Genomic DNA, 57253 nt, shown 5'->3' with positions numbered 1-57253 from the left:
GATATACATACTCTGTATCTCTTGTACTCCAGGAACAAATCCTAAATTTAAATAAACAGACTCCGCATCATTACCTTCCATGACATATAATCTTAGGATCGGATACTTATCTTTCAGGAGATTAAGTCCTCTTTTCAACATCCTTGTAGCAATCCCTTTTCCTCTGTAAGCAGGTATTACACCAATACTGTAAACTGCTGCGTAATCATCTTGTAAACCCAAAAGACAATTCGCAATTAGCTGTCCTGATTTCTTATCATACACAAGCGTTGACGCTGTCAGTAATTCTTCATTTGTATAATTAGGTTCTTCACTTGGGATAAAATCTTCATAAGCGAATTTTTTTCTCCTTGTTGCCTCAAGACTTCCATCGAAGCTCGCAAAGTTACATTCGGCGATCTGCTCTTCAAGAATAAATCGTTTAGCGCCCATTCCATTATCTTCGATCTGAGGACTTTCAATCCTTAACTCTTCGTTCCATTCGACCTCAAAATAATCTGTAGGACGGTGCATCCAACGGCATCTGAACTCATCAGGCCAAAACCCCGCCCGCGCAAATAATTGAACCTGGTCTGGCAGAACCTCGAAGGTTTTTATCGGTTTTGTTCTATCCGACCAATAAATCAAAAGCTTTTTTAATAGCTTCAGCACCACAAATGTATCATTAAAAGGTGGAATAACAAAGAAATGATATATCCGGTTAGGCGACATCCTTACTCCACCTATTTTAGACTCGCCTTTATAAATCCAAAAAGCGTTTCTTTGGGCAGAATTGAACCTTTCTTCTTTAAAAAAACCGTTATATTGCATATTATAATAAATGGAACAATACAGTCCCCACTCTTCTGAGTCTGCCTTACGAATAGAATAATCATTATTTAAGTCATATGAAATCTCGTATTCAGACCATGCCATTAATTGCATTTACATTTCCTCCTCGCTAGTCCTATCACCTTCTGTATTCCATAGTATCACTTCTTAAAGTAAATGTTTGGTAATAAACTGTTATATTAATCTTTTGCCGATTTAAAGCAAATGCTTTTCTTTTATCTTAGAAACGGCTTGTACCCGGTTTTTAACCTCTAACTTTTGATAAGCTTGACGTGCCATCAGCATACGCGCGAGTGTGATTTGTTCGTATTCCCGGGCAACATTAGGTTTATCATTTGCACTAATATGCCTTTTCGTTAGCCATTCATCACCGCTACTTAACAGTCCTTGCGAGAACTGAATTCGAATATATGCGGCTTCCAGCAATCTTTCCCTGCCAGGAGAATGATATTGCTTAAGTTCCGCAATAGCTGTCTGCAAAACCTCCGCTGCATCTTCCACATGACCTATTGCTTTTAACATTTTAGCTTGCAAAATAACCCCTGGTACCCACATGCTCACATGCTTCGAGGAATTACACATAACAAGCACTTTGTCCAGTTGGACATTTGCATCTTTAAGATGATTCCTTTCATAGAAAAGATCCGCCAAAAATACAAAACCATGACCTTGTAACGTTTACTATAGATGCAAATTTCTCTATGCCTTCCTTGTTTTGGTCCAATAGCTCAACGAACGTATCCACGCCTCCCTGATAAAATGCAACCGAAGCACGATACAGATCCAACCGCATTTGAATTACGGCTTGCTCTTTTTCCGGAATAATAAATTCCTCTTCCATGAAAAGTTCAACCTTTGTAAGAAGCGTTTGGCATCATCTGATCGTCCAGCGACAGCCATCGAACCCGCTTGAAAATAAAACAAATCAGGGTGCACAATCTATTTTTGATCGGCAACTTATCTAATAAATCTAGCAATGAAGATTCATCGCCATCTTTGATAATTGAATTGAAAGGCCTATCCATACATGATGCAGAAAACGTATAATCCTCTGCCTCAAAAGCATGCTGGATAGCTTCCAAGACCAGCCCTTCCTGAAAAAGAGCGGAAGGCAAGAATCAAACCCGCTACCCATCCATCTGTTTTTTGCTCGAACAAAAATAACTCTTCTTGTGTAAGATGCTCGCTCAAGGATTGAGATTGCAGCTCATCTTTTTCGTCAAATGTAAACCTCAGATCATCGTTACTTAATTCTAGAAGTTCCTGTTGTGCTCTTAGGCGGGATAAGGCGAGTGGCGGGAGGGTTCTACTCAATATTACAAGCTTCACATTAGCCGGAAGATGTCCGATGAAAAAGCCCATACTTTCATGAATCGATTGATTCGTAATCGCATGATAATCATCCATTATAAGTGTAATAGAGCCTGGAAGAGAATGCAGATCGTTTAATAAAAGAGGAATCGCAGTTTCTACTGAACCGTCACGAACAGACTGGATAAACAAATCCAAGCGATTTAAAAAGGGGCGAAAGATTCTCTCAATTGCAGCATGCAAATTTAACCAGAATCGTACAAGATGGTTATCTGCAAGCTATGCAACCTCATCGGAATGAGTACGAGCCCATTCGGCCGCAAGTGTCGTTTTTCCAAACCCAGCTGAGGCGGCAATAAGCGTCACTTTGGCACGATTTTCATCCATGAGTTTAGACATTAATCTTATGCGCTGAACATAATAAGGAGCCTGTTTTAACCATCTATTAAGTAATAACATAACATTCTAGCTTTCTGACATCCAATATCAAAAAAAAGACCGCCAATTGGCAGCCTTTTTTCTAATATATTCTTGAGCATAACCAAAAAGCTGAACCCACTGCGATAATGCCTGCCATAGATACAAACAGGACATACCCTTTCTTTGTTCTAGTAACGGTGTGTTTATCATAAAACTCTGGTTTTCGAACGATTCCAAACCATAGATCAGCAATTAAATTCACGACTACTAAAGAAAAATTCTTTAATTTACTCATGTTATCTCTCCTTGTACATGTTTGGATTCATCTCTAACCTTTCAAGCTCTGAGCAAAACCTGACCTCCATGAAGGGTAAGATGGACTCCATCCGTAATCCATTCGAGCTTTTGTATTGGACGCCCCCCGTTCCCAGCCTTCTCTGCCCATTTGCAAAGGAGGTCTAGGAGCTCCCAAGATTTCAGAAAAAACAGGCACCCAATCTATTCCTCGCGCAGGTTCATTGTCCACAATATTAACTGGTCCAGAAGGCCAGTTCAGAGCAAGCGCCGCCGCGTTAGCTGCATCCTCCACATGAAGGAATGACGTAACCGCTTCTGTTGCAGTCAGTCTCCCTTGTCGAATTTCTTCTGTCATTAATCCCGCAGCATCATACCAAGTCCCTTGGCCGTACAACATTCCGTACCGCAAAATCACATGATTAGGAATTTCTGCAACTGCCTTTTCAAGTGAGCGGATACCCTCGATGGTTCTCATCCGGGATTCAGAAGCATTAGTATCTAATGGAGTATTCTCCGTGGCAGGTCCCTCACCAGCTTCATAAGCCCAAGAGATACTTTGGGCAATAATCTGTTTAACCCCGGTTGCCAATGAAGCATCGACAATATTTCGTGTTCCTTCTATTCTTATCCTTGAATTATCTGCAAAATTCCGCTGACTTAATGAAGTCAGCTGATGAATTACCACTTCAGGTTGGGCTGCTTGAATAGCCGCAAATATAGACTCACGCTCATACACATCCGCGATTACCGCTTGTGCCCCTAAGCTCTCAAGGATTGTTTTGTTTTCTTCTTTATGGGTCAGACCGATAACCTCATGCTTCGCTTGTAGTAACTTAGGAAGCAATGACCGTCCAATCACACCTGCAGCACCTGCAACAAAGATTCTCATCTATTCCCTCCTTTTCGCTGTACTGTATCTTATGACATAGCTAGAGACAAAGCATAATTTGAATGATTATCCATATGATACCACATATGCAAAAAAGACTGCACCTCACAGCTTATTGCTAAGAGGTGCAGTCTTTGATTTGTTTCATTTTATAAAGTGTTTCATCCAAAAATAGCAGCTTGTCTTTTATAAAGATCTTCCAATACTAAGCAAGCCATTGCTTCAACAACCGGGACGATTCTCGGACAGATACATGGATCATGTCTGCCCTCCGTTTTAATCTCAACTTCTTCACCATTCGTGTTTATGGTCTGTTGAGTAACAGAAATCGAGGATGTAGGCTTTACACTTATTCGAAAAATAATCTCTTCTCCTGTGCTGATTCCGCCTATAATTCCACCGGAATGGTTACTAAGAAATCCATCCTTATTCATCGCGTCATTATGTTCACTTCCAAGCATAGAGGCCGCTTCGAATCCAGCTCCAAACTCTATTCCTTTTACAGCACCAATAGATAACATCGCTTTAGCTAACTCTGCATCCAATTTATCAAATACGGGTTCTCCAAGACCCGGAATAACCCCTCTAATCCGACACTCCACGATACCTCCGCAGCTGTCTCCAATCGAAGCTAAGTGTTCAATTTTTTTAATCATTTCAGCTCCAGCCTTAGCATCACAGGCGCGGACTGCATTTTGTTCAATAACATCTTCATCAAAGGTTTGACACTTAATCCCTCCGACCTCTTGCGTGTAGGCTAGTACCTCAACCCCTCTTCTTTCGAGCAGTTTCCGAGCGATCGCTCCGCCAGCTACTCTTGCCGCTGTTTCCCTGCCAGATGCCCGCCCACTGCCTCTATGATCGCGAATTCCGTATTTCTGCAAAAAAGTATAATCCGCATGGCCGGGTCTAAATGAATGCTGAATATCGTTATAGGCCTCCGGTTTCATATCTTTGTTGTACAGAACTACAAAGAGTGGAGTTCCGGTTGTTTTCCCTTCGAATATTCCTGATTGTATTTGCACCACATCATATTCCTTACGCGGTGAAGTTACAGAGGACTGGCCTGGTTTCCTTCTATCCATCTGTTTCTGAATATATGCTTCATCAATTTCAACATTAGGTGTAACTCCATCCACTATGACCCCAACCGCTGCACCATGTGACTCTCCAAAGGTAGTAATCTTAAATACTTCTCCAAATGTGTTACCTGCCATAATATTTAAACCTCCATTGCCGACTCTTTTATTATTAATATATCCAAATTATAATAAGATTGTTGCAATTAATGAAATCACATTTTCATCAGACTGTCATAGAGGTGATCTATATCAAATTCTTTAACCTTGAATGGTATCGTATTTTTTTATATACGGCTCGTTACAAAAATCTAACAAAGGCTGCAAATGAATTGCATATTACACAGCCATCCGTAAGTTATGCCATTAAACAAATGGAGGATTCTTTAGGTCTCAAATTATTTCATCGTTTATCTAAAGGTGTAGAGCTAACTGAGGAAGGACGGGCGTTATTGGAATATGTTGAGCCCTCTTTAGTCATGCTGGATTCTGCACAAAAGCATCTTCACAATCTAAAGCAGCTAAACGAGGGAGAAGTTCGGATTGGAGCGAGTGATTCCCTTATAAAAAATCTTTTGCTGCCGCAATTGAACGCATTCCACAAACAATATCCCGGCATACGAATTCGGCTATCACACGGAAAAACGCATGAGATCACCAAACGTTTGAAAGAAGGCGAAATAGACTGTGCGCTCGTCCATATGCCTATTGACGATCCACAATTAAGTATTCAGACGCTTGCCACCCTTGAGGATTGTTTTGTAGTGGGACGAGCCTTTCAGGAACTGGCAAACCGTTCGCTTACGGCAAAAGAACTTGCAGAGTTACCTTTTATTTTATTATCCCCAGAAAGCAGCACCAGACTGTTTGTTGATCATTGGTTTGCTGGTAAGGGATTGTCCGTTAAACCAGATATAGAGCTGGGCAGCATCGATTTACTCTCTGAATTCGCAAGACTTGGTTACGGGGTAGCCTTTATTAGCCGTTCTTTTGTAATTGAGGAGATTCAAAAAGGAGAACTTTTCGAGTTGCAATTAGATGATCCCCCTCCACCCCGGAATATAGGCTTCGCAATCCATCGCGATATGAGGTTATCCGTGGCAGCTGATTCTTTCATCCGCATGCTTCGTATCCTTGATTAAGATCGTGCAAGGTAGCAGCATATAAGGACACTGCGAAACGAGGCATGTGCTTAGAAACCATAAGGGCGCTGCGATACGGGGGGATTTCTTAGCAGCAAACCGGGGGCGTATGCTCAGTAGGATAAGGACACAGAGTCCGGATGCGCTTACGTAGCAATACAAGGACACAGTGGAACGATGCATGTACGTAATAGTAAAAGGACTCTAGGGAACGGTGCATGTACGTCAGCGGAACGATGACCCTCCAACAAAGGTCACAGTGATCGGGTACGCATAGATAGCAGTACAAAGACAGCACGTGCGTTGCAGCATAAGGACACTCCGAAACGATGCAGGAACGTAGTAGCAAAGGACACAGCGGACCTTAAACGCAATATTATCCGATATTTGGAGCCCTATCGGACCCCATTGCAGCTATTGGCATAAAAAACAGCAAATAAGAGCCTCATTCTATAGAATAGCGTCCATGGAGTCCGAAATTCTGCTGCAAAGACCAAAAATTAGCCAATAGCGTCATCTGGGTCCGTACCCCTCAGAAGAGGATGAGCAAAGGGGGATTACGGGAGGCGCGATGGACTAAAAATACAAAAGGAGCGATTCTCCATTAAATCGGAGAATCGCTCCTTGTAACCTTTTACCGCTTTTAAAGCAGGTTATTATAATGTTATATTTTATCGCGGTTGTAGACTTCAGCCGTCCGATCCGCTCTGTTAGCCATCGAATTTCCTAGTCTAGTGTCTTCGTTATAGACGCCTTCGTAACGCTGAGTATTCAGCGAACGGTTACCGCGGAACACATCATGTGCTTGATAGCCGCGTCCATTATCATCGACTAGTACAAGGATTTTGCCGCTTTCCACATAACCTTCGTACTCTTTAGCCTCATCCTCAGGAATACCGAGTCCGATCAAGCCGCCGACTAATCCACCTGCGCCTGCACCAACTGCTGCACCTGTAAGTGTTGCAACTATAGGCCCTGCCGCCAGGATCGGTCCAATCCCCGGAATCGCCAATGCTCCTATCCCTGCCAATAGTCCGGCAACGCCGCCAACTACACCACCTGTAGCAGCGCCTGTTGCTACTCCTTCTGGAGCTTTTGTGCCTGTATCCTCTGAGATGTTTCTAAGCTCATCACGATCACGTGTGATTACTGATATTTCATCATTATTAAATCCTTGATTGTGAAGTCCTTCAATTGCTCTGGTTGCTTCTTGTTCTGTGTCGAAAATACCTACGATTTTTTTAGTCACTTGAAGCCCTCCTTAGTAATTGTCTTCGCTAGTAATTACCCTTTAAACGGGAGACCAAACATCTAAGGAAAAATTTCAAGAGCATATGTAACCATAAATTATTTTACAGGACGTGTACGATTAGTCGGAATAGCCTGTAATGGGTCATCTGGCCAATAGTGCTTCGGGTACCGTCCCTTCAGATCTTTTTTGACCTCAAAATAGGTCCCCCGCCAAAAACTTGCTAGATCAGAGGTTACCTGCACAGGTCGTCTAGCTGGTGACAAAAGATGCAGCAATACTGGCAATTTTCCCCCTCCAATTCGAGGTGTGTCCAGCTGTCCAAACATCTCTTGCAATCTTACTGCCAATACCGGGGCAGCAGGATTAGTATAATCTACAGGCACACGCGAGCCACTAGGAACAGATATATGTGTAGGTGCCTCCTTTTCCAGCATCTGCCGCTGATTCCAGTCTAACATCCCCTCAAGCGCTCGCGCTAACGGTACACGCTGAAGGTCGCGGAGGTTCCTCATACCTTGCAGATATGGCAAAAGCCATTCATCCAACGTAGCAATTAAAGAAACATCTGATACATCCGGCCAATCTGAACGTAAGGTATGCATAAACATCAAACGTTCGCGAAGCTGTATGGTTCCCTTCTCCCACGGTAGGATTTCAATGCCATCTGTAGCGATGACACTTAATAGTACATTTGCCATTTCTTCCGCGGAGGGTCTTTCATGTGAAGTTTCTTTTAAGACCAACGCGCCGAGCATTGTGCGACGACGTTTCTTCACACTTCCACTTTCTTTATCCCAATACACATCCGCTTCCTCGGTGATGCGGTCTGCATGATAGGAAAGCAGTTGTCCTTCTTCTATCTCAGCTGCCAGCATAATTGCGCCCTGTGTAGCGCGATCATCGATCGAAGCAGCTACGATATAAGATGACCGGGCCAGCGGTTGCCCTTCCCGCATGGCCGCCCCCCGAACGGAGGAGAGCAGAAACGCGCCATCGCCGCGTTTCTGCCCGATCCGGTCGGGATAGGCGAACGACAGAAGCAGCCCGCAGTGGCTGATGTCGTTCACGTTCTCGCCCGGCGCGGCTTGCAGTTGCGCCTGGAAATGGCGGCTCTCGCGCTGCACAGCGCGCAGAGCCGCCGGGTCCGCTCCGCCGCTATCAGCGGAGCGCTCGAACCGGAGCAGCGCCTCAACGCGGAGCGTGAGGTCGCAATCTAGGGCCGCGGGACCCTTGAAAAGGTCCCGCTCTTGCAGCAGCGCCGCCAGCCGGCAGGCGAGCGGTGCTGTGCCAAGCTCTGCCGCGAGCAGCAGCATATGCGCGGCTCGCGGGTGCGCGCCAAGCGCGGCCATGCTGTGGCCGTGCGGCGTAATAGCGCCGCCGGCGTCCAGCGCGCCGAGCTGGCGCAGCAGCGCGGTGCCCTGCGCAAAAGGCGCAGCGGGCGGCGCGTCAAGCCAAGATAGCGCGGCAGGATCGCGCACGCCCCACAGCGCCAGCTCCAAAGCGAGCTGCGCAAGGTCCGTCTGCATAATCTCCGGCACATTGTCATCCGGAAGTCGATTATGCTCCTCCTGACTCCACAGCCTGTAGCACACGCCTGGGGCTGTCCGTCCGGCACGTCCCCGCCGTTGATCCGCTGAGGCTTTCGATACCGGGACTGTCGTCAGACTTGGCATTCCTGTGCGTGGTGAGAATATCTGTGTACGGCGCTGCCCTGTATCAATCACCGTTCGCACGCCTTCAATCGTTAGACTTGTCTCAGCGATAGAAGTCGCGAGCACTACTTTTCGTTCACCTTGAACCGATGCAGCCACGGCTGCATCTTGGATATTTTGTGGCAGCTGGCCATATAAAGGGCGAATTACCGTCTGCTCTGCCAAGCTTCCATTTTCCAACTCACTTTGAGTTCTGCGTATTTCTCTTTCCCCCGCTAAAAAGACGAGAATATCTCCGGGTTGTTCAACAAGCGCACGTCTCACAGCAGCTGCAGCAGTTTTTTCCAGTGGAAGATTCCCAGTAGTTGGCACATAGATTGTTTCTACAGGATAGGTTCTGCCCGGACAATTTACTACGGGCGCATCGCCTAGTAAAGCAGACACCCGCTCTCTGTCCAAGGTAGCTGACATGATAAGAATCCTTAGATCCTCCCGCAGCACAGCCTGTGCTTCCAGTGTAAGGGCAAGTCCCAAATCCGCATGAAGACTGCGCTCATGGAACTCATCAAAAATAACTAAACCCACATCACCCAAAGAAGGATCGCTTTGCAGCATTCTCGTTAATACTCCTTCAGTGACTACAACAATCCGCGTATTTTTGCCTACTTTAGTGTCATTCCGCATCCGATAACCTACCGTCTGTCCAACACTTTCTCCAAGGCAGGATGCCATGTAAGTGGCGGCAGATCTAGCAGCAAGCCTTCTAGGCTCTAACATTAAAATGCTTTTACCCGCCATCCAAGGCTCGTCCAAAAACGCCGGAGGCGTTCCTGTTGTTTTGCCTGCACCCGGTTCAGCGATAAGTACTGCTGCCTGCGCAGTGTTAAGTATGTTTTTCAGGTCAGGAAGCACCTGTATAATCGGAAGTTGTTTCATTCTATCTCTCCATCGTCTATAATCATATGTTATAATTTTCCTTGAAGTTATCTTAGATCATCTTCATCATGTGTGAAAAAACCTTAAAGATCAAGACTTACCATCCATACCCTCTATAATATTAATAAGGAGACTTACTATGATATTCGTAACAAAAGCTACAATTTCAGATCTACCCATGCTCACCAAAATAGACAGCAAGATCATTGGCAATGAAAGCCGCAAATCGAAGATTGAAAAATATATCAAGCATGAGCAGTGTTACGTAGCATCGCATAATGGAACGTTTGTAGGATTTGCTTGCTGCGATACCACCTTTTTCGAATGTTGTTTTATTCAGCTGGTCATTGTGGATCCTGAGTACAGACGCCTAGGCATAGCCAAAACACTCCTTAGCTACATCGAGGAACAATGCCCCACCCCCAAGCTTTTCACCTCCACCAATGAATCCAATACGATCATGCAGCAACTATGTCTTTCTCAAGGGTTTGTTAAAAGCGGAGTCATTGAGAATTTAGATGAAGGCGATCCGGAATGGGTATATTTTAAACAAATTAGATGAGTATACATGTTTAGTTACACATAACAAGCAAAAAGGCAGCTCTTCTGTCTAAAACGACCAAGAGATGCCTTTTTATTTTACACTATTTATTCTCATGTCCAAATGACTGTAGGCATTTAGGCAGTAACGTAACCAGCGTTATTCCTCTTCCTTTATCATCTGTTCGTGTATTTGAGCACTGTATTGCATAAAAGCAGGGTTACTATCCAAGCCGCGTTCACGCAATAACTCCTGTAGATGCAGTCTTTTCATAGACAGTTTTGACCGCAAAGCCTTGCCCTCACTGGTTTCTGCACTTCCGCTATTATGACACGCCGCAAGCAATCCTTCCAACGTAACACATTCAGCTCGCAGAGAGATTTCCTCAGGCACCAGTCCGGAGTTCTTCATGATTTTAAAAGACATCCGCAATTCTTCCGGCACACCCGATAAATCCTCGAGCTCCAGCGGCTTGCCATGCCCAGGTAAATCTCGAAATTCCCCGTTACGCATAGACTCCTGAATTCGCTGCTCAGCTAACCAAGACATCATCCCCATATACGCAGCCTCCTTCACTAATACCACACTATTAACTACCCTGCCTAAGCAAAAGTAGATTTTACGGAATTGCGTTAATTTTAGCATAAAAGACTTAGGATTTGCATCAAGGTGCCGGAATGATTTCTCAGATCTTTCCTATGCTGTTAACTATAGGGATGGCGAGCTATTTACTCAAATCCCCCTTGCCCTCGTCGCACAGTTGAATAGCTCAGACTCTGTAACTATCGTACACAATGTATATTCTAAGCCCATAACCGCAACGTCAGCATACACTGGCCACCGTGAAATGTTTGGACCCAGGAGCCCTTGCTTGTATACTACATCCTTTATTACACATTCATTACCTCTTCGTCGCCATAGATAGTTCGGACTCAGCAGCCCTTATTTCACAAATTCAGTCCTTTTCGCTGTACTATCGGACTCAGTTGCAGCTATTCGCTCAAATACGCCCTACTTTTGTTCAAAATCACAGCAATAGCGCTATGCGGTCCGATATGTTCAAAATACAAACCAAAAACACCAAATAGCTGCAATACAGTCCGATCCATTAGCGAATCCAGGTCTCCGCAAACCGATCGAACCCAGTAGCTCTTGCTCATATACTACATCCTTTGTACCTTCATTACCTCTTCGTCGCCATAGATCGTTCGGACCCAGCAGCCCTTATTTCACTAATTTAGTCCTTTTTACCCTGCTATCGGACTCAGTTGCAGCTATTCACTCAAACACACCCTACTTTTGTTCAAAATCGCAGCGATAAGAGCTATGCAGTCCGATAGTTCTAATAAACACACGAAAAACTCCAAATAGCTGCAATACAGTCCGCAACGCCGATGCATCCTCGCTACCATGTAACGTTCGGACTCAGATGACCTTATTTCACAAATTCAGGCTTATTCCCTCTGCTATCGGACTCAGTTGCACCTATTCGCTCAAATACGCCCTACTTTTGTTCAAAATCGCGGCAATAAGCGCTATGCGGTCCGATACTTCTAATAAACACACCAAAAACGCCAAATAGCTGCAATACAGTCCGCAACGCCGATGCATTCTCGCTACCATGTAACGTTCGGACTCAGATGACCTTATTTCACAAATTCAGGCTTATTCCCTCTGCTATCGGACACAGTTGCAGCTATTCGCTCAAACACACCCTACTTTTGTTCAAAATCGCAGCGATAAGAGCTATGCGGTCCGATACTTCTAATAATCAAATCAAAAACTCCAAATAGCTGCAATACAGTCCGCAACGCCGATGCATCCTCGCTACCATGTAACGTTCGGACTCAGATGATCTTATTTCACAAATTCAGGCTTATTCCCTCTGCTATCGGACTCAGTTGCAGCTATTCGCTCAAATACGCCCTACTTTTGTTCAAAATCGCGGCAATAAGCGCTATGCGGTCCGATACTTCTAATAAACACACCAAAAACGCCAAATAGCTGCAATACAGTCCGCAACGCCGATGCATCCTCGCCACCATATAACGTTCGGACTCAGATGACCTTATTTCATTAATTCAGGCTTATTCTCTCTGCTATCGGACACAGTTGCAGCTATTCACTCAAACACACCTTACTTTTCTTCAAAATCTCAACAATAAGCGCTATGCGGTCCGATACTTCTAATAAACACATCAAAAACGCCAAATAGCTGCAATACAGTCCGCAACGCCGATGCATCCTCGCCACCGTAGATGCTACTTTTTACTTCCACCATTCATCATTCACTTATCCCTCTCTTCACTCCCTTCTCACCGTCATGCACACTTATCTCCTACATCACTCACTTTTCCCCGTCTTGCACACTTATCTCCTTCATCACTCCCTTTTCCCCGCCAACACTAAATCCGCGCCGTACGCAAATCGAGCTCGTGGACTTGCTTATGACCTTATTTCTCCCGCTATTTTATTACCCTCTATACCCTATAAGTTACGCTTCAGCCACACAGCCGGATCGTGCAATTAACACAGGCGATTGCTATACTCTTTCTAATGAGCCTCAACTCAATAAAAAAAGGACTACCGCAGTAGTCCAAAGGAGAAATATAAATGTTAGCTAACATCCAAAAAAAAGATCAACATTATGTCGCTCGTTTCGAACGCCAGTTAAAGCATTCCGCAACTGAGATTTGGTCCTATTTGACCGAAAATGAGAAGCTTGCCTTATGGTTCTCTGAATTAAAAATTGAGGACCTGCGTGAAGGCGGACTTATAAAGTTTGATATGCAAAACGGAACGTTTGTGGATATGGAAATTACCGCGCTGCTGCATCAATCTATTTTTGAGTTTACTTGGGCTGAGGATCTTGTTCGTTTTGAGTTATACCCTAATTCAGAAGGCTGTTTACTCGTCTTGAACGAAACACTACAAACGCTTACCCCGCATACACCACGAGATCTCGCTGGCTGGCATGTTTGTCTAGAAGTGATCCAGCATCTTTTGGAAGGCACGACGCTGGAGTCACGGAAAGACGAATGGAATAAATGGTACGAGCAATACCGGGAAGCGATCTCGAAATTAGGATAACAAGGACTCCGCGCCGTCAATTACGATTTGAGCACCTGTAATATGGATAGATTCATCCGAAGCCAGAAAAGCAACGAGATCAGCGACATTATCCGGCTTGCCCGGTCCATCCGCCAAAGGTTGCGCTCCATCAGGGAATTCAATCGGAATGACGATTGCCTCAACATCCTCGCTCATTTCAGTGGTTTCATCTATATTCGTAGCAATAGCCCCAGGGCAGATCACATTTACACGAATCTTAAACTTAGCAAGCTCGAGAGCTGCCATTTTGGCAAAAGCCACCTGTCCAGCTTTGGTAGTGCTATAAGTAGACCACCCAAAGCTGGCAAATCTAGTGTTCCCATTAATGGAACTAGTAATAATAATACTGCCCTTCCCTTTATCTTTCAGATGAGGAATAGTATATTTCAGAGTCAAAAAAGTCCCCGTCAAGTTCACCGACATCGTACGCTCCCAGTCGCTCAAGCTTAGTTCTTCTATCGGGCCCACAGCGCCATTAATTCCCGCGTTAGCGAATACTACATCCACACCTCCGAATTGTTCCACCGTACAACGTACGGCTTCCTCCATCTTTTTCTCATCCGAAGTATCTACCTCTATGGCCAGCGCACAATCTTTTCGAAGCTTATTAAGCTTTTCTGCCAAGGAAGAGGTTCTTTCAAGATTTAAATCGAACAATGCTACATTTGCACCTTCCCGCGCCAGCTTAATAGCGGTAGCACGGCCAATTCCCGAGCCCGCTCCGGTTATAATCGCTGTTTTTCCAATAAATCTTTGTTTCTTAGATATGTTTGGGCTCATATGTAATCTCTCCTCTAATGTCTGTAAGATAAGTACTATGGATCAAGATTACCCAAATAAACCTGTAATGGAATCATCTCGTTCATAAATCTTCAGAATTTAGGCACGCCGCACAAAAAAATCTCCCCATTCAATAAGATGAGCGGAGAGTTTGTTTCGAATATTTAGAGTATTTAAAATATTTTGATTGTTTCGATGTTCGATGTTCGATGTTCGATGTTTCAATTATTTCAGATCAGTTGTCCAGCTTGCGTACGTCCACTTTTACAGTCAGTGTTCCTGCTCCACCGCGATATACCCCTTTTACAGGTACTATATCTTTATAATCCCGTCCATGACCCAGCTTGATATAACGCCAGTTCACTTCAACATTATTCGTCGGATCAAAACCAAGCCAGCCCGTACCCGGAATATGGGTCTCCACCCAAGCATGTGAAGCCTGCTCGAAATTAGCATTGCTGCTCTGTAGATCACCGACAAAATGATATCCACTAACATATCTTGAAGGCAGACCCACACTGCGGCAGACAGCGATCATAAGATGAGCATAATCCTGACAGACCCCCCGCTTGAGCTTGAGGGCTTTTTTTACCGTTGTATTTACGCTTGTTGCCTCAGGATCATAGGTGAACTGTTCATAAATCGTCGAAGATAACTTCAGAATCCATTCATACATATCCTCAGCTTCACTAAAAGGGTACTGGGAAGCGAACTCCACTAATTCAGGAGTCACCTCGGTATAACGGGTCGGCAAAATAAACTCAATATAACGGTTCTGAAACTTTTCATCATTTAATAGTTTAACTTGCTCTTCAAGGCTGGTTCGCGGAAGATCGGTACCCTGGGCTTTATCCAGCGTTACTACAGTAGCTTTCGTATGGATTACCATTTCCGTATGTGGCTTATTAACCGAATAGGCATGCACCCGATTACCGAAGAAATCCTCATACGTTAATAGATTAGCTGCCGGAGATACTTCAACCTCATGGTGATAACAGGATTGCCGATAGTTGGTGCGTGGGGTAAGCCTGATTTCATTGACACTGTCCGTAACCGGCTCTGGATAACTGTATGTGGTGGTGTGATTGATTTGAATCTTCATACAGATACTCCTTCTCGCCGAAAAAAGGCGCCCTCCATCGTTTTGCCCAGTCTCTGGCAAGATATTACGAGTGATTGCAGCACATCTTCCACCAGTTCACCGGACATTTCCTCTTTCTCCATATAATCCAGCTCTGCCTTCAGCTTTCCTGCTTGACGGATGACCTTCTCATGACCTGAGCCTTTTTCTGAGGAATCTAATTCAAGTCTAGCTAAATGCTCTTCCAGCTGGTGAAAAGAAAAGCGGATCGAACGTGGAAATTTGGGATTTGCGATCAAAAAATCTAAAATGCTCTCCGGTGACATAGCATCTGCATAATAACGGCGAAACGCCTGATAACCACTTACCGATTTCAGCACAGCCTGTAACTGAATATAAATTGCATGAAGCTCTTTAAAACGGCAAGAGGCAATAACTGCCTGCAAAATACGCGTCGTATTCTCTGCCCGTTCCAGAAAACGGCCGCTCTCTATAAAATGCCATTCATTTCCCCTAAGCATTACGGATTGTTCTGCTCCTAGAAACATAGCTGCACGTTCCTTCACTTGCTGGTAGAAATGATGTGGGCCACTCATAATATCAGCGACTGACCGCTCCCCAAGCCATAGATTAAAGCTGTTGACGATATCCCATAGCTCACTTGGAAGATGCTGACGCAGTGTGCGAAGATTATTTCTAGCATGATGTACGCAAGAGAATAATGAATTCGAATTGCCTAAATCGAGTGTAATAAAGGATAACACGTCCTGTTCAGAAAAGGTTTCGAACTGCTGCAAATACTCACTTCGAACTCCTAATGCATCGATAAGCCTCGACCATTTATGTCCTTCTTCCTGAAAATCCTCTTCCTGCTGGATATGATAATGTACATTGATTAGCCGCGCATGATTCTCTGCCCTTTCAATATATCGGCCGATCCAGAATAAAGCCTCCGCATTTCGATTCAGCATCTTTAGCCACTCCTTTATCCTCCAAATTGATGCTGCATATTTTTGATTCACAATCAAGGCTTACAAGATAATAGATCAAGCCATAACCCAAGTATCCTTTACGCCACCGCCTTGCGAGGAATTCACAACCAGTGAACCTTCTTTCATAGCCACTCGTGTTAATCCACCAGGTATGACATGTGGCTTCCGGTCTGCGCCCATTAATACAAAAGCCCGAAGATCGATATGCCGGGGTGCCATAGTGCCTCCCGACAATACGGGTGCTCTGGACAAGGACATAATTGGCTGTGCCACATAACGGTCCGGATCGGCAATAATTTTCATTCGGAACTCGGCTAATTCTTCTTTGGTCGCCTCACTTCCGATCAACATCCCATATCCTCCGGATAATGAGGTTTCTTTAACAACCATTTCGGATAGGTTCTCAAGAACATACAGGCGTTCATCGGGTCGGGACAACAAATACGTCGGCACATTACCAAGGATCGGCTCTTCATTCAGATAATAACGAATCATATCCGGTACATAGACATACATCGCTTTATCATCTGCAACACCGGTTCCCGGCGCATTAGCAATCGCTATGTTGCCTGCCCTATACGCATTCATAAGTCCTGCCACACCCAATAAAGAATCAGGTTGAAAGGCTAGCGGATCAATGTAATCATCATCCAACCGACGATACAGCACATCCACGCGACGCAGTCCGTTCATTTCTTTCAAATATATTTTGTGATCCTTTGTTACCAAATCTCGTCCTTCGACCAAATGTATACCCATCTGCTGTGCCAAAAAAGCATGTTCATAATATGCAGAATTGTATTCTCCAGGCGTTAGGAGTGCTATAACCGGATCTGACCTTCTTGAAGGAGATAGACTACGAAGCACGGATAAGAAGCGATTTAAGCTATGATCTACATCTCGGATGGAGCTGGCAAAGGACAATTCAGGAAACAATTGATTCATAAGCGTTCTGCCTTTAAAAAGATAGGAAAAGCCGGAGGGTGTTCGCAGGTTGTCTTCAAGTACATAATAATGCCCATCGTGGTGGCGGATCAGATCGATTCCTGAGGTGGTGATATAAGCTCCACCGGGCACTCGCAGACCTGACATTTCTGGCCGGAAATAACAGTTGGAAATAATCATACGCCTAGGGACGATGCCATCTTTAACAATGTATTGCTCATGGTAAATGTCATGAATGAATAAATTCAAAGCTGTGATACGCTGAATAATTCCAGCTTCTAGCCTCTCCCACTCATTCTTAGGGATAATACGTGGAATCATATCGAAGGGGATCGTTCGCTCCATAGGATGATCCTGAGCCGGGTTGTAAAGCGTAAAGGTAATTCCTTCTTCCATCATCCTACGCTGCATTAAATTTTGCTTCCCTTGCAGCTCTTCGGAGCTCATTCCGGAAAACATGCGATTCACATGTCTGTAGTGCGGCCGGACATTCCTCTTATCAGCATACATTTCATCGAAAAAATGCTGTAATGGATACGGAGACAGACCTGGCAGAGGATCTAATTTGGACATGAGCCCGACTCCTTTCGATAGATGTAATCTTTGTTAACAACTTATACTTTCATTTCAGAAAACATCCATGGAAATATTGGTTTATATTCTCATAATACGTAAATCCACTCGTTCATGTCAACATATATAACAGAGAAATGTGATTCCGGAGATATTTGTATTTTTTGGAATCGCTTCCTTTCTCTCTTATATAGGTTGCCGGAGATGAAATGTAGATTCATCATTGAATTGTATGCAGGAAGTGTGACAAGCATTACTGTTATGAATTTTTCATATAATGTATTTTTTATATAGTTGCCTGAGGATGTGGATTCATTGAGTATGGTATAATTTGTTGCGATGGGAGAGTGACTTATGGAGCACAAATATACTATGTCAATTGAGCAGGAAGAGACTAGGCGGAATCACATTTATCTGTTATTTGGCCTGTCTGAAGCGGGATCAATGAAGGTAGCCCTTAGTCATCTGGGTTGTCGTCATTTAATACGAGTACTTTCATTTAATGAGACGTTCTCTGCTGGACCGTTGCGTGGATTACATAATAATGAAGGCTATCATACCCGTGAGTTATGGTTTCAGGAACGATTTCCGGATCAGGGTTATCATTTAAACCCCCAACATAAACTGGCAGCCATGATTCAGACCTTAAAAGAAATTCCCGAGGACAAAAAAATCACTATTTGGTGCGGAGATAACTCCCATGATCAGACAGGTTTACGATTTGCACTTTCTATTCTTAGTGAGAGGACGCAACCTATTCATGTTATTGATTCAGTCAAGGCTTATAGGGAGATTGCCGCTTCATTTGAAATCGGCTTATATCCCAGAGCACTTAGTCAGCTCCCAAATGAAGCTCTGCAAAAAATTATAAAAATTACCGAAAATACATCCCCTATCACCTCCGCTCAAAGAAAACAGTATGAACTAGAATGGCAAAAAATCAGCAACACCGAGGATATGCTTAGAGTTTGGGCTGATGGCCAGCTTATGAATGTTCCCGAGAGTTACTATGACGAAGAAATTCTTTCTTTAATTCTGCAATTTCAACAGTATGAGGATCGAGATGGCTACGTAAATGCAGGTCTAGTTGTAGGCACAATTATAGGGCAATGGAATTTGTATCTCAGTACCTCATTCATAGAATATCGCTTCTGGAGGCTAATTAGTGAGGGAAAGCTGTTATTTAAAGGGATCCCTTACGCGATGCATTTATACTTTCTAAAAGTCGCTTAGCAGTTGCTACAAAATGACGGACAAACCCTTTATAAAAAAGAAAAGGAATGCCCTCCTAACTAAATATAGCTTCGAGGGCATTCCTTGTAAATATGACTTCTTTATGATTATATTGTGCTGTTGATTACACTTGCTCTTCCGATTCTTCTAACTCTTCTTCCTCGGCAATTAATCCGGCAAAAAGAGCATGTACGAACTGCTGCGAATCAAATGGCTGCAAGTCTTCCATTTTTTCTCCAAGACCTACAAACTTCACCGGCAAATTCATTTCCTGACGAATCGCTACAACGATTCCGCCTTTAGCCGTACCGTCCAGCTTCGTCAAAACCAAGCCAGTGACGCCACTCTTTTCACCAAATAACTTGGCTTGCGTAAGTGCATTTTGACCCGTCGTAGCATCTAGCACCATCAGTACCTCATGTGGAGCACTTGGGATTTCTCTTTGAATGACGCGGAAGATTTTGTTGAGCTCTTCCATCAGATTGCTTTTATTCTGCAGTCTGCCAGCAGTATCGCAGATTAAGATATCCACATTGCGCTGTTTAGCCGCTTGCACCGCATCGTACATTACAGCCGCCGGGTCAGAGCCTGCTTGTTGTTTAATAACATCTACGCCTGCGCGTTGGCCCCAAACCTCAAGCTGCTCAATCGCTCCGGCACGGAACGTATCCCCTGCAGCCAAAAGAACTTTTTTACCTTCTTGTTTGTAACGATGAGCCAGCTTGCCGATGGTAGTCGTCTTGCCCACGCCATTAACCCCAACGAACAAAATAACTGTAATTCCATTCGGATTTTCCTTCAGGCTGTTATCATCATCTCCGCGCAGCAGCTCCATAAGCTTACGGGACAAAATCGGCTTCAGCTCGGCAGCATCTTCAATCCGATTTTGCTTCACTTCGGCACGCAAATCCTCGACAAGGGTCATAACAGTGTTTACACCCACGTCTGCACCAATCAAAATCTCTTCCAGCTCTTCGTAGAACTCTTCATCTATCTTTTTGCGGCGGATGATAAGGTCGGAGACCTTCTCTACAAAACCTTTACGGGTTTTCTCTAATCCGTCGCGGAATTGTTTCGTTACACTTTCCGTTTTGCCGGAAATGCTTTCTTTTAATTTTCTAAAAAAGCTCATTTGGTTCCTCCTAAAAGTTTCTCTTCTTTGATGAATTTAAGCAATCTCAGCTTCTTCATCCTCTAAACGTACTGAAACGAGCTTGGAGACACCGCCCTCTTCCATCGTTACTCCGTATAACACGTCCGCCTCTTCCATCGTTCCTTTGCGGTGCGTAACGACGATGAACTGAGTTTGTTCAGAGAACTCGCGTAAATACTGTGCAAAACGAACAACGTTCGCTTCATCGAGCGCAGCCTCGACCTCATCCAATACGCAGAACGGAACTGGCTTCACTTGCAAAATAGCAAACAATAACGCCATCGCAGTTAGAGCGCGTTCACCGCCAGATAAAAGCTGCAGATTTTGCAATTTTTTACCCGGTGGTTGGGCTACGATATCTATACCTGTTTCCAGCATATGTTCCGGATCCAGAAGCATGAGATCCGCTCGCCCGCCGCCGAACAGCTTTGAGAACACGGTCCCGAACTGTTTGCGGATCGCATCAAAGGTCTGTTTGAAACGTTTGGACATTTCATCTTCCATCTCGCGGATTACTTGATACAAGGTAGTCTTAGCTTCGACTAGATCATCTTTTTGTCCACTGAGGAACGTATACCGTTCATGGACCCGCTGATATTCTTCGATCGCCCCTAAGTTAACCTCTCCTAGCGCAGAAATACTGCGCTTCAAACGCTGTACATCGGCTTGTGCGGCAGGTACATCTTCAGGCACTGGATATCTCTGTTTTGCTAATTCATAACTTAGCTCGTAGTCATCACTCAGCTTGCGGAGAATATTATCCAGCTCCACATCGAGTCGACCGACAGAAACTTCAGTGGCACGCAGCTTGTCCTCGACTACTTTAAGGGCCTGACGTTGATCTTTAGTCTTGCCTTCCTCAAGTTCCAGCTTACGGGTTAACGCTGTACGCTCAGCACGCGCAAAATCCAAAGTTCCAGTCGTCTCTTCCTTCTTCAAGCGGTAACTGTTCAAATCTTCCTTCTGCTTCACAGCTTCCAAAGCATTGTTAGCCAGATCCTGTTCAATCGTATGTAACAGATTTCGATTCTGGCGCAGCTCCTTGTCCTGTGAACCCACATCTTGTCTTAGGCGACGTAACTGCTCCTCCAGGGAGAATATCTCCTGATCGAGCTTGCCTTCCGAGACTTTCATACTGGTCAACTTGCCTTGCAGCTCTTCCTTAGCTGATTCATTCGCTTTACGCGCTGATTCAGCGTTACGGATACCCTCATGGGCTTCCTTTTCTTCCTTTTCAAGGCGTTCAAGCTCAGCAGTGGCTTGCTTCCGCGTCTCTTCAAGCGCACGTACTTCATTCTCAAAGCCGCTGCGTTCCGCACCTGTGCTCTCCACTTGCTCCTGCACATGCCGAAGCTCATGCTCGAGCTGCTTCAAATCACCGGAGACTCTTTGCTCTTCCAGTCTTTTCTCATCGCCATCACGGCGCAGGTCCTCCAGCTTCACGCTAGCGTTCTCCTGCTCCTCACGAAGTCTGGCAATGCCTTGCTTCAGCTTCACTATTTGACGTTCGCTTTCTTCAATCTCACTGCTTAATTGATCCAGCTGACGTTTACGGCTAAGCAAGCTATTATTCTTCTTATGCTGGCTACCCCCGGTCATCGAACCGCCGGCATTAACTACATCGCCTTCCAGGGTAACTACCCGATAACGATATTGGCATCTAGCGGCGATACGGTTCGCTTGCTCCAAGCTCTCCGCAATAACCACATTGCCGAGCAAACTGCCAATAATGCTAGTATATTTATCATCGTAACCAACAAGTTCGGAACCAATTCCAACAAATCCGTCAGCATCACCCACCATACCACGGTCACTGCCAGAAATCTGGCGCGGCCGGATAACATCTAGCGGAAGAAAGGTAGCTCGTCCCAGCTGACGTTGCTTTAGAAATGATATCGCTTGGCGGGACACAGTCTCATTATCCATGACCACATGCTGAAGTGATGCGCCTAGAGCAGTCTCAATCGCCATTTCCAGCTTCTCCGGAACAGAGATCAGCTCCGCAACCGCACCATGCACACCGTTGAGCTGTCCTTTGCGCGCACCCTTGAGCACTTCTTTAACCCCAAGCATGAAGCCATCGAAATCATCCTGCATCTCTTTCATGGTCTCATGACGAGAGACTTGCGCTTCCCGCTTCTGTTCCCATTTCCGAAGACCGGACTGTGTTTCTTCGATCAGCTTCTGACGTTTACTGAGCTGCTCACTTTCAGTGATATAAGCCCCGCGAAGATTGCTAAGCTCCTTCCCCAGCTGGGCAATCTTGTCCTTCAGCCCTTTCTGGTTGGCAGACAACTCTTCATGCCGGGCTGTCCATTTGCCGCTTTCTTCTTCACTGCGGCTCATACGACGTTCCAGATTCTCCTTTTGCTGATCCGCGTAACGAATTTCGTTACGTGCATTCGCCATAAGGTTCATTAGCTCCAAAAGAGCACTTTTGAGCTTTTCTTCCTGGCTCTGGCTAATCCCGTCTGCCACACCTTCAAGCCTTGTCTCTTCATCTTCGATCTGTTTCCGAAGATCCACAAGCTTAAGCCGCGATTGCTCAAGCTTAAGCTCCAGATCCACGACTTCACGCTGACGATCTGCAGAACGCTCGCCAACCGAACCTAACGTGAGCATTAACTGCTCACGATTACTTTCCAGATTACGTTTGCGTTCCCTCAGCACTTCACCGTAACCTTCGCTCTTCTCAAATGCTTCGCTATAACGCAGCAATTGCTCTTGCTGCTTCTCGATCTGTGCTTCGATTGTGCGCAGTTCAGAGCGCCCGCTCTCCAGCTTGGCATCATGAGCCGAAACCACAGTAGACAGCTCCAGCTGCTCGTCCTTCAACGTTTCAAGCTTAGCGTTACCTTCCTGCCAAGCGGTATGAATGCCTTCAATCTGGTGTACGTATACTGAAATTTCCTGATGTTTTAATTGTTCGCGAAGTTCCTTAAAGCGGATAGCTTTCTCGGACTGATCCTTAAGTGGCCCAATCTGATCCTCAAGCTCACTGATCAAATCATGAATACGAAGCAGGTTCTGCTCGGTATCATCCAGCTTTCGACTTGCGTCTTTCTTGCGCGATTTATATTTTACAATACCTGATGCTTCTTCAAAGATGCCTCGCCGATCTTCGGAACGAGTACTTAGAATCTCTTCAATCCTACCCTGCCCGATAATCGAATAGGCTTCACGTCCGATACCAGTATCCATAAACAGCTCTGTGATATCCTTCAGACGGCAGGATTGCTTATTAATTAAATATTCACTATCTCCACTGCGGTGGACTCTCCGAGTCACTGTAACTTCGCTGAAATCCAGCGGAAGTGTGTGATCTTCATTATCAAGCGTAAGTGATACTTCGCCATAATTCACGGCTTTACGCGCATCACTTCCAGCAAAAATGATATCCTCCATCTTGCCGCCACGCAGTGATTTAGCACTCTGTTCGCCGAGTACCCAGCGTATGCCGTCAGAAATATTGCTTTTGCCGCTTCCGTTCGGGCCAACTACAGCCGTTATACCGCGCACAAACTCCATTTCTGTTTTGTCGGCAAATGATTTAAAACCAGCTAATTCTATCCGTTTCAAAAACATACTTGCCAATCACCTCTGACCCATTATACCATAGCGTTTGTACCCTAAAAAACCATTAAGATGTACCTTATCCTTTGTAACGCGGAACATATAAGTTCTTATATTGTCGAAAAAGAGCAGCAACGGTCTGAGCTCCGCCTAAACGCCGGTATTCAGACCTTTGCTGCTCTCCTCCGCTTGTCCCCTTGATGCAAAACTCAGGCACCGTCCTCTTTCAGATGCAAAAGTGCTGCTGCTGCAGCCTGCTGCTCTGCTTCCTTCTTGGACCGGCCGCTTCCTTTACCAAGTGAACGGTTAGCCATATACACCTCTGAGACGAATTCACGCTCATGTGCAGGTCCCCGTTCTTCTATAATTCGATATTCCAATGTACCCATATTGTGCTGCTGAATTAGCTCTTGCAGTTCCGTCTTATAATCGGTCATCTGCATTTGCAATTTCCCATCCGTCTCCACGAGAGGAAATACGTGATTATCAAGAAAACTCCGCACTGTTTCCAGTCCTTGGTCGAGATAAAGCGCTCCCACGAAGGATTCGAATACATCAGCCAGCAGGGCCGGGCGAGTACGTCCGCCCGTAAGTTCTTCCCCTTTGCCCAATAGTACATAACGGCCAAAACCTAAACTCTCCGCAAACTTGACCAGTGAAGGCTCGCATACAATAGCGGCCCGCAGCTTGGTCAACTCTCCCTCAGGTCGGTCTGGCAATAGATTGTACAAATATTCAGAAACCGTTAACTCCAGAACTGCATCCCCAAGAAATTCGAGACGCTCATTGTCCTGATGCTGATTGAAACGGTGTTCATTCACATAGGATGCATGGGTAAAGGCCTGCTTCAGAAGCACAGAATCGTGAAATTGGATTTGAAGTTGCTGTTGTAACTGCTTCAGTTCTCCTTTCACCGCACTGTCCCCTTACTAATTATATTTTTTTAGAATAACTGTTGCGTTATGTCCCCCGAAGCCGAACGAATTCGACATTACAATATCAAGATCAGCTTTACGTGGCACATTTGGTACATAATCCAGATCACATTCCGGGTCTTGGTTGTCCAAATTAATCGTTGGCGCAATCATCCCTTTTTGCAAAGAAAGGCCACAGATAATAGCTTCTACTCCACCAGCAGCACCCAGAAGGTGACCTGTCATGGATTTCGTCGAACTAATTGCCACTTTATAGGCATGGTCACCCAATGCTTTTTTAACAGCAGCAGTTTCTGATCTATCTCCTACAGGCGTTGAAGTACCATGAGCATTGATGTAATCAATATCTTCAGGAGAGATACCAGCATCCCGGATTGCCATCTTCATGCAGCGAGCTGCACCATCTGGATCAGGCTCAGTCATATGATGAGCATCTGCGCTTAGACCATAACCGATAACCTCAGCATAGATCTTCGCTCCACGTTTCTCAGCATGTTCGAGTGATTCCAGAATAAGAATCCCGGCACCTTCACCCATAACAAAACCATCGCGATCCACATCAAACGGACGACTTGCCTTCTCAGGCTCATCATTGCGAGTGGACATTGCTCTCATTGCACAAAAACCAGCCATACCTGTTGGACGAATGGTCGCTTCGGAACCCCCACAGATCATTGCATCTGCGTCTCCACGTTGAATCAAGCGGAAGGATTCCCCAATGGAGTGACTTCCTGTAGCACAAGCAGTTACTGTCGTCGTATTAGGACCCTTTGCACCAAGGTTAATGGACAACTGCCCAGAACCCATGTTAGCGATCATCATCGGAATGAAGAACGGACTAACCCGCTTCGGTCCTTTTTCAAGCAACAAGTTATGATTGTCTTCCCAAGTTCCAAGACCACCAATACCTGATCCTACAGATACACCTATTCTTTCGGCATCAATATCTTCACCGATCTTAAGTCCGCTATCTCGCAATGCGTCCTCACCGGCAGCCACTGCAAATTGTACAAAACGGTCCATTTTGCGGGCTTCCTTACGACCAAAAAGTGCCTCTGGATCGAAATCTTTAACAGAGGATGCTATTTGCGTAGTATACTCACTGACATCAAAGGTCTCAACCTGTGATACACCGGATTTGCCGCTCATAAGATTATCCCAGAACGTCTCCAAATCTTTGCCCAATGATGTAACTACGCCCATCCCGGTAACAACCACTCTATGACTCAAACACAATCACCCCATCTATAGGTTGTATACATTATATTCAGAACTTATATACTTTCTGTTGCTACTATATGAACAGCGGTAACCGCATCATTAACCATCCTGCGGTTCTGTTATATCCCTTATATAGTTGCTCAAGGCAACCTTTGATTCATCTTTAGTGCTCTATAAATGAGGAGAAGTCCCGCCCTAGCAGGAACGGGACTCTCAATCATATGACTCTAGGTATGAGATTGTATGTACTTCACAACTTCACCCACGGTCGTAATCGTCTCTGCATCTTCATCAGAGATTTCCATATCGAATTCATCTTCCAATTCCATAACCAATTCTACTACATCAAGAGAATCAGCACCTAAATCATCTTTGAAAGACGCTTCTAATGTTACCTCAGCTTCATCGGCACCTAAGCGGTCGATGACAATGCGTTTTACACGCTCTAATACATCGGACATCCGGTTCACCTCCTCTTTTGGTATTATACGAGATATGAGTTCAAAATACCATAGAGCGTCAAAAACGCTTTCTTTATCCCTCACATTTCAGCATTAAAACAGTGTAATTTCTCCTTGACGGAGAGTTACATATACATCCCGCCATCCACGTGTAGTGTCTGGCCGGTCATATACGCAGCGCCTTCAGAGGCCAGGAAGACTACAGCCATAGCAATCTCTTCAGGGCGGCCCAGCCGAGCAAGTGGAATGCCCTTCTCAAGCTCACTGCGCACTTCCTCAGAGAGCTCACGCGTCATATCTGTATCAATGAAGCCAGGAGCGATACAGTTCACCGTGATCCCCCGTGAGGAAAGCTCACGAGCCGATGCCTTCGTTAAACCGATGACACCTGCCTTAGCTGCGGAGTAATTAGCTTGTCCAGGATTTCCTGTTACACCTACTACAGAAGAAATATTGATAATGCGCCCGTAGCGTTGCTTCATCATAGGGCGTGTAGCTGCCTTTAGGCAGTTAAACACCCCTTTTAGATTCGTTTCGATCACTTGATCGAACTCTTCTTCTTTCATGCGCATAATCAGGTTGTCTCTGGTAATGCCGGCATTATTGACAACAATGTCAATACGTCCCCAGGTATTCAGAACCTCTTTGACAAGGTTCTCGGCCTGTTCACTATTGCCGACATCGCCACGAAGGGCAATACCCTCCGAGCCAAGCTCGACAATCCGAGCTACGGTCTCTTGTGCGGCTGCTTCACTGCCCGCATAGTTCACGGCCACCTTCACGCCATGTTCCGCGAGAGCAAGTGCAATACTGCGGCCGATGCCGCGAGAGCCACCAGTTACAAGGGCCGTTTGACCCCGCAATGCTGAGAACATCATTTATTCCCCTTTCGATCATATTGCTATTGATAAACAATGTTTGAACGTATCTTACAAGACAGCTTGCACACTTTCAAGTGTGTTAATGTTGATTACTTTGACCGTTTTGTCTATTTTGCGGATCAGACCTGCCAGAACACTGCCAGAACCAATTTCCACAAAAGTATCCACACCATCAGCAATCAGCCATTCAATACTGTCTTGCCAGAGCACAGGGGAGTACACCTGGCGAACAAGCAGTTCACGGATTTCTTCAGGATCCATTACAGGTGCTGCGGTAACATTGACAATAACAGGTACAGCCGGAGCATTAAAAGTAACACTCTTCAGCTCGTCTGCCAAGCGGTCTGCCGCAGCCTTCATCATCGAAGAGTGAAAAGGTCCACTTACTTCCAGCGGAATAGCCCGCTTTCCGCCTGCTTCCTTAACACGCTGCACAACACCGTTAACCCCGGCCTGTGAACCAGAAACAACAATCTGTCCCGGGCAGTTCACATTCGCCAGTTCTACCACGCCGCTCTCCTCGGATACGCTCCGGCATAATTCTGCCAGAGCATCCCGCTCCGCACCAAGCACTGCAGCCATAGCTCCCTGTCCACCTGGAACAGCTTCCTCCATAAAACGACCGCGTAAACGCACGAGTCTTACAGCATCTTCATAGGACAATACGCCTGCCGCAACCAGTGCGCTGTATTCTCCTAGGCTATGACCAGCTACATAATCCGGCTTCATCCCTTGATCACGTAATGCTTCCAGATAAGCCACGCTTGCTGTTAGCAGAGCCGGTTGCGTATTTACGGTCTGTTTCAAATCACTGTCAGGTCCTTCAAAAATCAGCTGGCTCAGTGGAAATCCGAGCACCTCATCACCTTTTTCGAATACCGCGCGGCTGTGCGGAAGAGCTTCATATACATCTCTACCCATTCCAACTGCCTGTGCACCCTGACCGGGAAAGACAAATGCGATTTTACTCATAAGTAAGAACTCCTTCCTCTATTACCAGATCAATACGGACGCGCCCCAAGTCAAGCCACCGCCGAATCCAACCATCAGAACCGTGTCGCCTTCCTTCATGCGTCCTTCTTCCGCCGCTTCAACTAGAGCTAGAGGAATAGAAGCTGCTGATGTATTAGCATATTTATCAACATTGATTACACATTTCTCCGGTGGCAGGTCAAGCCGCTGCATAGCGGATTGAATGATACGAATATTAGCTTGATGCGGTACGAACAAATCAATATCTTCTTTACCTAATCCGGCTTTAGTAAGCACACGTTCTGTAGCTGAGCCCATAACACGAACGGCAAACTTAAACACTTCACGGCCATTCATATAGATGAAATGTTTCTTGTCTTCAACCGTCTGCTGAGATGCAGGCAAGCGCGAACCCCCAGCTTCCAGCTTAAGCAAGTTTCCTCCAGAACCTTCAGCACCCAGATCGAAGGATTGGAAACCGCGTCCCTCTGGAACTTCACCGATGATTACTGCTCCTGCACCATCGCCAAACAGTACACAGGTGTTACGATCCGTATAATCAGTGATGCGGGATAAAGTGTCCGCACCAATTATGAGTGCATTATTGTACATTCCGTTCTGAATAAAGCCAACCGCAGTAGCTAGGCTGTATACAAAACCAGAGCAGGCTGCTGACAAGTCAAATGCCGCAGCACCTTTTGCTCCAAGTTTATCCTGCAAAATGCAGGCTGTGGAAGGAAAGGAGCTATCAGGGGTTACCGTTGCAATAATAATAAGATCCAGATCTTCGGCTTTCATGCCTGCAGAATCCAAAGCTTTAAGTGCAGCTTCATAGGCTAAATCAGAAGTTGCCTCATGTGGTGCAGCGATATGTCTTTCACGGATCCCTGTCCGACTGACGATCCATTCATCGTTAGTCTCCACTATTTTTTCTAGATCACTGTTTGTTAAAATTTTCTCAGGTACATATTTACCCGTACCGATAATCCCAACCGGCCGCAACTGTTTCATTTCGTCACTCACTTCCCGCTAATTTCCTTGGATATACTTGGCACAAGATCGGCTTGCAGAGCAATCCGCGCTTGTCTTACTGCATTTTTAACCGCATTTCCGTCTGAAGATCCGTGCCCCTTAACTACCAATCCGCTAAGACCAAGCAGCGGTGCACCGCCATGCTCTTTATAATCCATCTTGCCCTTCAGCGCTCTAAGCTCCGGCATCAGCATAGCCGCTCCAAGTTTAGTCTTCAGAGAACGGCTGAATTGCTCCTTCAGTAAAGAGAACAATGCACCCGCTGTACCCTCAAGCGACTTCAACAGGATATTACCAGCAAATCCATCGCAGACAAGCACATCGCAGTTTCCTGTCAGTACGTCGCGTGCCTCAACATTACCGATAAAATGAATGCCCGGCAATTTCTCCAGCAGTGGATAGGCTTCTTTGGTCAGTTCGTTGCCTTTCCCAGGCTCCGTCCCTACATTTAGAAGTCCAACCCGCGGCTTAGCAATGCCATGCACTTTATTCCGATAAATGCTGCCCATCAGCGCATATTGCACCAGATGTTCAGGCTTCGCATCCATGTTAGCGCCAAGATCAAGCGCAAGCACGCCAACATCATCCAGCGTCGGAATCATAGGTGCCAGCGCCGGACGTTCAATCCCCTGCATACGGCCTACTACAAGTAACCCTGTAGTCATAAGCGCCCCCGTGTTACCTGACGAAATCATAGCATCTGCTTCGCCCTCACGCACCATACGTCCAGCTACAACCATGGATGAATCTTTTTTGCGGCGAACCGCCTTAACCGGCTCTTCATCAGAACCAATAACATCTCCTGCATGCCGCACACTCAGGTTGGACGGCTTGTCCTTCAGCAGTGGCTCTAGTCTGGCTTCGTCACCTACGAGCACAATCTGCGTATCTTTCCATTCCGCGGCCGCGGACAACGCCCCCTCGACATTACATTCAGGAGCGTTGTCCCCGCCCATGGCATCAATGGCGATCAGCACTACGGTTACCCCCTTCACTATACTCTTCATTAGCGGAACGATACACTATAAAGTGGCCTTGAAATACCAATTCTTCTCCGACATAGGTGAATACGTCCACCTCTGCTTTGCCGCCTCTGCCTGCAAGTGACCGCACTTGAGCTTTAGCAATGCACTTCTCACCAAGCAGAACCATACGAACAAATCGTATGTCGGCTGAAGCAGTCAAGGCAATTTCATCGTTAATCACAGCAACCGCAAGCGAATTGGCTTGAGCAAACACGTAGTGGCCACGGGCGATCCCATTTCTGGAAAAGACATGATCCTCACGAATTTCAAAGATCGAAATCCCGCTCTTATCGAGCTGTAAATCCACAATATCTCCGATCACTTCATCCGCAGGCAAAGAGCGCACCTGATCATAGGAATGCTCTGCCATTTGTTTCATTCTTTCACGCAGTTCTGGTATTCCCAGCTCCATCCGGTCTAACCGAATCGTCTGAATGCTCACCTTCAGCTGACGAGTCAACTCCCGATCAGTTACAAAAGGATTGCCTGCAATTATATGTAGCAGCTGTTGCTGACGTTCTTTCTTGGACATCCGCTCGATAGCGGCTCACCTCCTGGCACATGCCAAGCGTAAACGCCTTCGGCGCCCTAATAAGGACGGTAAGCGTTTAAGCGAGAAATATAAGACATAAAGTATAGGTGCATAACTTATACTTCCTTATATTTTAAAGAAAGCATCCGGCCGCTTGAATGGCCGCTGTTATATTAGGTCAAACAATCATAAATATTTTTTAGAACCAGGTACTAATATGTAGTATAAAGCATGCCGCACCAAAAATAAAGCATTGACTTCTGAGCGGAACATAAAGTATAGGTGCATACCCTATCTTTATTAGATTTGGACAAAAAAATAGTACCTCACCGAAGTGAAGTACTACTTATTTTTGAAACTATTGTTTGATGATTTCTCTTGCTTTGTAAGTTCCGCAAACTTTGCATACGTGGTGAGCTAGTTTCAACTCTCCGCATTGTTCACATTTCACCATGCCCGGCACAACCAACTTAAAGTGGGTGCGACGTTTGTCACGGCGTGTTTTAGACGTTCTGCGTTGTGGTACTGCCATGTGTTCCACCTCCTCGTGATATTTCTGTCAGCCTGCTCCTCAGAGCAGGATGTGTTTTGTTGTAATGTTTCATTTGAAAAAGTCTTTCAACCCAGCGAGTCGAGGATCGATCACTGTGTTGTCGCAACTGCAGGTGCCTTCGTTCAAGTTCTGTCCGCATTTCTGACAAAGACCAAGACAGTCTGCCTTGCACAATACCGAATCCGGTAAGTGCAGTACGAAATTTTCTTCCACATACGGGATAAGATCCACAACCTCATCCTTGACGTAAATGAGATCCTCATCTTCGTCATCATCTGGAAGAACTGGCTGCTTAAGCCACTTGAAAGTCTCAGCAAAAGGAATGTTCAAATCACTTTTGACCTCCGTGAGACAACGTGAACATAACATGTCCACATCTCCACTCAGTTTTCCCACCACGTTCACACAATCGGTTCCCGCGGGCAGCGCTTTAAGGTCTACTGAGAGCGGAGCAACAGTTAGAATATCCTTGCGCCCTTTGACTACCTCGCTGACATCCACAACATCGTGAATATGTAACGGCTCGTCGGCATTCGCTAATTTGCGAAAGTGAATCTGCATACTTATCACTCCCAAACAAACAAAATTTATTATACCTAGTATTCTATACCTTTGTCAACCATTTTCCCTTTATATTGTTTCAGAAAATGCGGTGAATTATGATATAACTATTAGTGTAAATCAAAAGATCAGCTTGTGCTAACAGTATCTCTAGAAATCTACCCTACTAAACTCAATAAATATACCTTACTTATCGGAGGGAAGCCACAGTGACAACGGTTGGAATCATCGCAGAATACAATCCCTTACATAACGGACACGTGCATCACTTCACGGAAGCCAAAAGACTTTCCGGCGCAGAGCGCACCATCGTCGTCATGAGTGGTCCCTTTACCCAGCGCGGCGAGCCGGCGGCGGTAAGCAAGCAAGCCCGGACAGAGATGGCGCTGCATATGGGCGCCGACCTCGTCATTGAGCTGCCGGTGGCTTATGCCGTCCAGCCAGCCGAGTGGTTCGCATTCGGAGCAGTTGCACTGCTGGAAGCGACCGGGGTCGTGGACAGCTTGTGCTTCGGCTCCGAAGCCGGCACTTTGGGCTCGCTGCTCCCGCTGGCCAGATATCTGGCTGAGGAAAGCAGCGAGCTTCAGAGCGAGATCCGCCGCCGCATGGCACTCGGTGCGAGCTTCCCCGCCGCGTACAGCGCAGCGGCGGCGGTGGCCTTTGAAGGGACTCTCCCGGAAACGGAGAGTCCCGGAGATGCAGGCGAGCTGCTGCGCCAGCCGAATAACAGCCTTGGACTGCATTATCTTATCGCCTTGCAGCGGCTGCACAGCAAGATAATGCCACTAACCGTTCCGCGCACAGCAGCAGGCTTCCATGACCCATTACAAGCCGACTCTTCTATTGCAAGTGCGACGGCCATCCGCAAGCTGCTGCAAGAAGGCGGATCTCCCGCTGCTTATATGCCGGATTATAGCGTGTCCATTTTGGAAAGAGAGCATGCAGCCGGAAGGGGCCCTCTGAGCTTGGAGAGCTTCAGTATCCCGCTCCGCCATCTGCTGACCACCCATACTGCTGCCGAGTTACACGCGATCCATGATATGAATGAAGGCTTGGAGAACCGAATACTGCGGCTTTTGCCTGAGTTGGAGCAATTCTCTGTTTCAGGCCTGCTTCACGCCCTTAAGAGCAAGCGCTACACGCATACACGGTTACAGCGTCTGCTGCTACATGTTCTGTTAAATCATTCTAAAAAAGAAATGACCCCTTCCATACTAGCAGAGGGGCCCGGATATATTCGTATTCTTGGTTTTAGAGAAAGCGGACGAGCACTGCTTAAAGAAATGAAACAAAAAACTACGTTGCCCATCGTCATGCGCCCGTCCCTTTGTTCCCATCCGCAGCTTGAGCGAGATCTTCAAGCCGCTTCCGCTTTCGCGGGAGCTTTTAAGGAACCCCGCAGAAATGATATGTACCGCGATTATTTGGAACCTCCGGTCATGGTTTGACCGGCAGTTCCACCATATACTTCAGCGCCTCATCCAGCGTAGATACAGGCACCAGCTTCATAGATGTGCCGATTTTATCAGCTTTTGCTTTGGCTTCGTCATAATTCTTAACAGGCACGAAAAAAATCTCCGCCCCTTCTCGGTCCGCAGCCACGATCTTGTGTTTCACTCCACCGATAGCACCAACTACACCCTCAGCGTTAATCGTACCCGTCCCTGCAACCCTATGGCCCTTAGTTAAATCTCCAGAAGTAAGGCGATTGTAAATTTCCATAGTGAACATTAGCCCTGCCGAAGGTCCGCCAACATTTGTATCTACAAAGCTGACAGCTTTCCCTGCTTCTTTTGGTTTTACTTTTTGAACGGCGGCAATAGTGACTCCAAAACCAGGTCGAACGGCAGCTCCCTCTTTATCCTTTATTTCAACCAACGTCACTTGTTCTTGTACTTCCTTGCCATTTCTTTGCAAAACAACAGCGACTTGATCTCCGATTTTTTTAGAGGAGAGCAGTTTAGACAGTGCTTCAGGATCGGGCACTTTTTGTCCCTCTACACTAATGATTTTGTCACCCGGCAGAAATTGTCCTTTATTACTTTCTACAGGAACCGAAAAGACGTAGAGATAATCCACTACATCCTCATATGGAATTCCCGCTGCATGATAAGCGGCCTGAACAGAATAAGACTGTGAGCTATTCATATAATAAACCTGCTCTGCAGCATATTCGTCTTCTGATTTATCCCCTAGCCGGGTTTCTTTTCGCACAACCTCTGAATTGGAATTAAAAGCAGAGGCGACCAATAAGGCCACATTAGCATAACTAGCAGACACCGTAGTCATCATAAACGTTCCTTCTTCAGCCGGATCGGCATTCTCTACCTTAATCATAGGGGCAACCTCAGATGCACTGCCTGGCTGATATACGATGTACGGGGTGTTCATAAAGACAAATACATACACGATTACTACAAACGTAAACAGATAAGCTGTGGCGCGGAAACCCGGCCGATGCTTCAGTTGCTTCACTGCTCTTCCCTTCTTTCCCGCGGCACTTTTAGGATATGAATGATTGAACTTCATTACCGCTTCGACTAGTGGTTTGGCATGATGGTTGTCTACTCTGCATAAATTGATAACACATCGTCCATGCCTTAAGTTATGAAGAGGTGATCTGAGAAATGAAAAATATTCAAATACGCCGACTAGCTACACGCTCCACACCATTTATACCCGGGATTATGGCAATCCTGACAGCCATTGCAATTATTATCTCACCGGAGAGCTCCTTTGAGGCTTCACTCCAAGGATTGAAGCTTTGGTGGACACTCGTATTCCCTGCCCTGCTCCCCTTCCTGATGCTGTCAGAGATGCTTACCGCCTCGGGTTTCGTGCATGGTTTTGGAGTGCTTCTGGAGCCATTGATGAAAAAGGTCTTTCGTCTGCCCGGTGCCAGCGGCTGGACCTTGGCACTCGGAATCACAGCCGGATTTCCCGGTGGAGCTGGAGGGGTCATGCAGCTACACAAGCAGAACAGCATTTCTGACAAGGAAGCCGCCCGACTTGCCGCACTTACACACTTCGCCAGCCCGGTAACCATGCTTATAGTAATTGGCATAGCTTTTCTACACAGTACTTCAGCAGGTTATTTCCTGCTGGCCATCCACTGGATCTCTGGACTTCTAGCCAGCTACACCGATGCTCTATTAAAGGGGCGGTCAGCGAACACGAAACCAGTTGATAAGATCCCCACAGACACCAAACAGCCTTCTTTATATAGTCGCGTTCAGCTTGCAGCAACAGATGCCAGAGCAAAAGACGGACGCAGCTTCGGCAAGCTTCTCGGCGAGTCCGTCGCTAATGCCGTGCAAAGTCTGATGGTCGTGGGCGGTTACATGATTATGTTCGCTGTAGTCATCAATATCATCACTACTGTACTTCCCGCATTGCCAGCTGCTCTGCCAGCAAGCTTGCTGGAAATTCATTTAGGCGCCGACGCGATCAGCAAAGGGCTAGCAAGCATAGGAACAGGTCCTTCTAGTATGCTTGGGATAGCTTTACTGTCTGCTGCACTGGGCTGGAGCGGACTCTGTGCGCAACTACAGGTGCTGACCATGCTCAAACAAGCCAGAGTCAGATTTCTACCCTACGCTACGGTTCGTCTGATGCATGGATTTTATGCTTTTCTGTTAACTTTATTGCTCTGGAAACCATTGTTGGCTATCCGTAAAGCTGCTTTACCAGCACTTGCAGACTCACGCCCGACTCCAACCGGCACCATTAATGTAACGGACATATGGAGCTCTTTTCCACAGTTGCTAAGTCTGCAAGCCCTTCTGCTCATCATCCTGTTGGGATTATCTGCTGGAACTTATCTGATAAGTACTATTCGCCATCGGCTCGGTTAAATTTACGCTTCATCGCTTGTTCAACCTCAGGCGTCACAAAATCAGTCACATTCCCGCCGAAGTGGGCGATTTCTTTAACAACACTGGAACTTAAGTAGGAATATTTCGGATTAGTCATCATAAAAATCGTTTCTGCATCGGGATCCAGGCTATGGTTGATCGATGCGTTTTGCAGTTCATATTCAAAGTCAGTAACGGTACGGATACCCCGAACAATGACTTGAGCATCTTTTTGACGAACATAATTCACTAACAGGTCACGGAAGCTGTCAATTTCCACATTGGGAATATCAGCGGTCGCCTGTCTTAATAGCTCTGTCCGTTCATCAACAGTAAACAGCGGGTTTTTACTCAAATTATTAAGCACCGTTACAATCAAACGGTCGAATTGCTTGGATGCGCGCCGAATAATATCCATATGTCCCATAGTCACGGGATCAAAGGTACCTGGATAAATGGCAACACGTTCTTTTCTAATTTGCTGACTCATTCTCTACCTCCTCACCAGCTTCACTTTCCTCTGCAGGATTAGCTTCATACTGGTAAATAGAAATTGTCGTTTCTCCGTATACGGCCTGACGCAGCCTATAAAATCCTGGAATGTCTTCAGGATAGGCATAACTTGATTCATGCTCCAGAACAATAATTGCGTCCTCTTGCAGCATTCCTTTTTCGACCATCATAAACATAAGCTCATCCCCGTGCTTCAAGCGATAGGGAGGATCCAAAAAGACCAAATCAAAAATTTTCCCCCGCTTCTCCAACGCACTTAGCGCTCTCCCAGCTTCATTACGGTACACCTGCGCTTGTTCTTCCAGCTTAGTAGCCTTCAGATTGGCGCGGATCGTGTCGATACTTTTAGGATCCATATCAACAAATACGCCGCTTTCCATGCCTCTGCTTAAAGCTTCGATCCCCAAACCGCCAGTACCGGCGAATAAATCCAGCACCGCTCCACCTTCGAAATATGGGCCTACCATGCTAAATACAGCTTCCTTCACCTTATCGGTCGTAGGCCTTGTCCCACTTCCCGGAACACTCTTCAGTGGCCTTCCTTTTGCACTTCCCGATACCACTCTCACTGTTATTCACCCGCTCTATATCTCTGTTTGTTATGCCCAAAAAGGCATAAGTCCACGCCTATCGTAACACATTTGCGCGATGAAATAAAAAATTTGTCTAGATATGAAATAAGAAGGCGAAACAGCTTATTCAGAGAAATAAGTCATCTTAATGTATAAGATTGGACTTCCAGGGACATCATGTAATTATCGACACCACAAATGTCGTAGACAACCGCGGAGCAGGCTTACGTTTCCCCATAAGCTCTTCGTCCGGTTTCTCCTCTCCCATGAAAGGGGCCCTAGAGATAGGGCCCCGAATTTATGTTTAACGGTATTATAAGCACGAAAAGACTACCTTTCGGCAGCCTTTTCAGCAACAACTATTTCACAAATCTTCCGATAAACTCAGAAACTACGCTCTCATACTTAACCGGATCCATGCGGAAAGCTTCTCCGTGACCCGCATTAGGAACGATGTAAAGCTCCTTCTCGACCGGACTATTATCATATACCGTATGAACCATTTCCGTAGGAACAAAAGTATCATTATCGCCATGAATAAACAGGGTTGGCGTTTTAGATTTCTTCACCTGTTCTAAGGCTGAGGCTTCACCAAAGGAGTAACCTGCCCGAATCTTTGTTAGCATACTGGTCGTATCTACAATTGGAAAGGCGGGGAGATGGTACATTCTTTTTAATTGAAAGGTAAGCTCGTCCTTCACTGAGGTATAACCGCAATCTTCCACAATTGCTTTAACATTAGCTGGTAAATCCTCACCGCTTGTCATCATTACGGTAGCTCCCCCCATGGAAACACCGTGCAGTATAATCTGTGTATCCTCACCGTTTGCTTTCAGAACGTTCTGTATCCACTTCAAGTAATCCTTACGTTCTGGCCATCCAAATCCGATATAGTCACCCTCACTTTCTCCATGTCCTCTGGCATCCGGCAGCAAAATATTATATCCAAGTCTCTCATAATACATTCTGGCATACCCGCTCATTTGAGTTGCATTTCCAGCATACCCATGAGCAATAATCACTGTCTTATCGGAATGTTCAGGAGCAGCTAAATAGTATGCTTTAAGCTCTATTCCGTCATCAGAATTCATCTCCCATCTATCAAAGCTCTGGGTATCCCACCACTCTTGGTCTGCCTTCGAGGTATCTTTAGATTGTTCTACCTCTGGACTGGACTGCAGGTCAGGGCTTTCATTCAAGAAGTCCTTTGAAGCACGTGCAATAGCAACATGATAGAAATAAAAGCTTCCCACAGTTACAACAATGATTAAAAGTACAATAACAGAAGAAATTCCGATCATCATTTTTTTCTTCAAACTAGCTCTCTCCTAAATAAAATTTAACAGTATTAATCTATGTTATCAGATTAAGATAACATGTATATTTGAATATTCAAAATCATAGTATTGTAAACTCATGTTATTCACTACGTGATTAGTATTCTTTTAACTTAATATTTTATATAGCCTTAATGGACAAAATACCTACAAAAAAAAGCCCCAAGTCGGCAAAATGCCAACATGGAGCTCTGCTATTTTGGTGAATTAGAATATGCATGCGCTTGTAATAATTACTAATAAGATGAACAAAACTAAGATTGCGCCTGTAGAAGTAAAAGCACCACCAACATGACCAAATTCAGCACCCATGAGAAGACCTCCTCCGTATTTAGAATACATCATAAGATATGTAGATAACCCCTTAGAAGATTGGGCGTACGGTTAAAAAAAAAGACCCCACTGGGTTACCAGCGAGGTTTAGGGCTATACAATTAATCAGAAACTAAAATACCATCAAAGCTTTCTGGGCCCACACGTACTGTACCGAGAAGATTAGAAGAAACAAATGCTGTATAAGTGAGCTGAGGAGTAATCGCGGGTAAGAAGTCATCTGCCGAAAAAGTTATTACTTGTGGAGCCAATATACTAAGACCAAAAGTTGAAGTAGCAGAATACACTTTTGGATCAGTAGCCAAGGTTCCTCTTACAATCGTAATTGTGATACCCACTAACGCTAGCGGAAGTGTCACTGATATCGTTCCTTTAAGGAGAACACGTGGATTGGTAGTCACTCCAGCCGTTAACAACCCAATCTGTCCAAAAAGCTGCGGCGTGTTAAGTACCGTAATAGGAATCGCTATAGAGTTGGCTAGGCTGGCATTTTGAGATGTTCTTGCATCAAGGTAAGTTCCCATCGTTGCACCCCCTTTATAAATTGGCATACCATAATATATTAGTGTTCTCGACTGAATGCATAGCCACATTACCAGTGTAAAACGATTGTTTTATAAAACTCATAGGCAAGATCTATTTATCATCTTTTTTCGTCCCATCCCTTTTATTAAAAGCCAGTTCAAACAAACCGGTCGCTGATAGCCCCGCAAGCCCCCCCGCCCAGAGTCGCAGAATCAGATTCATATCAGTGAACGGATAGGCAACTGCTCCAACCAGCAAGCCAATAGCCAACCCCACTACTGGCACAATGTTCCGCGGAAGTTCAATGCTATTCTTCACAAGTTGTACAAGTGCCATTACAAAAACAGCTAGGACTGAAGCAAAGGCAAGCACACTGTTGAGAGCATCGTTATACATGTTTTTTAATCCTCCTTATTTCATTTTTTACTTCCTGTTACAAGTAAACCTGCACGGTTCAGCACCGTTAATATGCGATAGAAATCGTAACTGCCACCCGATGGAGTATCGAGAAGTCCTGCCGCAGTCGCTGCTTTCACAGCCGCCTCAGCCCATGCAGGGACATTCATGACTGCCCGATTTTCAATGAATGTCACCCGATCCGTAAGCTTATTAATCGACTGCCCCTGTTCTTGCACACCTGTTTTCAGCGTATCCCTGCTATCTGTAAGAGCTGCTATAAGAGCACGCAGTTCCTTTACTTCCGATTCTAGACTAACAAGCTTTTGCTTATCCTCTGCTGACATCTCATCATCTCCTCCCATGGATTTGTCGTCATATTGATACAGATTATAGGTATTCATAATTTGAATCAGCTTAGCTGCATAGTTCGGATCAGTAGCGTAACCAGCTGCGGCAATCTCTTGTGCGGCCACCTTGCCACTCGCACCGAGAACCTTGCTGTAAAGGTTGCGATTCCATGAGACTCCATTCACAATCAAGTCGGAATGATCCGCGATAGATTCTCCCCAGTTGTTATAGGCTCGAAAAGGGGCATTCACTTTAACAGCTTTACCGTTAATATATTCGGTAGTTTGTACAGTAATGCTGCCAGCAGGTCCACTTCCTTTGATCCCAAACAAATTATTCGCTTTCACAGTCAATCCACTGCTGCCCCAGCCTGACTCCAGAGCCGCTTGAGCAATGGTTAACGAAGCAGGAACCTTAGTGAGCTGCATGTCCTTTACAGCAAAATTCGCAATCTTCGCTATAAACTCGCCTTCTGTCATCTCATCACATCCTCTCCGTTTATTAAATGCGAGGCATCATAAAATGACTGTGCTTATCCCCTTCTAACATTGTGTTTTTACTAGATTCGAATCCAACTCGGCAACAAAAAAAAGCCATCCCATTACCCATGAAATGACTGCTGGAGTAGCCTCAATGATCTGAACATCTAACTTCCTAATTACATCTCATTCGCTTACGAATCATCTATCGGACTCAGCTGACCTTATACGCAGCGTTAGCTCACTTTTTGGATATTAACGGACACCACAGCCGCAATTGGCACCAAAAACACTCAATAACAGGCTCTTCATATAGAATAATGTCTCTGAGGTCCGAAAGCACGCTCAAAAGGTTAAAAATATGCTAATAACGTCATCCGGGTCCTTAAGCTTCAGTGGACTGAATATGACTCGGCGGTGTAAAAGCAGCCAAACAACGATCCAAAAAAAAGGAGTAGTAGTTCTCCTATTATTAGAGAACTACTACTCCTTTGTCTTTCATGACATCGACCACTGCTATCCACTATGACGTGGAGCGTCTATGTAAAATGGAGGGGTGCACTTCTCGGTAGCTCAAGCGGTGCCTTAGGTCCTGCATAATGCATCCTCAACCCCTTTCACCCGGACAATATGTAATTATTAGTAAATCTAGCTTGTGAATCCCGTAGAATTAGCGTAATATATAGTAATAATTTACTATATAGGAGGGTCTAACAGACTATGCCTTCATATTATTTTAAAGAAGTATGGACACCCTTACGCTGGGTAGGTATAAAGTTTTTTCGTGATGATGATGGATTCTTATGGATTAAATGGTGGGCAAAACCCAGAAAAAGGTTACGTTAACGCATACTATTACATATGCCATAATACATAGGTTCAGCAGTTAGAATACTCATAATAATCTGCGCTGCCACCCCCTCCGCTTCAAGCATTGATTTGCTAGCGGAGGTCTTTATGATCCACGCTAGCAACTGATGCGTCCGTTTACTAATTCCCTACTTTTGCCCCAAATGAACGTGCCAAGAGTACCGCCTGTTCAATATCCATCCGCACTCCCTGCAGATCCAGACTCTTTAAATCAATTCCTTCAACAATCGCTTCCCGCATATCCGCTCCCTTAAGTTTGCATTGAGACAATTGTACACGGCTCAAATCCGCTCCTCGTAAGTCACTTTTTTGCAAATTACAGCCCATTAAGTCCGCTTCTGTAAATCGAATCCCTCGCAGATCCTGTCTGCTTAGATTAGTATGTCTTAGGTTCGTGTACGACCAGTCCCCTCCGAGTAGGGAGATTCCGTCCAAATATGCATTTGAGAAATCCGATCCAACCATCTTGCAATCTTCGAATTTAGATACAAACAGGTTCGCTCCCGTAAATTTACAATTGGTAAAAGCTGAACCTTTATGGTGAGACGCATTAAGCATGGCTCCAGTAAAATCACAATCAATAAATCGGCAGCCAATAGAGTTCATCTCTTCCATAGAAGTGCCTTTGAAGGAGCATTGCTCGAATGTACAGTTATTTAACTCACCATCCTGCAAGCTTCCTTGATCAAAATTGTGATTACGGAACGTTTCATTAAGGTATTGGTACATATAAATCTCATCACCTTCGTTAGTATTAAAAAAATTAATTCTTAATTAAAAATAGCACTTTAGTAGATTGTTCTCAACATTCCCTTTCGATATAATAGCAAATAAACAATGGGGAGGAAAATTATGGATGTGTCCAGCAGGAAAGAACCATTCCGTTATGTTATGAACCATCCGCTTGAATGCTGGATTGAAGTTCCGCTTAACAATTCCGGTCCAGGTGCTGGAAAGTTAACAGAGGCTGTATTACTCGATCTTAGCCGTTCGGGTTGTAAGGTACGTACTCCTTTGAATCTTCGATTCACTGCAAGAGATACTAGGCTTATTATTCATCTTCAATTAAATGAAGAGAAGCTTCAGCTCTTATGCAGCGTCCGGTGGGGTTGGATGTTTGGGCTTGGCCAATATCAATATGGAGTTAAATTCCGCTTGGACGAAAATGAGGAAGAACGCCTAATAAGAGAGCTTGAAACATGGACCGCCACCCTTCGGGTTGAAGGTCTGTAGAACTTACCCTAACAGATGCCCTTCACTTAGAAGGACGTCTTTTTTTTGCACAAAAACGAAGCCAAAGCTAAATCACTCTGCCTCCGTTCAAAAAACTATTCCGCCAAGTTGTGGCTAAACGTCCACTCTTTTATTAACGAGCTTGATGATGACCGCTATAAGAAGAACTGCTATCACCGCTTCAAACAGAAGAGGAGCTAGATTCAAATGACCCTGTATAAGCTGTATCCCATTTGCGGTATCCGTCTCATCTATGACCTCGAACTGGAATACACTTTCCCAAGCAGTGAAGTTACTTTTGAAAATAAAATACTCCAAATAGAATATTCCATTCTGTAACAAATACGCAGTGGCCAGCCCAATCCATACTCGCCCCTTAAATTTCACACTTCGTGCAACCGTAATGGAGACCATCAAGGTAAGCATGATATAACCGGTAAACCAATACGCCTGCAAGAGAACTAACAATCCCACTTTCCAGAAATTCTCCGGAAGAAATGAGGAGGGATACATTGAAAGATACACACCAAAATGGATCAAAGCTATTAAAATAATACCCAGCATTAGAGCTAAATAGAGCACTAACGGAGAAAGGACTGTGTTCAAAGTTCTTACGGGCACTAGGCGACGATTATAGGAATTTATATTGTTAAAAAAGGTTTTTGCTGCCATGACAAGAAAGATCAGTCCTGCAATAACATAAGCTATTCCGTTCAAAGTAAACCGTTCATAGTCATGCAGTTTGGTAAATCCTAACCCAATCTGTGCCAGAATTATGATTACAAAAACTGCAAGAAACTTATCCCTATCCCGTCTAAAATCATACTTCACTAGCTTTAGCATTCTGCGTACACCTCTCTGAACAGTTCGTCAATACTTTTGCCATGGCGTAGCCGAATATCCTCCACCGCAGTATGCATCAGAATTTCTCCTTCTTTTATAAAAATCACATCATCAAAGATCCGCTCAATATCCGATACTAAATGGGTTGATAAGAGAATGGTACTGTCCTCTTCATAAAACTCTACTAACGCGTTAAGAATTTTTGTTCTAGCTACCGGATCTACACCACCAATGGGTTCATCCAGCAAATAAAGGCTAGCTCGGCGTGATAGGGCAAGTGTAAGCTGTAAACGTTCGTTCATCCCTTTGGACAGGTCCTTTACCTTATCTTGCGCTCTTAGTTTCATAAACTCCAACATTCGCGAGGCTTTAGTCTGATCAAAATCCGGATAGAAGTCAGTTTGGAATTTCAGAGCATCAGAAACACTCATCCAGGATTCTGTAAGCGGCTTATCAGGCATAAACGACACCACCGCTTTACTTTCTGTTCCTACAGAACCCCCAATGACGGATACACGACCAGAGGTAGGTTGTGTCAGTCCAGCGATGATTTTCATAAGTGTACTTTTGCCGCTGCCGTTACTGCCCAGCAGTCCTGTGATCTTACCCGCACTCAGATTAAAAGATACCTTGTGGAGGGCATGCTTGGATCTATATTTTTTTGTAACTTCATGAACCTCAAGTATATTTCCCAACTTGTTTATCCCCCTATTCTTTATCCTTGTTACGGATATTCTCCGCAACCGCCGCTAAAATATCTTCGCCTTGAAAGCCAAGATCCTGCATACCACGAATGAAACGATCTAGCACATCTTTGGCCATTTCTTTTTTGATGGTCAGGATAGTACCTTCATTACTTGTGACGTATCTTCCCATTCCACGCCGGGTTTCCACGATTTCTTCACGCTCCAGTTCCTGAAAAGTTCTTTGCACCGTATTCGGATTAATCTGCAGTTCACTGGCAAGTTCTCGTACTGAGAGTATTTTATCTCCCGGTTTCAGCTTGCCTGTGACGATTTCACCTTTGATGTAATTCATGATCTGTATATAAATCGGCAGGTTGTTATCGAATTCGATTGTCATGATTAAGCAACATCCCTTCGTCTAAAGACGGAGAAACCTACGAGAAGAAAGACAGCTGTGTATAAGACAAGCATCACGATAGAAAAGGTCAGTGTCATTCCAGGCATAGGTGCTCCTCCACCTTCATAAGCAGATAAATTTAAGTTTGGAAACAGAACATATTTGTAAAAATCACGAGAAATAATCAATTTGTCTATCATTAGCGCAAACATAGTAGCCCCAATCGTTACTCCCGTTGAAGTGGTCAATATCCCCAGCATAAAAGCAAGTGTTCCATACACAACCGTACTAACGAGATTATACAATAGGTTTGTAAGCATCTCACTCATACCCGCTTCTCCACCACTTAGTCCAAACCACAAAGCCCCTGTTCCAAAAACGGCTATACCTCCGATGACAGTCAAAGTCAAAGCATACAACAGTACAACCACATATTTGGATGCGAGGATTGCTGTACGGCTTCTGGCGCGGATAAGCAGGAACTTAATGGTTCCTTGACTATACTCTTTTGAGACAATACCTGCTGTTCCGATGATCGCAAGAATTGTAATCACTTGCCCAATCCCTTGAGAAAGCAGCATCATAGCTGAAAAATCATAAGCTGATTCAAACAGGTCAGGTGAGACAGAATGAACTATATAACCTAACAGCAGGGATAATAGAATTAATATCAGATATGGCATAAAAAATGTGCGTTTTTTTGAGAGCTTGAGCCATTCATTCACAATCAGATTATTAAAGTTACGCAATGCGGTTTCCTCCTGTCCATTTCAAGAAATCTTCCTCAAGACTTTGTTTATTCTCCGTAATCCGAAAAATCCCCACACCTTCATCACTAAAAGTAGATACAAGCTCCGGTACTCTGCTATCAAGCAGACTTACTGTCACTTCAGATCGCGCGCTATCCATAGAGATCAATTCCGCATAATCCAAGCGCTCCAAGATATTTATAGCGGATTCGATTGATCCTACACGGATGGTGAGCTTCACTTGTGCGGTTGCTTCCTGCTCCTCACCAATCGTAGTTACGGTCACCAGCTTACCATTCTGGATCACAATAGCCCGATGGCATATTTGTTCAATTTCAGTAAGTAAATGGCTGGAAATCAGAATAGAAATGCCTTCCACTTCGGCGATGGTACGCATATAATCACGCATTTCCCGTATTCCGGCCGGATCAAGTCCGTTCGTAGGCTCATCTAAAATCAATAACTTCGGCCGATTGAGAAGCGCCTGAGCAATCCCAAGACGTTGGCGCATCCCCAGCGAATAAGCCTTTACTTTTTTATTCATCGCTTCTTGAAGTCCTACCAGTTCTACAACCTCATCTATTCTGCCAGCCTCAATGTTATCCGTCATTCTTTGATACTGCTTCAGATTATCAAGTCCAGTCATATAGGGATAAAACTCTGGATTTTCAATTATCGCACCGATATGGCCAATCGCCTGCTTAAAATCCTTTTTTACACTGTGGCCTTGGATAATCACATCGCCTTCGCTCATCCTTATTAAACCCGTCATCATTCGAATCGTTGTGGTCTTTCCTGCACCGTTTGGACCTAGCAATCCAACAATTTCACCCTTACGGATATCAAATGTCAGCTTATCCACAATTGGTCTTCCTTTGATGATCTTACTTACCTCATTCATTTGCAGAACGATTGAATCTTGCATTTCTACACCACTCCCCTGTTTCATGCGAATCCTCCCTGCCAACTAATGTATTGTTCATTTTTTATATTGTGTCAGTGTCTTACTTAAATAGTACACTAATATATTGTTGGAGTAAAGCCCAAAATAATAAATTCATGCAAATAAGGGCTTTCTATTAGACTATCAGCCAAGCCAAAAAGTTATATGAACATAGATTAGATAACAAAGGAGGAATTACAAATGAAAAAAGAAGTTCACATTTCTCAGACTTTCCCTCGCTTGACCGTGTACGATGAAGAAAACTTCAATGGACGCCGTAGAGTATATACTGGCAACCTGGGTATTCGTAATACGGACAACATCCTCGATGGTATTGAGAGCCTTCGGTTCTTCTCTACTAGCAGCAATGCTACACTGGTACTCTTCACAAGAACCCGGTTTAGAGGAAATTTCCGTGTTCTTCGCGGGAACCGCAACATTAGGGATCTGGATGATTTCATTTCAGGTAATGACGTGGAATCCATTATTTCTACTAACCAACGCTTAACCCTCGAACAAATCCGTAATATCCGCAGCAGCGGTAACTTGCCTTCGGGATATCGTTTGATCTAGGAACTGCTTACAACAACAAAAAGGAGTAATCCGGAGCCTAGCGCCCAGGTCACTCCTTTTTCCAGTCGAAACTACCGCATTCATTTATGGTAAATCTGGCGGCGAGTTGTCGAAAACGACAGTTCGTCAATCGAACTTGGAGGGATTAACCATGATTACAAAAAAAGTAACATCTGTAATATATCCTAGGCTAAGAGTGTTTAGTGAGGAGAACTTTCGGGGGCTTCGCAGAACTCTTCGCGGCAACCTGGGCATTGCAGATATAGATTCAGTCCTTACAGGAATAGAAAGCTTGCGCTTCTTCTCCACAAATCCGAACGCTACGCTTGTGTTATTCGATCGTTCTGCCTTCCGCGATAATTTCGTCATTTTGCGTGGTAACCGCAGCATCCGCGAACTGGACGACTTTCTGCGAAGAGGAGATGTCGAATCGCTCATTTCAAGCAATCAACGGCTGACCCCGGCGCAGGTTCGCACCATTCAACGTACCGGCAGCTTGCCATCAGGATATCGTTTGATCTAATTCAATGAGGACGCAGTTTAAGCCATAAGCTTAAGGTGCGCCCTCTTTTATTTTCCGCTATAATGACTCCATACATATTAAACAGGAAAGAAGGCTACTTTATGGAACCGATCGTTTCTACTCGATGGCTGCTTGCTCGGTTATACGAGCCTGAACTTGTTATAGTCGATTGCCGTTTTTTACTCACGGATCCGGAAGCTGGGCGTAAAGCCTATACGGAAGATCATATTCCCGGAGCACTTTATCTACATCTGGAAGAACAGCTTTCCGCTCCAGTAAGCGCACACGGTGGACGCCACCCACTGCCTGAGATCTCGAAGCTAACCACCGTTCTTAGCAAGGTTGGCATTAACAGAGATAGCATTGTCGTTGCTTATGATGATCAAGGTGGAGCTTACGCTTCCCGTTTATGGTGGATGCTCAGTTATTTAGGGCATGAACGTGTGTATGTAATGGATGAAGGCTACTCTGCTTGGAAAAATGGTAAATTTCCCGTCAGTGATCATCAAGCGGTTAGGATTCCTAGCCAGTATGAAGCAGATGTTCAGAAGAAGATGCTTGTTAGCATGGAAGATGTGCAAAATGTAGTTAACGACGGTGGCGCACTATTGATGGATTCCCGCGAGTCCCGCCGCTATGAAGGACTTGAAGAACCCATTGATCCGAAGGCAGGTCATATTCCCGGAGCGATCAATAAGTTCTGGAAGGATGTACTGGATGAGCAAGGGCGCTGGAAATCAACTGAGGTGCTGAAAGAGCATTATGAAGGAATTAATCCTGAGCAAGAAATTATCGTGTACTGCGGTTCAGGCGTAAGTGCCTGCCCAAATGTGCTCGCACTAGGCAAAGCCGGGTACAAGAATGTGAAGCTGTATGCAGGAAGCTGGAGTGATTGGATTTCATATGAGGAGAATCCGGTGGCTACTGGAGGAGAGTAAAATACAAGAGCCCGCGTCCGACGCGGGCTCTTGTATTTATGAGTAACTCCGATAGATAGCTAAAATCAACAAATCAAAACTCAAGTCAACAGTTAGCTAACTTTAACTACGTCTTTTATGCTGTTTAGATCGGTCAAATCCTTTCCCAATGCGCTTTCTAGCTGATTATTCCCTCTGTTTACTCCTTTTCAATGTTTGGAGAAATTATTCTAAAAATCGCTGATCCGCAGCTGATTCTCCGCGTCCAACAGCTCGAATTGATTTCGATTAAACCGGATCAGCCCGTCCTGTGCCATTCGCTGCAGTTCTCTGGACAAGGCGCTGCGGTCAACAGTCAAATAATCAGCCAGGTCGCTGCGGGTAAACGGAATTTCAAAACAGGCGGAATTGTTTTTTTTGGTCTGGAGGGCCAAATAATGCAGGATACGGTCCCGCAGCGATTTGTGGGAGACCAGATCCAGCTTTTGATAGATAGACCGGTTGTTCTCAAGCAGCAGGGCCAACATATTCTCAATGATCCGTCCCCTTAAATGGCAAGTGTCCTGGCCGGGCCGGACGATTTTATTTATTTTGATAAACAGAATCCGGCATTCCGATCCCGCCACCGCTTCATAGCCGCTGTGCTCTTGGACAAGGCGAAGCGCCGTTTCGCCAAAGATTTCTCCATCCCCGAGTTCCGAGAAAATAAATCTCATGCCTGAGATATTATCTTTGCACAGCAAAACATTGCCATGGATAATAATGCCCACCGAATCCAGAATATCGTCTTTTCTAAAAACAACCTCCTTCCGCGCAAAATCCTTGATTGTGCCCTGCAGGCAGCTCAGTGCTTGCTGCACCTCCCGGTCCGCGAATCCCTTAAACAAAGTGGTGCTCTGTATCCTGCTCAGATATTTCTGCAATTTTCTCAGCCTCCTGTTGCCATGGCAACAGAGTCATGATGAATACTCTGCTACAATAAAATAAATGAGAATAATTCTCATTAGTCATTCTCATTATATCAAATTGCAGGAATCATTCAATCAAGCAATTTGGAAATAATCAAAACACTGTACTTTGAACAGGGGGATCGTATGAGTGGAATTACAGCAGGCAAGGTATTTTTCTTAACAGATATGATCAGCGTCAAGCCGCACCGGATTGCGAGCCGAACGCTGTCATTACCCGTAGCTGCAGCCGAAACAGCAGCACAACCGGAATGGGTATTGTATGCCATGGATCAGGAGGAGACTATCAGTTCGGAGACCTCCCCCAAATCTAAAATCATCCATGTGCTGGAAGGCGAGCTTCATCTGCTGGTGGCGGCAGAGCCCTATCAATTGACAGCCGGCGCATCTGTTATCGTCCCAGCGGGCACATGGCATGATTATTCCGCCCACAGCAGCTGCAAATTTTTGCAAATCAGTATATAAAACGGAGGTATTCAAAATGGAAACAGGTTTATTTATTAAAAAACTGCCGCAATCCGCAGTCATAGATTTGAAAGAAATCATCACAATAGAGGAACAGCAGGTTTCCAGTCTGACCCTTGTACAGCGGCCAAATCTGGCAATGACCTTACTTTCGCTGGATAAAGGCTCGTCGATTGGGGGCCATTCTTCCCCGGGCGATGCCATGGTCAACATTTTGTCCGGGCAAGCGGAAATTACAATTGGAGAAGATAACTACACAGTTCATGCGGGGGAGACCCTAGTTATGCCGGCCAATATTCCGCATGCCCTATACGCAACAGAAGCGTTTCAGATGCTTCTGGTTGTAGTCAAGCCGGATAAGTAATGGGGTGAATGCGATGAAAAAGGAAGTAGGCCATAATTTTTTGGCGCGGCTGGGAAAAAAACGTTTGCGGCCCGGCGGCGTTGCAGCAACCAACTGGCTGATCCAGCAAGCCAATCTGAGTACGGACAGCCAGGTTTTGGAGGTAGCCTGCAATATGTGCACCACCTCCATTCAACTGGCCGGGAAATACCACTGTCAAATTACCGGCATTGATATGGACCCGCGGGCGCTGGAAAAAGCAAACCGAAATATTAAAAATGCCAATCTGGAAAACTATATCCATGTCCGGCAAGGCAATGCGATGAAGCTCCCTTTTGAGAATGAGAGCTTTGACGTTGTCATTAATGAAGCCATGCTCACGATGCTTAACCAGCCTGCGAAGGAAAAGGCAGTCGCCGAATACTATCGGGTACTAAAGCCTGGCGGCATTCTGCTAACACATGATATTACCTTTGCCAAGGAAAATATGGAAGAACATCTAGCCGAGCTTCGCCGCACCATTCACATCAATGTCGAGCCGCTGTCTGTTGGGCATTGGGCGGGATTGTTCCACTCCGCAGGCTTTAAGCAAGTAGACAATGCTACCGGTCCCATGTCCTTAATGAGTATCAATGGACTCATTCGCGATGAAGGGGTTATCGGGGCGCTGCGTATTGTGAAAAACGGGCTCAAGAAAGAGAACCGGGAACAGTTCAAAAAGATGTTTACCTTTTTTAATACGACGGGTAAAGATCTGAATTATATTGCCGTTTGCAGCAGCAAAAAATAGTTGGGCGCAGGCCTATCATGTCTTATGATAGGTTTTTATTTTCACTGTAATTGAGAATAATTATCAATAAAATTCATCAATATTACCATCTAGCTGTCAAAATAACCGCTTGAAAGGAACTCACGATGAAAGCTAAATCTGTTTATGCCTTGTGCCTCAGTTTACTGTTAAGTTTATTTTTTATGTTAAGTGCCTGTTCGCAACAAAAAAATGAAAATTCGCCCAAATCCGCCGCTCCCTCCGCTGGCCCGGCAGAAACACTGAATATCACGGTCGGCGGCCCTCCTTCTCCGCCTTCTCTGCCTATTCTGAGGCTAATTGAATCCAAGGCGTTGGGAGAATCGGTCAACATCGAGTTCAAAACCTGGGAGTCCATCGACACGCTGACCGCGCTGGCTAAGGACAATCAAGTAAGCTTCTTAGCTCTGCCGCTGAACAATGCCGTCGTGATGTATAACAAGGGAATGGATCTTTCCTTGATGAATGTGAATACCTGGTCAGTGATGAGCATGATTACAACAGATCCGTCCATCCAGAGCTGGGAGGATCTTAAAGGAAAAACGCTGTATGTGCCTATGAAATCCTCGCCTGTCGATTATATTACGCAGACCTTTTTGAAGCATAACGGACTGGAGCCAGGGAAAGACATCACATTGCATTACACCCAGCTGGCTGAGGGAGCTCAGCTGTTGTTATCCGGCAAGGCCTCCACAATTGTGAGCATTCAGCCGCAAATTACCGCGATACAAATGAAAAATGATCAGGTGCGCACGATCGTGGATTACAAAAAGGAATGGCAGCAGGTTACCAAATTAAACACCGATCTGCCCAACGCCGGACTCGCAACCAAGCAGTCAGTAATTGCCAGCCAGCCGGAACTGGTCGCCCGCTTCCAGGAAGCATATCAAAAAGCGCTGCAATGGACGCTGGACAACCCCAAAGAGGCGGCTCAGTTGGCCAACAAGTATTTCAAGCTGGATGCCGGTGTGGTTGAGAAAGCGATTCCGCATATGGCGCTGGATTTCGCCTCCGCTTCCGAGAGCAAAGAGGTTCTGTCAACGTATTACCAGACGCTGATGAATTACAGCAAGGACAGCATTGGAGGCAAGCTTCCCGATGAACAGTTCTATTATCAGCCTAAGTAAAAAAGCCATATCCCTGTTGGGCATTGCCTTGCTGTGGCAGCTTGTAGCTATGCAGATGGACCCTTTTGTCCTGCCTGGCCCGCTGGAGACGATGCGCACGGTCCTGAGCTATTTCGGTGATCCGGAGTTTTATTATGCAGTTTATCGCACGCTGCTCAAGCTGCTGATCGGCATGGTCTGCGTTCTGCTGCTGGGCGGCTGTCTGGGGCTGCTGCTTGGACTTTATCCGCGTTGGAAGCCTTATCTGGAACCAGTCATCGATATAATGCAATCCGTGCCGCCGATCGCCTGGCTGGGCATCGCGATCATTTGGTTTGGGCTTACGGATCTGCCTGCAATTTTTATTATCGTGTTGTCCACTACACCGGTTTTGGTGGTCAATCTGTACGAGGGATTTGCGGCGATCGATGGCAAATTGATGCGGATGGCCAAGGTCTATCATGTGCCCGGCAATAAGATTCTCCGGCATATCATATTGCCTTCGCTCAAAAGTTATCTGAAATCAGGCATGATCACCTCAGCGGGACTGGGCTGGAAGCTGGCCGTAATGGCGGAGCTGTTGACCTCCGTCGACGGGATCGGCAGCCTGCTGTCCGATGCCAGAACAAATCTGGAGACCGATCGCGTGTTTGCCCTGGCATTGTTTATGGCTATTTTCTGGAATGTGATCAAATCTTGCATTACATTTCTGTTCCGCAGCAGGGTAAGCCTGCCGACGCATTTGAATAAATAAGGGTGGGGCTTATGCTTATTACACTACAAGAAGTTTCCAAACGCTATTCGGGAGTTCCAATCCTGGAAAAAATCAGTCTTGAAATCCAGATGCCGAAAATCATTTGTATTCTAGGCCCTTCAGGTGCGGGAAAGACAACGTTGCTGAATATCCTGTCACAGTCCGAAAGCGCCGATTCCGGCAGGGTCACTGTGCATCCAGAGCTAAAGCTGTCCTATGTCTTTCAAGAGGATTGTTTGCTGCCGTGGTCTACAGTTGGTGAGAATATCAGCTTTGTTAAGGAGGCTTCTCCGACCTCTGCGTCGGAAATCGAAGCATTTTTGGAAGAGGTCGGGCTTGCTGCCTACAAGAATCATTATCCTCATCAGCTGTCAGGAGGCATGCGGCAGCGCTGCTCCATTGCCCGCGCTTTTTATCACGGCGGAAATATGCTGCTGATGGACGAGCCTTTTCACTCCCTGGACTATCATCTGCGGTTTGATTTAGTTCAGAAATTAATCGCATTGTGGGAGCGCAAGAAATGCGCCATCGTTTTTGTTACGCATGATATTGATGAAGCCCTGCTGTTGGGGGATGAAATTATGATCTTGTCCCGACATCCGGGCAGGATTGTAAAAATTATTGAAATTGATACTCCACAGCGCAGCCGTTCGCTGAAAGAGCTGAGCCTGCTGAAGATTCGCGCCGAAATTCTGGAGCAGCTGCTGACGGCACAGTAATTGCCTGAATGATGCAGAGCATTTCAAAAACAGGTATATAGAAAACGCGAGTCTGGGCGGCATTGCCCTGAACTCGCATTTTTGTGCTAAGTGATTCGGTTATGTATTTCTAGCGCCTATTTTGCCGGGTATCGTTTCAACTGCTGCTCAAACACGGTATTATAGTAAAATTTTCGCGGATAGGTATCCTCCTTCAACACCTTGTAAAGCACGGATTGACCTTCTTCATAACGGACCGCAAATTCACATTCATCATAAAAACGCCGGGACAGCTCACGGATATTGTCTTTCTCGGACGAACAGCGCCATCCGAAATAAATCATGTCTAGCTGGTCCAGCGGATCACGGTAAGTGTCGAGGACAATACAAGCGTTTGGTTGCTCTGGATTGCTGTAAACGAGCACATGTCCGGTGTGAACAGGGTTGGCAAAAAAATGTTCATAAATCTCCGCAACGGGTACTGTAATACCCAATTGATCCATGATGATCTGAAAATTCGGGTGCGGAATATAGGTATCACTCTGCTCATCCGGGTACTCCACCAATTCTGTAATGGATGCCATGACCCCAAATTCATACTTCATATAAACATCCTTCCTGTTGATTGCTTGAAAAATATCCCTATGCTTGCTATGATAACAAAATTATTAGGATGAGAGGCGATTTTCATGAAAAAAAAGCTGCGTTCTATCACGCTCAGGGAACTGGAATACAGCTATATATTGGGCATGAGAATCCATGACGAACGGAGTCTGCTTGAATTAAAGATTTATCATAAAAATGTAAAGCTCCACCCCCTCCGCATCCAACTCCTAACATGGGATGATCCTATTGCCGGTTGTCCGCTAAATACAGGCTATCTGCTGCAAAACCATAAAAAGGGTTTTGAAGATGTCTATAATCTAAATCATCCACAGCGTATCCGCGAATGGATCGAATATGGAACGGCTAAAGGCTGGGACGGCACCCGGACAATAGAGATCATAAATGGATTGGATGCTATGCAGGAAATGGGCTATGATATTACTTCATTGCGCACCTCTATATAATCAGTCAAAAACCTGTTCCAGTGCTTGCGGATAATAAGGGCTGATAATTTTATAGGCATTCAAGTGAGGATTGCTTAAATCATTATCATAAATGATCATATGCTGTCTGCTTTTTAAAATAATATCAAATCGTTGCTTGCAGTCAGCCTGAACTATCGTAATATAATAGCTAAAGTTTTTGTCAGAACTGACATTTCGGGCCGATTTCATTAATTGAACATGAGAGAAATCAGCAAAAATCCGCTCAATAACAGCAGGATCAGTTATAATGATGTCTTTCTTTTCACCGGGAACTGAAGACAATCGCGAGATTTCTAGAGAGGCGATTTCTTCCAAACGGATGGTATTGGCTACGATTCGTTTAAACGAAGTATAGCGGCTTGCTGTATAGGCCATCAAAGAGACACCTACCCCTGTCAGAAGCGCACCGACAAGCATATATTTTCTATTTTTATCCATTTCCCCATTCCTCCCAGTAATACGATTAAGTAAACTACAATTATAAAACTATATAGACACCGGTGCAAATTCAGAAACATAAAGTTCAAACGGTACAAAAGGGCGGCGAGCTCCTAATCCTCAAGCTCGTCCAGCTTCGCTTCCAATTCAGCCAGCTTACAATTCGCTTGATCCAATATTTCTTGAAGCTTTGCAGCTTCTGCTCGTTTTATTTCTTTTTTAACGGCCTTAATCTGCTGCTCCAAATAAAGAATATCGGCTTCATTTCCTGAGTTGTTCCAGATCTGTGAGTAAGTCATAGTCAGCCTCCGTTTATCTATGTCGACGATTCAATCATAACCCGCATTCCACTTCTTCAGATTAATCGATGCTACTCTTGGAGTCTAGCTAATCAACAAAAAACAATGACCGATTACTATTCTATATTCAACCCTCTTTACTTTATAAACAAAATAAAGAAGCAGCGAGTTCCTCCTCTGCTTCTTTGTTGCGGATTAACCTGAGATCTCATTTATTTAGCCAGCAGTTTAGGGAACTCATCCAGCAGCATGCTGCTGGTCAACATATCGTCATAATTCCATTTAGTCTCCACAAAAGTAACTTTTCCGCTCTTTACAGCAGGGAGCGAGCTCCACAACGCAGTTTTCATTAACTCATTAAAGGAATTTTCCGCATCAGCATTGGCCGGATAGATGACAAACAAATGGTCACCAATAAGCATCTTATGCATTAGCTCAGGGGAGACCTCAATATAGGGTGCACCTTCTGCCGGCTCGATTTCCTTCACTGCCTCGGACATTTTGTAGCCCTGCGGCTGATACAGCAGTGCAGGAATACCACCAGTTTTCATCAAATACATTGTCTTGTTCCAATAATAAATCAGCACTACCGCTGTTTCTCCTTCGGCAAGTTTGCCTTCCTGACGCAATCCGCTCCACATATTCTCGGCCTTGCGATTATATTCGGACAACAGTTGCTCTGCTTCAGCCTTTTTACCCACTATCTCACCAATGACAGGCAGACGCTCAGACAAGGGTTTACTCTGGTCAAATACAACAGTAGGTGATATTTTGGACACTTCTTCATATTGTTTGTCCATCACATAACCCAGCATTGTCAAATCCGGTTCCAGATCCAAAACAAGTTCCAGATTTGTAGGAAATCCAATATCCTGTGCCGGGGTTGTCTCCTTATCCAAATAGACTGATTCTTCAATAAACCGGCGGTCGACACCGACCGGCTGAATCCCGAGTGCCAGCAGGTCTCCGATCGAATTACCTTGCAGCACAATCCGCTGTGGACGCTCTGGAATATCAACCTCATGCCCCTGACTGTCTTTATATACTCTTGTAGATTTTAAATTGGTGGCTGAGTCCGGTGGACTTGTCTCTGTTTGCACAGAGGATACCGGACTAGGGCCAGCATTCACAGAATTAACAGGACTGTTCCCTGAAGAACAAGCACTAAGCATTAAAACCAGACATAACAGCATCGCTGCTCCCATTGACATTTTTGTATTTCTAACCATCGGTAAATCCCCTTTTCTTCTATATTGATAATGATTATCATGATCATTAACAATATAACTTGGCTCAGCCCATCCTGCATTAGACAATCTTAGCCTGATTTTAGGACGATCTGATCCTTTGGCAGAGCCTAGGGCCAATGACTTAAAATTACCCGGAGTCACACCGGTTGTTTTCTTGAAAATACGGATGAAATAGGACAGGTCCGTGTACCCCACTCCGGCGGCAACCTCCTGTAATGATGCATCGGTATTTAGCATCAGTTCCTGCGCCTTATCTATTCGCGTCCGAATAAGAAAATCAATCAGACTGGTACCCGTCTTGCTTTTAAACTGCTTCGCCACATAGGCCACACTATAATTAAGCTGCTCTGCAATAGAGGATAAGGTAATAGGCTGACTGTAATATTCTCGTATGTATCGAACTGCTTGCTCCACCAGATCCGGCTTGACGGAATAGACTCCATATGCCTGTCTCTGCCGCTCAACTTCGTAGACAAATTGATAAAGCATTGCTTTGATCTGAATCCGTTCAAGTGAACTTGAGTCCAGCCATTTCCGGTGCATCTCCTTTACTTGTGACAGCAAAGCCACTGGAGCATTCGGAGCAAATTCATATTGTTTTTGAAAAGGACTGTTTCTTTCAAAAAGTCTACGTACACCTGATCCGGACGTTAGCGAAAGTGAGGCTTTATAGAAAATAAAATAAAACTCCATTTCCTCCCTGACCCAATCAATATCCAGTTGCCCTCCTTTTCCGCTGTGTAGGATATGAAAACGTTCTGCAGCATGTTTATTTCCATTGAGCCGAAAAACCACGTTGCCGCGAACCATATATAAAAAACCTGCAGCCGGGAACCTATAGGAGTTCAGCTTGTCTCCTGCCTTAAACAACATATGGCGAATATCAATCAGCCGGATATGTGCATAATCCCAGAGCATCAAATTATCATCAGCATTTAAAATCTTTACTCGCCTCCTTCCTATCGGAAGTATAAT

At 45.2% G+C, this 57253-nt stretch carries 64 protein-coding genes (1 of these 64 only partly in view); 17 read left to right on the top strand and 47 right to left on the bottom strand.

Going from position 1 to position 57253, the window contains the following annotated elements; all coding sequences use genetic code 11:
- The 8 genes from MHB37_RS14510 to aroC all read right to left on the bottom strand — a co-directional run.
- Positions 1–924, bottom strand: the 5' portion of a protein-coding gene (locus MHB37_RS14510; RefSeq protein WP_248548167.1) for an N-acetyltransferase. It extends 15 nt beyond the left edge of the window; 924 of the gene's 939 nt are visible here — the first part of the coding sequence; its start codon is at positions 922–924; the stop codon falls past the left edge of the window.
- Positions 925–1026: 102 nt separating this feature from the next.
- A complete protein-coding gene (locus MHB37_RS14505) occupies positions 1027–1482 on the bottom strand; it encodes a hypothetical protein (protein ID WP_405169527.1) in 456 nt (151 codons plus the stop codon).
- Positions 1463–1672 carry a hypothetical protein gene (locus MHB37_RS14500; protein WP_076126149.1) on the bottom strand — a complete coding sequence of 70 codons (210 nt, stop codon included), beginning with the start codon at positions 1670–1672 and terminating at the stop codon, positions 1463–1465. The genes MHB37_RS14505 and MHB37_RS14500 overlap by 20 nt, the downstream gene beginning before the upstream one ends.
- A 7-nt stretch (positions 1673–1679) precedes the next feature.
- Entirely contained in the window at positions 1680–1913 is a 234-nt protein-coding gene (locus MHB37_RS14495) for a hypothetical protein (RefSeq protein WP_076126148.1), read from the bottom strand.
- Positions 1888–2385 (bottom strand): hypothetical protein, encoded by a 498-nt coding sequence (locus tag MHB37_RS14490; RefSeq protein ID WP_139329842.1) that lies wholly within the window; start codon positions 2383–2385, stop codon positions 1888–1890. Before MHB37_RS14490 ends, MHB37_RS14495 begins: the two co-directional genes overlap by 26 nt.
- Positions 2386–2662: 277 nt before the next feature.
- Positions 2663–2857 carry a hypothetical protein gene (locus MHB37_RS14485; protein WP_076126143.1) on the bottom strand — a complete coding sequence of 65 codons (195 nt, stop codon included), beginning with the start codon at positions 2855–2857 and terminating at the stop codon, positions 2663–2665.
- 33 nt (positions 2858–2890) lie between these two features.
- Positions 2891–3748 (bottom strand): NAD(P)-dependent oxidoreductase, encoded by an 858-nt coding sequence (locus MHB37_RS14480; protein WP_076126141.1) that lies wholly within the window; start codon positions 3746–3748, stop codon positions 2891–2893.
- 161 nt (positions 3749–3909) lie between these two features.
- Positions 3910–4965 (bottom strand): chorismate synthase, encoded by a 1056-nt coding sequence (aroC, locus tag MHB37_RS14475; protein WP_076126139.1) that lies wholly within the window; start codon positions 4963–4965, stop codon positions 3910–3912.
- 71 nt (positions 4966–5036) lie between these two features.
- On the opposite strand from aroC, the gene MHB37_RS14470 reads away from it, so the two are divergent.
- Positions 5037–5969, top strand: coding sequence for a LysR family transcriptional regulator (locus MHB37_RS14470; RefSeq protein WP_405169526.1), 933 nt, complete (start codon positions 5037–5039; stop codon positions 5967–5969).
- A gap of 664 nt (positions 5970–6633) precedes the next feature.
- Here MHB37_RS14470 and MHB37_RS14465 read toward each other — a convergent pair.
- Together MHB37_RS14465 and hrpB are read right to left on the bottom strand one after the other, a co-directional pair.
- Positions 6634–7218 carry a general stress protein gene (locus MHB37_RS14465; protein WP_076126136.1) on the bottom strand — a complete coding sequence of 195 codons (585 nt, stop codon included), beginning with the start codon at positions 7216–7218 and terminating at the stop codon, positions 6634–6636.
- A 98-nt stretch (positions 7219–7316) separates the two neighbouring features.
- Positions 7317–9809 carry an ATP-dependent helicase HrpB gene (gene hrpB, locus MHB37_RS14460; protein ID WP_405169525.1) on the bottom strand — a complete coding sequence of 831 codons (2493 nt, stop codon included), beginning with the start codon at positions 9807–9809 and terminating at the stop codon, positions 7317–7319.
- 139 nt (positions 9810–9948) lie between these two features.
- Between hrpB and MHB37_RS14455 the strand changes: the two genes are divergently transcribed.
- Positions 9949–10371 carry a GNAT family N-acetyltransferase gene (locus tag MHB37_RS14455; RefSeq protein WP_339282039.1) on the top strand — a complete coding sequence of 141 codons (423 nt, stop codon included), beginning with the start codon at positions 9949–9951 and terminating at the stop codon, positions 10369–10371.
- Positions 10372–10509: 138 nt separating this feature from the next.
- Here MHB37_RS14455 and MHB37_RS14450 read toward each other — a convergent pair whose 3' ends face one another.
- Together MHB37_RS14450 and MHB37_RS14445 are read right to left on the bottom strand one after the other, a co-directional pair.
- Positions 10510–10908, bottom strand: coding sequence for a DnaJ family domain-containing protein (locus MHB37_RS14450; protein ID WP_405169524.1), 399 nt, complete (start codon positions 10906–10908; stop codon positions 10510–10512).
- 434 nt (positions 10909–11342) lie between these two features.
- The gene (locus tag MHB37_RS14445; protein WP_405169523.1) at positions 11343–11510 is read right to left on the bottom strand and encodes a hypothetical protein; all 168 of its coding nucleotides are present in this window, start codon (positions 11508–11510) and stop codon (positions 11343–11345) included.
- Between the two features lie 1453 nt (positions 11511–12963).
- Between MHB37_RS14445 and MHB37_RS14440 the strand changes: the two genes are divergently transcribed.
- On the top strand, positions 12964–13440 hold the full coding sequence (locus MHB37_RS14440; RefSeq protein ID WP_339190816.1) for an SRPBCC family protein: 477 nt from the start codon (positions 12964–12966) through the stop codon (positions 13438–13440).
- Here the strand turns inward: MHB37_RS14440 and MHB37_RS14435 are convergent.
- The 4 genes from MHB37_RS14435 to MHB37_RS14420 form a co-directional block, all read right to left on the bottom strand.
- On the bottom strand, positions 13432–14241 hold the full coding sequence (locus MHB37_RS14435) for an SDR family NAD(P)-dependent oxidoreductase (RefSeq protein WP_036686506.1): 810 nt from the start codon (positions 14239–14241) through the stop codon (positions 13432–13434). The genes MHB37_RS14440 and MHB37_RS14435 overlap by 9 nt on opposite strands.
- A gap of 235 nt (positions 14242–14476) precedes the next feature.
- On the bottom strand, positions 14477–15343 hold the full coding sequence (locus MHB37_RS14430) for a transglutaminase family protein (RefSeq protein WP_076126126.1): 867 nt from the start codon (positions 15341–15343) through the stop codon (positions 14477–14479).
- Positions 15340–16293, bottom strand: coding sequence for an alpha-E domain-containing protein (locus MHB37_RS14425; protein WP_076126125.1), 954 nt, complete (start codon positions 16291–16293; stop codon positions 15340–15342). Before MHB37_RS14425 ends, MHB37_RS14430 begins: the two co-directional genes overlap by 4 nt.
- A 75-nt stretch (positions 16294–16368) precedes the next feature.
- A complete protein-coding gene (locus tag MHB37_RS14420; RefSeq protein ID WP_036686502.1) occupies positions 16369–17832 on the bottom strand; it encodes a circularly permuted type 2 ATP-grasp protein in 1464 nt (487 codons plus the stop codon).
- Between the two features lie 354 nt (positions 17833–18186).
- Between MHB37_RS14420 and MHB37_RS14415 the strand changes: the two genes are divergently transcribed.
- Positions 18187–19065 carry a DUF1835 domain-containing protein gene (locus tag MHB37_RS14415; RefSeq protein WP_076190039.1) on the top strand — a complete coding sequence of 293 codons (879 nt, stop codon included), beginning with the start codon at positions 18187–18189 and terminating at the stop codon, positions 19063–19065.
- A 124-nt stretch (positions 19066–19189) separates the two neighbouring features.
- On the opposite strand, the gene ftsY is transcribed toward MHB37_RS14415, so the two are convergent.
- From ftsY to MHB37_RS14355, 12 genes are all read right to left on the bottom strand, one after another.
- Entirely contained in the window at positions 19190–20197 is a 1008-nt protein-coding gene (gene ftsY / locus MHB37_RS14410; RefSeq protein ID WP_076183732.1) for a signal recognition particle-docking protein FtsY, read from the bottom strand.
- Between the two features lie 36 nt (positions 20198–20233).
- On the bottom strand, positions 20234–23803 hold the full coding sequence (smc, locus tag MHB37_RS14405) for a chromosome segregation protein SMC (RefSeq protein ID WP_076126122.1): 3570 nt from the start codon (positions 23801–23803) through the stop codon (positions 20234–20236).
- 197 nt (positions 23804–24000) lie between these two features.
- Positions 24001–24705, bottom strand: a complete 705-nt coding sequence (gene rnc, locus MHB37_RS14400) for a ribonuclease III (RefSeq protein WP_038570606.1) — start codon at positions 24703–24705, stop codon at positions 24001–24003.
- A 15-nt stretch (positions 24706–24720) separates the two neighbouring features.
- Positions 24721–25956, bottom strand: coding sequence for a beta-ketoacyl-ACP synthase II (fabF, locus tag MHB37_RS14395; protein ID WP_076101782.1), 1236 nt, complete (start codon positions 25954–25956; stop codon positions 24721–24723).
- Positions 25957–26174: 218 nt separating this feature from the next.
- Positions 26175–26408, bottom strand: coding sequence for an acyl carrier protein (locus MHB37_RS14390; protein WP_036686493.1), 234 nt, complete (start codon positions 26406–26408; stop codon positions 26175–26177).
- A 125-nt stretch (positions 26409–26533) separates the two neighbouring features.
- Positions 26534–27283 carry a 3-oxoacyl-[acyl-carrier-protein] reductase gene (gene fabG / locus MHB37_RS14385; RefSeq protein WP_036686492.1) on the bottom strand — a complete coding sequence of 250 codons (750 nt, stop codon included), beginning with the start codon at positions 27281–27283 and terminating at the stop codon, positions 26534–26536.
- Positions 27284–27337: 54 nt separating this feature from the next.
- On the bottom strand, positions 27338–28261 hold the full coding sequence (gene fabD, locus MHB37_RS14380) for an ACP S-malonyltransferase (protein WP_339173847.1): 924 nt from the start codon (positions 28259–28261) through the stop codon (positions 27338–27340).
- Between the two features lie 21 nt (positions 28262–28282).
- Positions 28283–29272, bottom strand: coding sequence for a beta-ketoacyl-ACP synthase III (locus tag MHB37_RS14375; protein ID WP_139329841.1), 990 nt, complete (start codon positions 29270–29272; stop codon positions 28283–28285).
- 8 nt (positions 29273–29280) lie between these two features.
- Positions 29281–30270: a phosphate acyltransferase PlsX gene (plsX, locus tag MHB37_RS14370; RefSeq protein ID WP_339282036.1), complete on the bottom strand. Its 990-nt coding sequence runs from the start codon at positions 30268–30270 to the stop codon at positions 29281–29283.
- Positions 30254–30850 carry a transcription factor FapR gene (gene fapR / locus MHB37_RS14365; RefSeq protein WP_036686484.1) on the bottom strand — a complete coding sequence of 199 codons (597 nt, stop codon included), beginning with the start codon at positions 30848–30850 and terminating at the stop codon, positions 30254–30256. Before fapR ends, plsX begins: the two co-directional genes overlap by 17 nt.
- A gap of 358 nt (positions 30851–31208) precedes the next feature.
- Positions 31209–31382 carry a 50S ribosomal protein L32 gene (rpmF, locus tag MHB37_RS14360; protein ID WP_019911234.1) on the bottom strand — a complete coding sequence of 58 codons (174 nt, stop codon included), beginning with the start codon at positions 31380–31382 and terminating at the stop codon, positions 31209–31211.
- Between the two features lie 69 nt (positions 31383–31451).
- Positions 31452–31964, bottom strand: coding sequence for a DUF177 domain-containing protein (locus MHB37_RS14355; protein ID WP_036686482.1), 513 nt, complete (start codon positions 31962–31964; stop codon positions 31452–31454).
- A gap of 209 nt (positions 31965–32173) precedes the next feature.
- Between MHB37_RS14355 and MHB37_RS14350 the strand changes: the two genes are divergently transcribed.
- Complete coding sequence (locus MHB37_RS14350; protein WP_076308082.1) at positions 32174–33412, top strand: nucleotidyltransferase; 1239 nt, start codon at positions 32174–32176, stop codon at positions 33410–33412.
- Here MHB37_RS14350 and MHB37_RS14345 read toward each other — a convergent pair.
- On the bottom strand, positions 33402–34439 hold the full coding sequence (locus MHB37_RS14345) for a SepM family pheromone-processing serine protease (protein ID WP_076126114.1): 1038 nt from the start codon (positions 34437–34439) through the stop codon (positions 33402–33404). The genes MHB37_RS14350 and MHB37_RS14345 overlap by 11 nt on opposite strands.
- A gap of 152 nt (positions 34440–34591) precedes the next feature.
- On the opposite strand from MHB37_RS14345, the gene MHB37_RS14340 reads away from it, so the two are divergent.
- Entirely contained in the window at positions 34592–35818 is a 1227-nt protein-coding gene (locus MHB37_RS14340; protein ID WP_405169522.1) for a nucleoside recognition domain-containing protein, read from the top strand.
- Here MHB37_RS14340 and coaD read toward each other — a convergent pair.
- The 8 genes from coaD to MHB37_RS14300 form a co-directional block, all read right to left on the bottom strand.
- Positions 35796–36308, bottom strand: coding sequence for a pantetheine-phosphate adenylyltransferase (gene coaD, locus MHB37_RS14335; protein WP_076126111.1), 513 nt, complete (start codon positions 36306–36308; stop codon positions 35796–35798). The two genes, MHB37_RS14340 and coaD, sit on opposite strands and share 23 nt — an antisense overlap.
- On the bottom strand, positions 36292–36900 hold the full coding sequence (gene rsmD / locus MHB37_RS14330) for a 16S rRNA (guanine(966)-N(2))-methyltransferase RsmD (protein ID WP_405169521.1): 609 nt from the start codon (positions 36898–36900) through the stop codon (positions 36292–36294). Before rsmD ends, coaD begins: the two co-directional genes overlap by 17 nt.
- A gap of 362 nt (positions 36901–37262) precedes the next feature.
- The gene (locus MHB37_RS14325; protein WP_405169520.1) at positions 37263–38219 is read right to left on the bottom strand and encodes an alpha/beta hydrolase; all 957 of its coding nucleotides are present in this window, start codon (positions 38217–38219) and stop codon (positions 37263–37265) included.
- Between the two features lie 228 nt (positions 38220–38447).
- A complete protein-coding gene (locus MHB37_RS14320; RefSeq protein ID WP_081389784.1) occupies positions 38448–38552 on the bottom strand; it encodes a sporulation protein YjcZ in 105 nt (34 codons plus the stop codon).
- A gap of 122 nt (positions 38553–38674) precedes the next feature.
- Positions 38675–39097, bottom strand: a complete 423-nt coding sequence (locus tag MHB37_RS14315; protein ID WP_076183705.1) for a hypothetical protein — start codon at positions 39095–39097, stop codon at positions 38675–38677.
- A gap of 112 nt (positions 39098–39209) precedes the next feature.
- The gene (locus MHB37_RS14310) at positions 39210–39494 is read right to left on the bottom strand and encodes a holin (protein WP_076101776.1); all 285 of its coding nucleotides are present in this window, start codon (positions 39492–39494) and stop codon (positions 39210–39212) included.
- A 20-nt stretch (positions 39495–39514) separates the two neighbouring features.
- Entirely contained in the window at positions 39515–40324 is an 810-nt protein-coding gene (locus MHB37_RS14305; protein ID WP_076280758.1) for a glycoside hydrolase family 73 protein, read from the bottom strand.
- Between the two features lie 990 nt (positions 40325–41314).
- A complete protein-coding gene (locus tag MHB37_RS14300; protein WP_076126101.1) occupies positions 41315–41923 on the bottom strand; it encodes a pentapeptide repeat-containing protein in 609 nt (202 codons plus the stop codon).
- Between the two features lie 123 nt (positions 41924–42046).
- Between MHB37_RS14300 and MHB37_RS14295 the strand changes: the two genes are divergently transcribed.
- Positions 42047–42427 carry a PilZ domain-containing protein gene (locus MHB37_RS14295; protein WP_076126099.1) on the top strand — a complete coding sequence of 127 codons (381 nt, stop codon included), beginning with the start codon at positions 42047–42049 and terminating at the stop codon, positions 42425–42427.
- A 114-nt stretch (positions 42428–42541) separates the two neighbouring features.
- Here MHB37_RS14295 and MHB37_RS14290 read toward each other — a convergent pair whose 3' ends face one another.
- Genes MHB37_RS14290 through MHB37_RS14270 form a run of 5 tightly spaced genes read right to left on the bottom strand, consistent with a single transcriptional unit; the run spans position 42542 to position 46051 of the window.
- Entirely contained in the window at positions 42542–43270 is a 729-nt protein-coding gene (locus MHB37_RS14290; RefSeq protein ID WP_340394167.1) for a hypothetical protein, read from the bottom strand.
- Positions 43264–43965 (bottom strand): ABC transporter ATP-binding protein, encoded by a 702-nt coding sequence (locus tag MHB37_RS14285; protein WP_076126093.1) that lies wholly within the window; start codon positions 43963–43965, stop codon positions 43264–43266. Before MHB37_RS14285 ends, MHB37_RS14290 begins: the two co-directional genes overlap by 7 nt.
- A 13-nt stretch (positions 43966–43978) precedes the next feature.
- Positions 43979–44353 (bottom strand): GntR family transcriptional regulator, encoded by a 375-nt coding sequence (locus tag MHB37_RS14280; protein ID WP_076101764.1) that lies wholly within the window; start codon positions 44351–44353, stop codon positions 43979–43981.
- Between the two features lie 2 nt (positions 44354–44355).
- Positions 44356–45102 carry an ABC transporter permease gene (locus tag MHB37_RS14275; protein ID WP_339173799.1) on the bottom strand — a complete coding sequence of 249 codons (747 nt, stop codon included), beginning with the start codon at positions 45100–45102 and terminating at the stop codon, positions 44356–44358.
- Positions 45095–46051, bottom strand: coding sequence for an ABC transporter ATP-binding protein (locus tag MHB37_RS14270; protein ID WP_081383247.1), 957 nt, complete (start codon positions 46049–46051; stop codon positions 45095–45097). Before MHB37_RS14270 ends, MHB37_RS14275 begins: the two co-directional genes overlap by 8 nt.
- Before the next feature lie 195 nt (positions 46052–46246).
- Here MHB37_RS14270 and MHB37_RS14265 point away from each other — a divergent pair, with 195 nt between their 5' ends.
- The 3 genes from MHB37_RS14265 (at position 46247) to MHB37_RS14255 (ending at position 48079) form a co-directional block, all read left to right on the top strand.
- Positions 46247–46618, top strand: a complete 372-nt coding sequence (locus tag MHB37_RS14265; RefSeq protein WP_076126089.1) for a hypothetical protein — start codon at positions 46247–46249, stop codon at positions 46616–46618.
- A gap of 151 nt (positions 46619–46769) precedes the next feature.
- Positions 46770–47141 (top strand): hypothetical protein, encoded by a 372-nt coding sequence (locus tag MHB37_RS14260; RefSeq protein WP_076126088.1) that lies wholly within the window; start codon positions 46770–46772, stop codon positions 47139–47141.
- Between the two features lie 101 nt (positions 47142–47242).
- Positions 47243–48079 (top strand): sulfurtransferase, encoded by an 837-nt coding sequence (locus tag MHB37_RS14255; protein WP_340394164.1) that lies wholly within the window; start codon positions 47243–47245, stop codon positions 48077–48079.
- A 209-nt stretch (positions 48080–48288) separates the two neighbouring features.
- Here the strand turns inward: MHB37_RS14255 and MHB37_RS14250 are convergent, their stop codons facing one another.
- On the bottom strand, positions 48289–48981 hold the full coding sequence (locus tag MHB37_RS14250; protein WP_076126085.1) for a Crp/Fnr family transcriptional regulator: 693 nt from the start codon (positions 48979–48981) through the stop codon (positions 48289–48291).
- A 171-nt stretch (positions 48982–49152) separates the two neighbouring features.
- On the opposite strand from MHB37_RS14250, the gene MHB37_RS14245 reads away from it, so the two are divergent.
- From MHB37_RS14245 to MHB37_RS14220, 6 genes are all read left to right on the top strand, one after another.
- Positions 49153–49491 carry a cupin domain-containing protein gene (locus tag MHB37_RS14245; protein WP_076126083.1) on the top strand — a complete coding sequence of 113 codons (339 nt, stop codon included), beginning with the start codon at positions 49153–49155 and terminating at the stop codon, positions 49489–49491.
- A 16-nt stretch (positions 49492–49507) separates the two neighbouring features.
- Complete coding sequence (locus MHB37_RS14240) at positions 49508–49855, top strand: cupin domain-containing protein (RefSeq protein WP_076189939.1); 348 nt, start codon at positions 49508–49510, stop codon at positions 49853–49855.
- 13 nt (positions 49856–49868) lie between these two features.
- Positions 49869–50624, top strand: a complete 756-nt coding sequence (locus tag MHB37_RS14235) for a class I SAM-dependent methyltransferase (protein WP_340394160.1) — start codon at positions 49869–49871, stop codon at positions 50622–50624.
- A 125-nt stretch (positions 50625–50749) separates the two neighbouring features.
- The gene (locus MHB37_RS14230; protein ID WP_076308089.1) at positions 50750–51769 is read left to right on the top strand and encodes an ABC transporter substrate-binding protein; all 1020 of its coding nucleotides are present in this window, start codon (positions 50750–50752) and stop codon (positions 51767–51769) included.
- Positions 51741–52502 (top strand): ABC transporter permease, encoded by a 762-nt coding sequence (locus MHB37_RS14225; RefSeq protein ID WP_076126075.1) that lies wholly within the window; start codon positions 51741–51743, stop codon positions 52500–52502. The genes MHB37_RS14230 and MHB37_RS14225 overlap by 29 nt, the downstream gene beginning before the upstream one ends.
- A gap of 11 nt (positions 52503–52513) precedes the next feature.
- The gene (locus MHB37_RS14220; protein WP_076126073.1) at positions 52514–53221 is read left to right on the top strand and encodes an ABC transporter ATP-binding protein; all 708 of its coding nucleotides are present in this window, start codon (positions 52514–52516) and stop codon (positions 53219–53221) included.
- 116 nt (positions 53222–53337) lie between these two features.
- Here MHB37_RS14220 and MHB37_RS14215 read toward each other — a convergent pair whose 3' ends face one another.
- Positions 53338–53805, bottom strand: coding sequence for a hypothetical protein (locus MHB37_RS14215; RefSeq protein ID WP_076126071.1), 468 nt, complete (start codon positions 53803–53805; stop codon positions 53338–53340).
- Positions 53806–53889: 84 nt separating this feature from the next.
- Here MHB37_RS14215 and MHB37_RS14210 point away from each other — a divergent pair, with 84 nt between their 5' ends.
- On the top strand, positions 53890–54270 hold the full coding sequence (locus tag MHB37_RS14210; protein WP_076126069.1) for a hypothetical protein: 381 nt from the start codon (positions 53890–53892) through the stop codon (positions 54268–54270).
- Here MHB37_RS14210 and MHB37_RS14205 read toward each other — a convergent pair whose 3' ends face one another.
- The 3 genes from MHB37_RS14205 to MHB37_RS14195 form a co-directional block, all read right to left on the bottom strand.
- On the bottom strand, positions 54271–54729 hold the full coding sequence (locus MHB37_RS14205) for a hypothetical protein (RefSeq protein WP_076126068.1): 459 nt from the start codon (positions 54727–54729) through the stop codon (positions 54271–54273).
- 113 nt (positions 54730–54842) lie between these two features.
- Positions 54843–55028: a hypothetical protein gene (locus MHB37_RS14200; RefSeq protein ID WP_076280764.1), complete on the bottom strand. Its 186-nt coding sequence runs from the start codon at positions 55026–55028 to the stop codon at positions 54843–54845.
- A gap of 212 nt (positions 55029–55240) precedes the next feature.
- On the bottom strand, positions 55241–57196 hold the full coding sequence (locus MHB37_RS14195; RefSeq protein WP_341144221.1) for an AraC family transcriptional regulator: 1956 nt from the start codon (positions 57194–57196) through the stop codon (positions 55241–55243).
- Positions 57197–57253: the final 57 nt, after the last annotated feature.

This window comes from Paenibacillus sp. FSL H3-0286 (assembly GCF_045040705.1).
GTDB lineage: Bacteria > Bacillota > Bacilli > Paenibacillales > Paenibacillaceae > Paenibacillus_AQ > Paenibacillus_AQ odorifer.
Note: the sequence above shows the minus strand (reverse complement) of the source record. Positions and strands in the feature narration are given on the sequence as shown.

Bases quoted from the DNA above. Each gene is read 5' to 3' on its own strand.
- MHB37_RS14200 (WP_076280764.1), bottom strand. From the start codon at position 55,028: ATGACTTACTCACAGATCTGGAACAACTCAGGAAATGAAGCCGATATT.
- coaD (WP_076126111.1), bottom strand. From the start codon at position 36,308: ATGAGTCAGCAAATTAGAAAAGAACGTGTTGCCATTTATCCAGGTACC.
- MHB37_RS14445 (WP_405169523.1), bottom strand. From the start codon at position 11,510: ATGAGCAAGAGCTACTGGGTTCGATCGGTTTGCGGAGACCTGGATTCG.
- fabD (WP_339173847.1), bottom strand. From the start codon at position 28,261: ATGAGTAAAATCGCATTTGTCTTTCCCGGTCAGGGTGCACAGGCAGTT.
- MHB37_RS14375 (WP_139329841.1), bottom strand. From the start codon at position 29,272: ATGAAACAGTTGCGGCCGGTTGGGATTATCGGTACGGGTAAATATGTA.
- MHB37_RS14485 (WP_076126143.1), bottom strand. From the start codon at position 2,857: ATGAGTAAATTAAAGAATTTTTCTTTAGTAGTCGTGAATTTAATTGCT.
- MHB37_RS14270 (WP_081383247.1), bottom strand. From the start codon at position 46,051: ATGAAACAGGGGAGTGGTGTAGAAATGCAAGATTCAATCGTTCTGCAA.
- fabG (WP_036686492.1), bottom strand. From the start codon at position 27,283: ATGTTCTCAGCATTGCGGGGTCAAACGGCCCTTGTAACTGGTGGCTCT.
- MHB37_RS14500 (WP_076126149.1), bottom strand. From the start codon at position 1,672: ATGGAAGAGGAATTTATTATTCCGGAAAAAGAGCAAGCCGTAATTCAA.
- smc (WP_076126122.1), bottom strand. From the start codon at position 23,803: ATGTTTTTGAAACGGATAGAATTAGCTGGTTTTAAATCATTTGCCGAC.
- MHB37_RS14235 (WP_340394160.1), top strand. From the start codon at position 49,869: ATGAAAAAGGAAGTAGGCCATAATTTTTTGGCGCGGCTGGGAAAAAAA.
- rpmF (WP_019911234.1), bottom strand. From the start codon at position 31,382: ATGGCAGTACCACAACGCAGAACGTCTAAAACACGCCGTGACAAACGT.
- MHB37_RS14215 (WP_076126071.1), bottom strand. From the start codon at position 53,805: ATGAAGTATGAATTTGGGGTCATGGCATCCATTACAGAATTGGTGGAG.
- aroC (WP_076126139.1), bottom strand. From the start codon at position 4,965: ATGGCAGGTAACACATTTGGAGAAGTATTTAAGATTACTACCTTTGGA.
- fapR (WP_036686484.1), bottom strand. From the start codon at position 30,850: ATGTCCAAGAAAGAACGTCAGCAACAGCTGCTACATATAATTGCAGGC.
- MHB37_RS14320 (WP_081389784.1), bottom strand. From the start codon at position 38,552: ATGGGTGCTGAATTTGGTCATGTTGGTGGTGCTTTTACTTCTACAGGC.
- MHB37_RS14315 (WP_076183705.1), bottom strand. From the start codon at position 39,097: ATGGGAACTTACCTTGATGCAAGAACATCTCAAAATGCCAGCCTAGCC.
- MHB37_RS14435 (WP_036686506.1), bottom strand. From the start codon at position 14,241: ATGAGCCCAAACATATCTAAGAAACAAAGATTTATTGGAAAAACAGCG.
- MHB37_RS14255 (WP_340394164.1), top strand. From the start codon at position 47,243: ATGGAACCGATCGTTTCTACTCGATGGCTGCTTGCTCGGTTATACGAG.
- MHB37_RS14265 (WP_076126089.1), top strand. From the start codon at position 46,247: ATGAAAAAAGAAGTTCACATTTCTCAGACTTTCCCTCGCTTGACCGTG.
- MHB37_RS14440 (WP_339190816.1), top strand. From the start codon at position 12,964: ATGTTAGCTAACATCCAAAAAAAAGATCAACATTATGTCGCTCGTTTC.
- MHB37_RS14450 (WP_405169524.1), bottom strand. From the start codon at position 10,908: ATGGGGATGATGTCTTGGTTAGCTGAGCAGCGAATTCAGGAGTCTATG.
- MHB37_RS14205 (WP_076126068.1), bottom strand. From the start codon at position 54,729: ATGGATAAAAATAGAAAATATATGCTTGTCGGTGCGCTTCTGACAGGG.
- MHB37_RS14355 (WP_036686482.1), bottom strand. From the start codon at position 31,964: ATGCAGATTCACTTTCGCAAATTAGCGAATGCCGACGAGCCGTTACAT.
- MHB37_RS14295 (WP_076126099.1), top strand. From the start codon at position 42,047: ATGGATGTGTCCAGCAGGAAAGAACCATTCCGTTATGTTATGAACCAT.
- MHB37_RS14245 (WP_076126083.1), top strand. From the start codon at position 49,153: ATGAGTGGAATTACAGCAGGCAAGGTATTTTTCTTAACAGATATGATC.
- MHB37_RS14240 (WP_076189939.1), top strand. From the start codon at position 49,508: ATGGAAACAGGTTTATTTATTAAAAAACTGCCGCAATCCGCAGTCATA.
- MHB37_RS14420 (WP_036686502.1), bottom strand. From the start codon at position 17,832: ATGTCCAAATTAGATCCTCTGCCAGGTCTGTCTCCGTATCCATTACAG.
- MHB37_RS14210 (WP_076126069.1), top strand. From the start codon at position 53,890: ATGAAAAAAAAGCTGCGTTCTATCACGCTCAGGGAACTGGAATACAGC.
- MHB37_RS14280 (WP_076101764.1), bottom strand. From the start codon at position 44,353: ATGACAATCGAATTCGATAACAACCTGCCGATTTATATACAGATCATG.
- MHB37_RS14470 (WP_405169526.1), top strand. From the start codon at position 5,037: ATGAAATCACATTTTCATCAGACTGTCATAGAGGTGATCTATATCAAA.
- MHB37_RS14310 (WP_076101776.1), bottom strand. From the start codon at position 39,494: ATGTATAACGATGCTCTCAACAGTGTGCTTGCCTTTGCTTCAGTCCTA.
- MHB37_RS14305 (WP_076280758.1), bottom strand. From the start codon at position 40,324: ATGACAGAAGGCGAGTTTATAGCGAAGATTGCGAATTTTGCTGTAAAG.
- MHB37_RS14340 (WP_405169522.1), top strand. From the start codon at position 34,592: ATGAAAAATATTCAAATACGCCGACTAGCTACACGCTCCACACCATTT.
- MHB37_RS14480 (WP_076126141.1), bottom strand. From the start codon at position 3,748: ATGAGAATCTTTGTTGCAGGTGCTGCAGGTGTGATTGGACGGTCATTG.
- ftsY (WP_076183732.1), bottom strand. From the start codon at position 20,197: ATGAGCTTTTTTAGAAAATTAAAAGAAAGCATTTCCGGCAAAACGGAA.
- MHB37_RS14290 (WP_340394167.1), bottom strand. From the start codon at position 43,270: ATGCTAAAGCTAGTGAAGTATGATTTTAGACGGGATAGGGATAAGTTT.
- MHB37_RS14300 (WP_076126101.1), bottom strand. From the start codon at position 41,923: ATGTACCAATACCTTAATGAAACGTTCCGTAATCACAATTTTGATCAA.
- MHB37_RS14430 (WP_076126126.1), bottom strand. From the start codon at position 15,343: ATGAAGATTCAAATCAATCACACCACCACATACAGTTATCCAGAGCCG.
- MHB37_RS14220 (WP_076126073.1), top strand. From the start codon at position 52,514: ATGCTTATTACACTACAAGAAGTTTCCAAACGCTATTCGGGAGTTCCA.
- hrpB (WP_405169525.1), bottom strand. From the start codon at position 9,809: ATGAAACAACTTCCGATTATACAGGTGCTTCCTGACCTGAAAAACATA.
- MHB37_RS14390 (WP_036686493.1), bottom strand. From the start codon at position 26,408: ATGTCCGATGTATTAGAGCGTGTAAAACGCATTGTCATCGACCGCTTA.
- MHB37_RS14425 (WP_076126125.1), bottom strand. From the start codon at position 16,293: ATGCTGAATCGAAATGCGGAGGCTTTATTCTGGATCGGCCGATATATT.
- MHB37_RS14195 (WP_341144221.1), bottom strand. From the start codon at position 57,196: ATGCTCTGGGATTATGCACATATCCGGCTGATTGATATTCGCCATATG.
- MHB37_RS14415 (WP_076190039.1), top strand. From the start codon at position 18,187: ATGGAGCACAAATATACTATGTCAATTGAGCAGGAAGAGACTAGGCGG.
- MHB37_RS14455 (WP_339282039.1), top strand. From the start codon at position 9,949: ATGATATTCGTAACAAAAGCTACAATTTCAGATCTACCCATGCTCACC.
- MHB37_RS14260 (WP_076126088.1), top strand. From the start codon at position 46,770: ATGATTACAAAAAAAGTAACATCTGTAATATATCCTAGGCTAAGAGTG.
- MHB37_RS14225 (WP_076126075.1), top strand. From the start codon at position 51,741: ATGAACAGTTCTATTATCAGCCTAAGTAAAAAAGCCATATCCCTGTTG.
- MHB37_RS14230 (WP_076308089.1), top strand. From the start codon at position 50,750: ATGAAAGCTAAATCTGTTTATGCCTTGTGCCTCAGTTTACTGTTAAGT.